Annotated in this window: 39 protein-coding genes, 1 tRNA gene and 1 pseudogene (1 of these 41 running past the window's edge); 20 read left to right on the plus strand and 21 right to left on the minus strand. The window is 61.8% G+C overall.

The window, feature by feature from the left end:
• Positions 1–279: 279 nt before the first annotated feature.
• Positions 280–810, minus strand: coding sequence for a hypothetical protein (locus tag K8U03_16485; protein ID MCE9606492.1), 531 nt, complete (start codon positions 808–810; stop codon positions 280–282).
• 261 nt (positions 811–1,071) lie between these two features.
• Between K8U03_16485 and lexA the strand changes: the two genes are divergently transcribed.
• On the plus strand, positions 1,072–1,680 hold the full coding sequence (lexA, locus tag K8U03_16490) for a transcriptional repressor LexA (GenBank protein ID MCE9606493.1): 609 nt from the start codon (positions 1,072–1,074) through the stop codon (positions 1,678–1,680).
• A 73-nt stretch (positions 1,681–1,753) separates the two neighbouring features.
• Here lexA and K8U03_16495 read toward each other — a convergent pair whose 3' ends face one another.
• Entirely contained in the window at positions 1,754–3,217 is a 1,464-nt protein-coding gene (locus K8U03_16495; protein MCE9606494.1) for a sigma-54 dependent transcriptional regulator, read from the minus strand.
• Positions 3,218–3,221: 4 nt separating this feature from the next.
• Positions 3,222–4,838, minus strand: a complete 1,617-nt coding sequence (locus K8U03_16500) for a HAMP domain-containing histidine kinase (protein MCE9606495.1) — start codon at positions 4,836–4,838, stop codon at positions 3,222–3,224.
• A 448-nt stretch (positions 4,839–5,286) separates the two neighbouring features.
• Here K8U03_16500 and K8U03_16505 point away from each other — a divergent pair, with 448 nt between their 5' ends.
• A complete protein-coding gene (locus K8U03_16505; GenBank protein MCE9606496.1) occupies positions 5,287–6,576 on the plus strand; it encodes a tyrosine-protein phosphatase in 1,290 nt (429 codons plus the stop codon).
• A 22-nt stretch (positions 6,577–6,598) separates the two neighbouring features.
• On the opposite strand, the gene K8U03_16510 is transcribed toward K8U03_16505, so the two are convergent.
• Entirely contained in the window at positions 6,599–7,894 is a 1,296-nt protein-coding gene (locus K8U03_16510) for a protein phosphatase 2C domain-containing protein (GenBank protein ID MCE9606497.1), read from the minus strand.
• Positions 7,895–8,177: 283 nt separating this feature from the next.
• Here K8U03_16510 and K8U03_16515 point away from each other — a divergent pair.
• Positions 8,178–8,597 (plus strand): annotated as a pseudogene (locus K8U03_16515) (PEGA domain-containing protein).
• Between the two features lie 350 nt (positions 8,598–8,947).
• Here the strand turns inward: K8U03_16515 and K8U03_16520 are convergent.
• From K8U03_16520 to K8U03_16535, 4 genes are all read right to left on the minus strand, one after another.
• Positions 8,948–11,188 (minus strand): hypothetical protein, encoded by a 2,241-nt coding sequence (locus tag K8U03_16520; protein MCE9606498.1) that lies wholly within the window; start codon positions 11,186–11,188, stop codon positions 8,948–8,950.
• Positions 11,189–11,303: 115 nt separating this feature from the next.
• Positions 11,304–12,845, minus strand: a complete 1,542-nt coding sequence (locus K8U03_16525) for an adenylyltransferase/cytidyltransferase family protein (protein ID MCE9606499.1) — start codon at positions 12,843–12,845, stop codon at positions 11,304–11,306.
• A gap of 94 nt (positions 12,846–12,939) precedes the next feature.
• On the minus strand, positions 12,940–14,064 hold the full coding sequence (locus tag K8U03_16530) for a hypothetical protein (GenBank protein ID MCE9606500.1): 1,125 nt from the start codon (positions 14,062–14,064) through the stop codon (positions 12,940–12,942).
• A gap of 88 nt (positions 14,065–14,152) precedes the next feature.
• Positions 14,153–14,225 (minus strand) — tRNA-Phe (locus tag K8U03_16535).
• A gap of 159 nt (positions 14,226–14,384) precedes the next feature.
• Here K8U03_16535 and K8U03_16540 point away from each other — a divergent pair.
• Positions 14,385–14,579 (plus strand): hypothetical protein, encoded by a 195-nt coding sequence (locus tag K8U03_16540; GenBank protein ID MCE9606501.1) that lies wholly within the window; start codon positions 14,385–14,387, stop codon positions 14,577–14,579.
• 138 nt (positions 14,580–14,717) lie between these two features.
• Here K8U03_16540 and K8U03_16545 read toward each other — a convergent pair whose 3' ends face one another.
• The 3 genes from K8U03_16545 to K8U03_16555 all read right to left on the minus strand — a co-directional run bounded on the left by K8U03_16545 (position 14,718) and on the right by K8U03_16555 (position 20,935).
• The gene (locus K8U03_16545) at positions 14,718–16,895 is read right to left on the minus strand and encodes a hypothetical protein (GenBank protein MCE9606502.1); all 2,178 of its coding nucleotides are present in this window, start codon (positions 16,893–16,895) and stop codon (positions 14,718–14,720) included.
• A 68-nt stretch (positions 16,896–16,963) separates the two neighbouring features.
• Positions 16,964–18,295: a DUF1501 domain-containing protein gene (locus K8U03_16550; GenBank protein ID MCE9606503.1), complete on the minus strand. Its 1,332-nt coding sequence runs from the start codon at positions 18,293–18,295 to the stop codon at positions 16,964–16,966.
• 84 nt (positions 18,296–18,379) lie between these two features.
• Complete coding sequence (locus K8U03_16555; protein ID MCE9606504.1) at positions 18,380–20,935, minus strand: DUF1549 and DUF1553 domain-containing protein; 2,556 nt, start codon at positions 20,933–20,935, stop codon at positions 18,380–18,382.
• Positions 20,936–21,401: 466 nt separating this feature from the next.
• On the opposite strand from K8U03_16555, the gene K8U03_16560 reads away from it, so the two are divergent.
• Positions 21,402–23,171: an FHA domain-containing protein gene (locus tag K8U03_16560; GenBank protein ID MCE9606505.1), complete on the plus strand. Its 1,770-nt coding sequence runs from the start codon at positions 21,402–21,404 to the stop codon at positions 23,169–23,171.
• A gap of 130 nt (positions 23,172–23,301) precedes the next feature.
• Here K8U03_16560 and K8U03_16565 read toward each other — a convergent pair whose 3' ends face one another.
• Complete coding sequence (locus K8U03_16565) at positions 23,302–24,864, minus strand: hypothetical protein (GenBank protein ID MCE9606506.1); 1,563 nt, start codon at positions 24,862–24,864, stop codon at positions 23,302–23,304.
• 110 nt (positions 24,865–24,974) lie between these two features.
• Positions 24,975–25,685, minus strand: coding sequence for an NTP transferase domain-containing protein (locus K8U03_16570; GenBank protein ID MCE9606507.1), 711 nt, complete (start codon positions 25,683–25,685; stop codon positions 24,975–24,977).
• A 286-nt stretch (positions 25,686–25,971) separates the two neighbouring features.
• Here K8U03_16570 and K8U03_16575 point away from each other — a divergent pair, with 286 nt between their 5' ends.
• A complete protein-coding gene (locus tag K8U03_16575; protein MCE9606508.1) occupies positions 25,972–26,253 on the plus strand; it encodes an ATP-binding protein in 282 nt (93 codons plus the stop codon).
• Positions 26,254–26,472: 219 nt separating this feature from the next.
• Here the strand turns inward: K8U03_16575 and K8U03_16580 are convergent, their stop codons facing one another.
• Positions 26,473–27,375, minus strand: coding sequence for an MBL fold metallo-hydrolase (locus K8U03_16580; GenBank protein MCE9606509.1), 903 nt, complete (start codon positions 27,373–27,375; stop codon positions 26,473–26,475).
• Between the two features lie 63 nt (positions 27,376–27,438).
• Between K8U03_16580 and K8U03_16585 the strand changes: the two genes are divergently transcribed.
• Both K8U03_16585 and K8U03_16590 read left to right on the plus strand, forming a co-directional pair.
• Positions 27,439–28,944 (plus strand): DUF1571 domain-containing protein, encoded by a 1,506-nt coding sequence (locus K8U03_16585; protein ID MCE9606510.1) that lies wholly within the window; start codon positions 27,439–27,441, stop codon positions 28,942–28,944.
• A gap of 22 nt (positions 28,945–28,966) precedes the next feature.
• On the plus strand, positions 28,967–29,779 hold the full coding sequence (locus K8U03_16590; GenBank protein MCE9606511.1) for an alpha/beta hydrolase: 813 nt from the start codon (positions 28,967–28,969) through the stop codon (positions 29,777–29,779).
• An 88-nt stretch (positions 29,780–29,867) separates the two neighbouring features.
• On the opposite strand, the gene K8U03_16595 is transcribed toward K8U03_16590, so the two are convergent.
• The 3 genes from K8U03_16595 to mraZ all read right to left on the minus strand — a co-directional run bounded on the left by K8U03_16595 (position 29,868) and on the right by mraZ (position 33,385).
• Positions 29,868–31,568: a LysM peptidoglycan-binding domain-containing protein gene (locus K8U03_16595; GenBank protein MCE9606512.1), complete on the minus strand. Its 1,701-nt coding sequence runs from the start codon at positions 31,566–31,568 to the stop codon at positions 29,868–29,870.
• Between the two features lie 125 nt (positions 31,569–31,693).
• Positions 31,694–32,590, minus strand: a complete 897-nt coding sequence (gene rsmH / locus K8U03_16600; protein MCE9606513.1) for a 16S rRNA (cytosine(1402)-N(4))-methyltransferase RsmH — start codon at positions 32,588–32,590, stop codon at positions 31,694–31,696.
• 333 nt (positions 32,591–32,923) lie between these two features.
• Complete coding sequence (mraZ, locus tag K8U03_16605) at positions 32,924–33,385, minus strand: division/cell wall cluster transcriptional repressor MraZ (protein MCE9606514.1); 462 nt, start codon at positions 33,383–33,385, stop codon at positions 32,924–32,926.
• A gap of 318 nt (positions 33,386–33,703) precedes the next feature.
• Between mraZ and queA the strand changes: the two genes are divergently transcribed.
• Positions 33,704–34,756: a tRNA preQ1(34) S-adenosylmethionine ribosyltransferase-isomerase QueA gene (gene queA, locus K8U03_16610; GenBank protein ID MCE9606515.1), complete on the plus strand. Its 1,053-nt coding sequence runs from the start codon at positions 33,704–33,706 to the stop codon at positions 34,754–34,756.
• A gap of 445 nt (positions 34,757–35,201) precedes the next feature.
• Here queA and K8U03_16615 read toward each other — a convergent pair whose 3' ends face one another.
• A complete protein-coding gene (locus K8U03_16615) occupies positions 35,202–36,620 on the minus strand; it encodes a DUF1501 domain-containing protein (protein ID MCE9606516.1) in 1,419 nt (472 codons plus the stop codon).
• A gap of 537 nt (positions 36,621–37,157) precedes the next feature.
• On the opposite strand from K8U03_16615, the gene K8U03_16620 reads away from it, so the two are divergent.
• The 8 genes from K8U03_16620 to K8U03_16655 all read left to right on the plus strand — a co-directional run bounded on the left by K8U03_16620 (position 37,158) and on the right by K8U03_16655 (position 51,098).
• A complete protein-coding gene (locus K8U03_16620) occupies positions 37,158–38,198 on the plus strand; it encodes a PstS family phosphate ABC transporter substrate-binding protein (protein MCE9606517.1) in 1,041 nt (346 codons plus the stop codon).
• A gap of 90 nt (positions 38,199–38,288) precedes the next feature.
• Positions 38,289–39,245, plus strand: a complete 957-nt coding sequence (gene pstC / locus K8U03_16625) for a phosphate ABC transporter permease subunit PstC (protein MCE9606518.1) — start codon at positions 38,289–38,291, stop codon at positions 39,243–39,245.
• A 29-nt stretch (positions 39,246–39,274) separates the two neighbouring features.
• The gene (gene pstA / locus K8U03_16630) at positions 39,275–40,195 is read left to right on the plus strand and encodes a phosphate ABC transporter permease PstA (GenBank protein MCE9606519.1); all 921 of its coding nucleotides are present in this window, start codon (positions 39,275–39,277) and stop codon (positions 40,193–40,195) included.
• A 128-nt stretch (positions 40,196–40,323) separates the two neighbouring features.
• The gene (pstB, locus tag K8U03_16635; GenBank protein ID MCE9606520.1) at positions 40,324–41,139 is read left to right on the plus strand and encodes a phosphate ABC transporter ATP-binding protein PstB; all 816 of its coding nucleotides are present in this window, start codon (positions 40,324–40,326) and stop codon (positions 41,137–41,139) included.
• A gap of 460 nt (positions 41,140–41,599) precedes the next feature.
• Positions 41,600–43,711, plus strand: coding sequence for a hypothetical protein (locus K8U03_16640; protein ID MCE9606521.1), 2,112 nt, complete (start codon positions 41,600–41,602; stop codon positions 43,709–43,711).
• A gap of 183 nt (positions 43,712–43,894) precedes the next feature.
• The gene (locus K8U03_16645) at positions 43,895–44,791 is read left to right on the plus strand and encodes a CBS domain-containing protein (protein ID MCE9606522.1); all 897 of its coding nucleotides are present in this window, start codon (positions 43,895–43,897) and stop codon (positions 44,789–44,791) included.
• A 141-nt stretch (positions 44,792–44,932) separates the two neighbouring features.
• Positions 44,933–47,386, plus strand: a complete 2,454-nt coding sequence (locus K8U03_16650) for a DUF1559 domain-containing protein (GenBank protein MCE9606523.1) — start codon at positions 44,933–44,935, stop codon at positions 47,384–47,386.
• Positions 47,387–47,675: 289 nt separating this feature from the next.
• Positions 47,676–51,098 (plus strand): hypothetical protein, encoded by a 3,423-nt coding sequence (locus K8U03_16655; protein MCE9606524.1) that lies wholly within the window; start codon positions 47,676–47,678, stop codon positions 51,096–51,098.
• Positions 51,099–51,134: 36 nt separating this feature from the next.
• Here K8U03_16655 and K8U03_16660 read toward each other — a convergent pair whose 3' ends face one another.
• A complete protein-coding gene (locus tag K8U03_16660) occupies positions 51,135–52,352 on the minus strand; it encodes a trypsin-like peptidase domain-containing protein (GenBank protein MCE9606525.1) in 1,218 nt (405 codons plus the stop codon).
• Between the two features lie 194 nt (positions 52,353–52,546).
• On the opposite strand from K8U03_16660, the gene aat reads away from it, so the two are divergent.
• The gene (gene aat / locus K8U03_16665; protein ID MCE9606526.1) at positions 52,547–53,194 is read left to right on the plus strand and encodes a leucyl/phenylalanyl-tRNA--protein transferase; all 648 of its coding nucleotides are present in this window, start codon (positions 52,547–52,549) and stop codon (positions 53,192–53,194) included.
• Here aat and K8U03_16670 read toward each other — a convergent pair.
• Positions 53,191–54,105: a hypothetical protein gene (locus K8U03_16670; protein ID MCE9606527.1), complete on the minus strand. Its 915-nt coding sequence runs from the start codon at positions 54,103–54,105 to the stop codon at positions 53,191–53,193. The genes aat and K8U03_16670 overlap by 4 nt on opposite strands.
• Before the next feature lie 234 nt (positions 54,106–54,339).
• Between K8U03_16670 and K8U03_16675 the strand changes: the two genes are divergently transcribed.
• The gene (locus K8U03_16675) at positions 54,340–55,836 is read left to right on the plus strand and encodes a HEAT repeat domain-containing protein (GenBank protein ID MCE9606528.1); all 1,497 of its coding nucleotides are present in this window, start codon (positions 54,340–54,342) and stop codon (positions 55,834–55,836) included.
• A 36-nt stretch (positions 55,837–55,872) separates the two neighbouring features.
• Here the strand turns inward: K8U03_16675 and K8U03_16680 are convergent, their stop codons facing one another.
• Positions 55,873–57,186: an SH3 domain-containing protein gene (locus tag K8U03_16680; protein MCE9606529.1), complete on the minus strand. Its 1,314-nt coding sequence runs from the start codon at positions 57,184–57,186 to the stop codon at positions 55,873–55,875.
• Between the two features lie 321 nt (positions 57,187–57,507).
• On the opposite strand from K8U03_16680, the gene leuS reads away from it, so the two are divergent.
• Positions 57,508–57,671: the beginning of a leucine--tRNA ligase gene (gene leuS, locus K8U03_16685; protein MCE9606530.1), read on the plus strand. The gene runs 2,698 nt beyond the window's last position; the window shows 164 of its 2,862 coding nt (coding positions 1–164); the start codon lies at positions 57,508–57,510; the stop codon falls past the right edge of the window.

Genomic DNA, 57,671 nt, shown 5'->3' on the forward strand with positions numbered 1-57,671 from the left:
CATAGACCAGCAACGCGTCGAAACCTACCGGAGGTCGGAGTCTCGTCTCCTCACACGGCTCAACATCGCACTAAGCGAAGAGATATTCAACGCGAAGTATTAGGCCAAAGTAGCAGGCACGTTCCACGTGCCGTCCGCCACGGTTGACTTTAAGCTACGAACAAGGATCGCCCTCAGATATGCATCTGAGGCTATTGAAAGATGCCGAACGTGTTGCGATCGTGCGTCGCGCTCGAACGACGCACGTGGCGGACGGCACGTGGAACGTGCCTGCTACTTTCAATCGTCGTTCACGACCAACCCCGGGAGCTTCGCGCAAAGGCGGGCCACGCCGTCGTCGGTTACTTGCGTCGCTTCGAGATCGAGCGTTTTTAAGTTCGTGAGCCCGGCAAGCACTTGCAGTTGTTCGTCGTCGAGCGTGCAGTGAGAGATCTGCAGACGCCGCAAGCGATCGAGCGTGCCGATTTCCCCTAGTGCCTCGTTCGTCAGCAGGTTTCCTTCGATCGTCAAATAAGACAGGACGGGCAGCAACCGCAGCTGCTCGAAATCTTCCAGCGTCAACTTCGGCGCGCTTCGGAGCGCCGTCGAGCCGGCGTGCGTGCGCAGTTCCGCTTCGTTGAAGACGACGCCGAACGTCGGCCCGCTCAGCGACGGCAACGAACTGACCGTCGCCCCTCGGCCGACCAAATAAGCGACCACGCTATTGCGTCGAAACTCTTCGCGCCACCGGTGCCCATACCAGGCGACCGGAATCGACACGACGACCACGAGCAGCAGCAACGTCCGCAGACGTATTTGGAATCGCGGCATCTCCGTTCCCTTCGCCACTGAGCATCGACGGCGACATGCCCGCGACTCATGGGGCCCATAGGGCAAAGCCTTCAACTCGCCCTAGACTGTACAAACGCTATTGACTCTGTACGTGCGTATATTACAGTTATCGTAGTCGGCAGCCGAGAAAGAGACTATTCGTTCTCTGTTTTTCACGGCTTTTGCTCCTAACGACCCTTTGTTCCTCATCTCGGCCTTTAGCCCGACGTTCGGCCGAATTTGCAAGGATGGATCCGAATCATGGCGAATCTCGAAAGCCTGACCCCGCGACAAAAAGAAGTCTACGAGCTGATCCGCGACAAGATCAAGGCTCGCGGCTACGGGCCGACGGTCCGTGAGATCGGCACGCACTTTAAGATCAGCTCTCCGAACGGCGTGATGTGCCACTTGAAGGCATTAGAGAAGAAGGGGCTCATTACCCGCGAGCCGAATATGTCGCGGGCGATCATGCTTGCCACCGAGACCTTCGACTCGCAGCGGCCGGGCCTTCCCCTCCGAGGGCGCATCGCGGCCGGCATGCTGCACGAAGCGATCGAGCAGAGCGAAACCATCGACTTCGGCGAGTTGTTCGACTCCGACGACATGTTCGTCCTCGAAGTCTCGGGCGACTCGATGATCGAAGACCAGATCGCCGATGGCGATTACGTCGTGATCCGCAAGCAAGAGACGGCGACGAAAGGGCAGATCGTCGTCGCGCTGACCGACGAAAACGAAGCGACTCTCAAACGCTGGTATCCCGAGTCCGACCGAATTCGGCTCGAACCGGCCAACTCGTCGATGAAGCCGATTTACGTGAAGAATGCCCGCGTGCTAGGAATCTGCGTCGGCGTCGTACGCAAGATGTCTTGAGCCAGGACAGCACAAACCGCACCGTCGCTCGCTTGCGATTTCGCAAGCCGTTTCCCCCGCGCACACCAAAAACCTACCCAGCCTGTTCGAGCCCGCCGGCGTTTTGGCTTAGCTTGTTGTAGAGCGTCTTCAAGCTGATGCCGAGTTCTTCCGCCGCTTTCGGTTTGTTTCCCGAGTGCCGACTGAGCGCTTCGTGGATCGCCGCCATTTCGATTTCGCGCAGCGACGGGCCGGCAGCGTTCGTCTTGAAATGCGGACCGGGCACGACGCCCCCGCCCGAGACCATCCCTGCGGTGCTGGCCTGCGTCGTGTTCGGGACAGCAGTCGTGTTCGTAGCTTTCGTCGCCGGGGCGATGCCGAGCGTGGCCGGCGAGCGGTTGAATTTGCCCGGCAGATGTTTCACGCCGATCGGGCCGGAGTCGCACAGGATCGCGGCATGCTCGACGACGTTCGCCAACTCGCGGACGTTGCCCGGCCAGGCATACGCCTGCAACAAGCGCATCGTCTCCGCGTCGATCAACACATCGTTCGATTTCGCCAACGGCCGAAAGCGAGACAATAAGTGCTGAGCCAACATCGGCACGTCTTCCGCATGTTCGCGCAGCGACGGAAGCGTGACCTCGAACGTGTTGATCCGGAACAATAAGTCTTGGCGGAAATCTCCGGCCGCGACCATCTGTTCCAATTGCCGGTGCGTAGCGCAAAGAATACGGACGTCGACGACGAACGAATTGTTGTCACCCACGCGCCGCACTTCGCCGCATTCTAACACGCGCAGCAACTTCGCTTGCATCGACTTCGGCAACTCGCCGATTTCATCGAGAAACAACGTGCCGCCGTCGGCGACTTCGAAGAGCCCGAGCCGGTGGTCGTCGGCCCCGGTGAAGGCCCCTTTGCGATGTCCGAAGAGCTCGCTTTCGATCAAGTTTTCCGGCAGCGCTCCGCAATTGACCGCCACGAACGGCTTCTCCGCCCGCAGGCTTTGTTCGTGAATCGAGCGGGCCACGAGCTCCTTGCCGGTGCCCGTCTCGCCGAGAATCAGCACCGTCGACTCGGTCGGCGCGACGCGCTTCACCATCGACCGGACTTGGTTCATCGACGCGGAATCGCCGATGAGCTGCGTCTTCCCTTCGACGCGTTCGAGTCGGCGCCGCAAGGCGCGAAACTGATTCAGCCATTGGCGGCGCTCCGCGGCTCGCTCCAACATGGCCGAAAGATCCGTCATCTTAAAAGGCTTCGTCATATAGTCGAACGCGCCGAGCCGAACCGCGGCGATCGCGGAATCGAGCGTCGACTTGCCCGTGAGCACGACCGCTTCGACCGTCGGATCGAGTTCCTTGGCCCGCGCGATCACTTGAATGCCGTTCAGGCCCGGCATGTCGAGGTCGAGAATCAAGCAGTCGTAGCTGTTCTTCTCGAGCGCAGCGACTGCCGTCAGGCCGTCGGGACACACCGTGACCTCGTGCCCGAGGCGCGGCAGCTCCAAGCTCATGAGCTGTTGCAAATGGGCTTCGTCGTCGGCGAAGAGCAACTTCATTTTCTTAAGCGGCTTTGTGGCGATGGCTCTGCTCCTTCATGGTTGGTGCGGTCGGCAAGCGCAACCGGAATTGCGAGCCGGTGCCGGGCCCTTCGCTGTGCGCAAGAATAGTTCCTTGATGATCGGCGACGATCCGATAGCTGATCGAGAGCCCGAGACCCGTTCCTTGGCCGCTGCGGCGGCGCGTGAAGAACGGCTCGAACAGATGCGTGCGGACCTCTTCCGTCATGCCGCAACCGTTGTCGGTAAACACGATTTCGACCTCGCCGGGCCGCGTGCCGATCTCGATCTTCACACGGCCGTCGTCGTCGAGGCTATCGAGCGCATTGGTTACGAGATTGAGCACGACTTGCTTGATCTCGCGCCCGTCGACAACCGCATATACAGGTAATCCGGCGGCGAACTCGATCCGTTTCGCGTGGTACTGGCCTACGTGTCGGACCATTTCGACGACGTCTTGAATCAAGGCGCGAATGTCGGTCGTGCTCCGTTGGGAATCGCCGATGCGCGAAAAGTCGAGTAGCTTTTCGGTGATCCCTTTGCAGCGAAAGGCCTCTTTCTCGATCATGCCGAGATAGGTGTCGATGATCTTATGGTCGGGATCGTCGGCGTTGAGCAGCGGCGTGACGCGCTCGTGCAAGCTCTCCGCGCAGACGGCGATCGACGCCAACGGATTGTTGATCTCATGGGCCACGCCGGCGGCGAGGAAACCGACGCTCGCCAACTGCTCGCCGCGGATCACTTGCTGCGTCCGTTCGGCGACCTCTTCGTCGAGCTTGTTGTTGATCTCCAAGAAACGATTAGTCATCGCGTTCAGGTTGCGGGCCAATTCCGACATCTCGTCGTGCGTTTCGAGCCGGATGCGATAAGAGAAATATCCCGTCGCGATGCGACGCGAACCGCTGATCAGTTTCCTAAGCGGCCGGAAAATCCAACGATAGAACAGGTAGATCAACCAAGCGGTGAACAGCACCGTCGTGGCGGATGTGATCCAGGCGAAGAAGATGAGAGTGCGATATTGCACACGCGCGTCCTCGACGGACTCTTCGATGTTTTCATGCAGAAACGTCGGCAAACGCGAGGCGAGCATTTGCAAGCGATCGACCTCGGCGGTCATGCGCAACGCGATGTCGGGATCGAAATGCCAGCGCTCGAGATCGTTTAAGCGCTCGATCTCGGCCATCGTCTTGAGAATGGCGTACGTGCTTTCTTGCTCTTGCCGGCTATCGTTCATCGGCAGGCCGAAGTCGTACGTCAGGCCGTCGTGAATGCGCGCCTGGTATTTTTCGAAGACGTCGCGCGAGGCGGCGACCTTGCGAGTGAGGCCGCGAGCGAGCATCGCGGCTCGTTCGTCGCGCGCTTGAGCGGCAAACGGCTCGGTCTTATTAGGGAGCGTGCTGGCTTCTTTACGCTCGGCATACCAGAGCAACCGCAGTTCGCCAGCCGCTTTGCTGAAATCGTTGGCAAGCGGCAACTCAGGCACGCGGCGATAGAGACTGCGCACGATGCAGCGGTAGGCGTAGAGTCCGTGAATGGCGTTCCACGAGAGGGTGCCGACGACGACGACCAACAGCGCAAGCACGAAATAGAGCTTATTGCGAATCGTCCAGTTGTAGAGCAACGGCGACCTCCTTGTCGCATCGGCCGAACATGCCGTAGCGATTCCACCGCGGCGACTTCCATGTCGCTACGATTTCCAACCCATCACGACCCACGCCGGCAATGCATTCACCGCACGAGTCCGTGGCTTTCGCCGAGGCTCACGCGGGCAGGGCGGGAGTGTAGCAGCGTCGGACGCAGCCGCCAATATGCATCGCGTGCCGATCGCAGTCGCGATCGGCTGCGAGTCGCGTTGCAAGGCCCGATCGATTGTGATACCGTTCGCCCGCCTCGGCCGATGCCGGCAAACAGCATGCGCCGGCATTTTCGAATTACTCGCTTATCACGCGCTTCCTCAGAGCATTATGACCTTCGGAAAATCGACCGCCTCCGCAACCTCCGCTGCGCGAAATGAGAGCGCGAACGTTGAGCTTGCGCGCCAACGGCGCCGCCGGCGAATCGCCTGCCTCATGCCGTTGCTGGTGGTCATGGCGTTTGCGGGCTACGGAGCCTTTTGGCGTTACCATCTCAAGCGCTTTCAAACGGTCTCCGAAGGGGTCTTCTATCGCGTGGCGCAGCCGACGGAAATCGGCATGCGCCATTTGATTCATCATCACGGCATTAAAACCGTGGTGAGCTTGCAACTTTTCGACTTCCGGCTGCACGGCGGATTTCTCGATCCCGGCTCTCCCAACGGCCGTAAGGAAGCGGAATTCACCGAAGCTCTCGGGGCCCATCACGTGCAATGGCCGATGGGAACCGAAAAGAGTTGGCCTTGGCTCTCGCCTTGGCAGTTCGAAGAATTTTTTCGCCTCGTCGACGATCCAACGAACCATCCGATCATCGTGCATTGCATGGGGGGTCGCCATCGAACCGGAACCCTCTCGGCGCTGTATCGCTTAGAGTTCGACGGCTGGACGCCCGAAGATACGCTGCGGGAAATGTATTCCTTCAATTTCGGCGGCGCGATCAATTGCCAAGAACACAACCTCACGACGTACGTCCGCCGCGGACGCCCGAGCGGCGAACAGTGGCAAGCCTTGAGCGCCGCGTTCGGTCCGTCGGCCGGCGAACCCGCCCTAGTCGACTATGCCGATTTAGTTCGTCGCCTCCGGAAGGCCACGCCCGACAGTCGCCTGAAACACGAATTCGGGCGTTATCTAGCAGCCGGACAACCGTTCGCGCCGACACTCGCCGAACGGGTCATCGAATCGCCGCGCGATCCGCATGCCGCCGCCGCGACCGATCTCGCGAAGCGCACGCTCGTCGGACAGGCAGCCACGCCGGAGAAAGTCGACGACGCGGCAGTCGTGTCGTCGACCGCGCTGATCGCCGATTACGGAACGCCGGCCGAGCAGCAATATCTCCTCGAACTGCTTCAGCGCGAGACGCGCACCCCGGCCCCTTCGGCATTCTACGAGTCGCTCGCCCGCGGAGCGACGAATCGCTACACGCCGAACCGGATCGCATTCTTGCGCCCGTTGATCGACGACCAGCGACAACGCATCGGTCCTTCGAGCAAGCGCTATCGCTATTGCGACACCGCGGTGATTCGCTTGGCTGCCATTACCGACTCGCTCGCGACCGGCGGTTGGTCGGAGCAACACGTCGCCGCCGAAGGAAGACAGATCGCGCTGAAATGGTTCGACGAAAACGAGAACCAAAACAAGCTCTCCACCTTGCTGCCGCCGACCGGGCGCAACGTGGTGCAAGTCGGCGAAGGGCCGAAGCAAGAAGACCTTTCCCGCATGCGCCGGTAAAGCAACAGGACCGGCGGCGAGCTTAATCGTCGAGGATCGTCGACTCGGGCTGTTTTTGCGTACGCTGTCGGCGCAGCTCGTTCATCAAGAAATTGAGCGCGTAACAATAGCGGCGCACCGCTCCGGGCAGATCCGCCGACTTCTTCGCAGCGATCGCCGTTTCGCAGGTCCGGTCGTATTGCTGCCAATTGATCTGATATTTCTGCTGCACCGCCGTCTCGCGCAACCGCGTCGTCAGGGCTGAGAGTTTGTCGAGAAACTCTTCGTTTACCGGGCAGACGAGCGACGTATGCGGGCCGCGCCCTAGTTCGCCGCCGCGCCAAGCGCGCACCGAGCGGCCGCTAGTCCCTTTCGCAAACGCAAACAGTCCGAGCAACACGGCGACCGCCGTCGACGCGAGGCCGGGAATCGTTTTTCCGGTGAGCGAAAGCATCGCTCCCAAGAGCGCAGTGACTCCTATCCCGGCCCACACGAAAGGGCTGACCGAGTCGGAACCATCACCGCGAGCCGGCATCTTCGGCGGCACGGCATTCTTCACGCGCGAGAGATCGAGCACCTTCACGACGACGACCGTGATGTTATCCGGCCCGCCGCGCAAGTTGGCTAAGTCGACGAACGTCTGAACCGCTTCTTGCGGCGTGAGGCAGCCGAGCAGCGCGCCGATTTCATCGTCTTCGACTTGCCCGCTCAAGCCGTCGCTACACAGCATGAAGGTATCGCCCGGCACCAGCGGAAACGGTCCTTCGAGATCGATCTGGACGTTGGGATCGTGCCCCAACGAACGCGTGATGTAGTTCTTCGGAATATGGTCGGGCACTTCGGTGCCGGTCGACTTCGCCGCGGCGCGCATCTCCCACACGACGCTATGATCGAACGTGAGTTGCTCCAGCCGGTTGCCGCGCAAGCGATAGACACGGCTATCGCCGACGTGCCCGCACATCGCCCCTTGCGGCAACAGCACGAGCACGCTCGTCGTGGTCCCCATCCCTTTGAAGTCGGGATTATTCGAGCCGCGTTCGAAGATTCGGCGGTTCCCCTCGGCCAGCGCAAACTTCAGCGAGGTGGGGGCCGGCGCGTCGGGCTGCTTGAAATACTCGAGCGGCACGGTGTCGACCGAGATCTTGCTCGCCAGTTCCCCGGCCGCGTGACGGCCCATGCCGTCGGCCACCATGAACAAGTGGCCGCGTCGAAAGAAATCGACTTCGGTTCCGGCCAACATGCAGGCCTTCGAGTCCTGATTATTGGCGCGGCGCAAACCGACGTCCGTCAGTTCCGCATATTCGATGAAGTCTTGCCAATATCCGGCGGGATTTTGCATGTTGCCGTGCGACGAGGAAACAGCCGGAATCTAGGGTAGGTAAAGCTCAAAGTGCGATTTCGATCGTGCCGGCTGGTTCAGTATAGCCAGCAAATAAACTAGTTCCTATATGTGGTACGTGAAACCCCAAGGAAAAGCCTTAGGCCGTCCGCTTCGCCTCGGTCGCTCGAATCGACCTGGAACCGATCGGCCGTCGTCCCTATACTCCCGCCTCATTTCCCCCGCGATCGCCTCCCCGATCGTCACGTCGCTTCCGTTTTTTCGTCCCCCGGGCTCGCGCAGCATGAGCCGTCGTTCAGCATTTCGGCATTCGTCCCATTCGACCTGGGCCCGCGCTTTGTCGTCGGCCACGGCAATTGCGGTGTTCTGCGCCGGCGGTTGCGTGCAACGCCGCATGACGATCCGCACCAACGTGCCGGGCGCTCAGGTCTACGTCGACAACTACGAGATCGGCCGAACTCCGGTTTCGACCGATTTCATCTATTACGGGCAACGAGACGTGCGCCTCGTGAAAGACGGCTACGAGACTCTCAAGGTCAAGCAATCGCTGAACGCTCCCTGGTATCAACTACCGGGCATCGACTTCTTGGTCGAGAACGTGTGGCCGTTCGAGATTCGCGACGAGCGCAATTTCAACTATCAGATGCAGCCGCAATACATGGTGCCGACGGAAACCATTCTGTCGCGCGCCGAAGAACTGCGGCTGACCAATGCGACAACGCTCGCCGCAGCACAGCCGGTTGCCGGTCAGCCGGTTCCAGCGCAACAGGTTCCCGTTCAGGCGATCCCTGGGCAACCGGTTCCTGGACAGCCGTACGTCGCGCAACCTTATGCCGTGCAGCCGGGCTACGGACTTCCGCCCGCTGGAACGACCGCTCCGCAAGCGATGCCGGGCGCCCCGATCACGGCTCCGGCTCCCAGCTATGCACCGGCTCCGGCATACTCGACGCCCCCTGCGTTCGCGCCGCAAGGAACGACGGGCGCTCCGCGGCTTTAAGATCGCGAGCGCGATTCTCAACTTCGCCGCTTAACACAGTCGCTTAGTAGCGCCGCCTAATACTGCACCGGCTCGCCGTACGTCGTCGGGTTAGGGCGCGGCTTCTCGGCCAAGTCTTGCGAGAAGGCCCCGTTGAGGTCATCGGCACTCAGCCGGTAGACGAGAATCGAGCCGTTGACGATATGCACGGGCTCACGGTTCCGAAGATACGCACAGAGCCGGCCGAGACGGAGCAGCTCGAAGTCGGCGGTTACTTTCAATAACTGCGCTCCGTACTTTTCCAGAATCGCCGCGCGGCGCTTCGGGTCGGCTCCACTCCGCTCGAACTCGGCGATATACGGCAAGATCTTGCGATAATTCTGCTCGTAGCTCTCGAGCCACGGCCCGCTGAACGGCGGCAGATATACGGTTTGCAACATCGTAGCGCTGATGCAGTACACGCCGTCGCTCAAGCTGGGCTCGAACGGTTGCCGCAATGTCGACTCCAAGCTTTGCCGGTCGAAGAACCCCGGGAGCAGCGTCACACCATGCTCGGTCAAGGTCTGCATCTTGAGACCGACGGAGCTAGGCGGAGTCGTGCCGAAATACGAAAGATAGATGCGCGGCCCGTTCTCGCCGCCGATGAGCCCTTCCTGATCCAGCCACTCCTTGAGCGCCGGCAAATCCTGTCCCCAATCGAGCGAGCTATCGACGAGGTGCTTGTAGCCGTTCTGCGTTCCGCCCGAGGCGACGTTGAAATACGAAAGATAATTCGGAAACACCGCCACGGTTTCTAGGACGAGAACCCCGAGCATCGCGAAGACCGCCCCATACATAGCGCGCAGGAAACCATCGGGGCAGGAAGGCCAACCCGCCGGCGGCGCGACTTCCACATCCGTCGCAGCAGCTTGCGCGAGCGGAGAATTCCTCTGACCCGCGAAACGCCGCGCACCGGCCGTAATCCATTCACCTGCCAAGCCGCTAAGGATGAAGAGTGGGGCGAAGATCGGCAGGATGTGGCGAATGCCGATGTTGATCCCGCTGAAGATCGAAACACCGCCGTAAACCACAATGAGCACCACCAGCGGCAGCGTGGCATAAGCCCCTTCCCACAGCAACGAACCTGCGCGTCGTTTCTCGACCCGCATCTGATGCAAACGCCGCGCGGCATGCGCGGCGACCCCGAGCAAGAACAAGCCGAAGACCGCGAGCGGAGTCTTATAAAAGAAGGCGAGCGGAAAGAAGCTGCGAAAGCCGAAGATGCCGAACCAGCCGTCGAGATACGAAGCCCGGCCGACCGTCGTGCGCATCGTTTCCGCGAAGCAATAGAGATACCCTTCCGGGAACAAATGATAACTGCGAGCAAAGTTGAGCAGCCCCGTGTACCGCACGGCCTGCTCCGCCACTTGCTCGAACGTGCCGGTGTAAATCTGCTTGAGGTCGTTCGGGTAGTCGCGAAACGTCTGGAATTGAAACCCGAACAAAGCCCAAATGGTCAACCAGACGCCGACGATGTGCGCAAGCATGACGAGCCCGCTCAGGGCGAAGATGCGCAAGCGGGTCGTCACAACACGCGGCTTGCCGAGTTGGACGTCCCAGGGGCGACCATCGGCAATGCGCGCGGCGACCAACACAAGCCCCATCGGAATCAGCAGCAATGCCGAAAACTTCGCGCAAAACGCCAAGCCCCAGACAAGGCTGCTCAGCGCGAGGCGGCCGTAGGTCAGGCGCTGCAACACGCGCCACAGCGTCCCCATCGCCCCGGTGAAGGCGAGGGCGGCGCTCATGTCGAGCGTCGCGAGGGCGCCGTTGGAGAGGGTGACCGGATTCAAAACGTAGAGCAAGAGGGAGACGAAGCCGCCGGCAGTGCCGAAGAGCTTGCGCGACCAACAGAAGACGATCAGCGCCAACGCGGCGCTTAGGAGCGAAGTCATCCAGCGGGTCCAGCGCAGGATCGACGTCCCGTCGTTTCCCATTTCGTACAGCAGTTGGCGCGCGTAGCCCCAGTTGTCGGAATACCACCAAGTAGCCTGATCGGTCGCCGGGGCCGGAACCCCTTGCAGCACCAGCGGCAGGGTCATCCAGCGCTGCTGTGCGATGGCGACTGGAAACATCCGGTAGTCGCCGGTCGCCGCGATGCTATAGGCGTTGGCGATGTGGCTCCCTTCATCGAAGGTGGCGCATTTATTCCAAGCGGCGCCGTTCGCCAAAACGAGATGCAACACAATGAGCCCGGCCACGCCCGACCACAGGGGCCAAGCTTTCGGCGGGAGAATCTGCGCGCGACTGACTTCTTCGGGCATGACTTCTTCGGGCATGACGTTCCTTCGTCGGGTTCGCTAAGACTTCATCCGTGTCGTGCCGCGGCGGCACGGCCGTTTTCTTCGTCGAGGGTGCTTCGCACCGGCCGCTGATCTTACTTCAAGATCGAAGTCACTTGAACAGCGAACAGAGAAAACGGAGCAGGGGAGTTCGCTCGATCGGGGCCCGATTGCCGACCGTTTCGACCGCCATCGCTCCGACGGCGTTGCAAATCAGCCCCATCATCTCGGCCGGCGCTCCCTGCGGCACGCACAACGATGAGACCGCGAGAACGGCATCTCCGGCGCTCAGGCGGTCGTTGAAGTGGCCGGCCAACGCGGGAGCGATCGAGAAGCCTTCGTCTCTGCCCCAGCACAAAACCCCTTGCCGGCCGCGCGTGATCAGGGCCCGCCGGGCCCCGAGCTTCTCGGCCGCTTGTTCGACGATCCGATAGAGATCCTTCTGCCGTTGACGGGCTTCCAGCCGAATTTCCTTCTCGGAGACGCAAATAAAATCGGCGCGAGGGTACTTCGCCACGGTATTGAAGCCGAAGTTTCCGGCATTGGCTTGCGCATGCAGGGCCAAGCACTTCGCTTCGCGCGAGAGGAGCTCGACCGTCCGCTCGTCGAGCATCCCGTGGCCGTAGTCGGAGACGACGACGAGATCGTAGCGCGGCAGGGTGTCGCGCAACATCGAGAAGAGCCGCTCGGAGTTGGCGGCCGCGTCTTGATCTTCCCCCATCCGATACACTTCGAACATCTTCTGAAACGGATAGCTTTCGATGAATCGTTTCTTCACGATCGTCGGCGCGCCGGCCATATAGAGAAACGAAGCCGCGACTTTCGCGTTCAGCTTTTCGCGCACGAACGCTTCGCAACCGTCGTGCTTGCCGAGCATGCTCGCGAGGCCAACCTGATCGGTGAACTCCGCGAGATGATTTGCCACGGCCAGCGCGCCGCCGGCGAACCGCTCGGTCGACAACTCCTTGACCGCGAGGATCGGTTCTTTGCCGCTTTTGCCGAGCGCCTCGCAGTAGTTGTATTCATCGATGATCGACTCGCCGATCACGAGCACCCGGAGCTTCTTCGCCCCTTCGAGGTAGGCCGCCACGTCGTCGAACGTATACTTCGCTTGAAAGCGCTCGACGAACTCCGACGCCTCTTTCGAGATCTGCGGCAGATAGCGATTGATCAGATGCGAAGAGCTGAACGTCACGTCGTCGGTAAACTCGAGCCGACCGCCGATCGAGCGGACGGCCGCTTCTTCTTCGGCGATCGCGCCGGTTAGGTCTTTCGCACGGTCGGTGAACTCCGACCCCTTCACGAATACGTCCGGCTTCACGAGCCGCAGCGTTTCCACGGCGGTCGGCCATTCGTTTAGCGCGACATAGTCGACGCAGTTCAGGCCTGAGAGCATTTCCAAACGCAATTGCTCGTCGAAGGCGGGGCGGAGCGGGCCCTTGTTCACCCAGCGATCGGGCGTGAGCGTGACGATCAGGACGTCGCCGAAACGACGCGCCGCTTCGAAGTGGCGCAAATGCCCGACGTGCAGCAGATCGAACACGCCGTGGCAATGCACGACTTGCTTCCCCTGCGCGCGGAGCGCGGTCGTGAGCTCGGCCAATTCGGCGAGCGTCCGGATCTTCGAGAGGTTCGTCGATTCGGCTACGGACATAACGACTGCCGCGAGAGAGGAATTCGAACCGGAAAGGAATGCCGTCGGCCGGCGATTTCCAATATATCCGCAACCCCTCGAGCGCGAACAGGCATCACGCCGGGCTGCCCGAACGCGCCGGCAAGCCTTCCGTTTCGGCGGCGGCTTCCGCGCGGCTTCGCACATACACCAGCAACCCGAGCAGCAGCAATTGGCAAAGGGTATGCAGATGCCAACTGAGGAGCACGTAGTACAGGTCGCGGCCGAGCAACTCGCGATTCAGCCCGAGCGAGATCAAGAGAAAGAGGCCCAAGCTGAATTTCGCAGCTTTGCACCACGGCGGAGGGACGCGATACGACTCGGCGATGAGCCATACTGCCGGGACGACCCAAGTGAGATGCTGTAGCCACGTCGCCGGAGAATAGAGGGTCATCAAGATCAGGAGCGCCGCGAATTCCGGGAGCCGCGCCGGATCGTAGCCGGCGCGATAGGGCTTGCGCGACCAATAGCCGAACGCCGCCAGCAAGCCGGCCAGCCCCGCTGCGGCAACGAGCTTGGCCGTGCGCGGCGGGAGATCGAGCAAGGGGAAATCGAGCGGGTGGTCGACCTTTAGGATATGCCCGTTGGGATAGGCCGTCAGCAATCGCAACAACGCCGGCTTCAACGATTGATTTTGGATTCGTTGCTCGTTGTCGTCGGGCGGGCCGCTCAGAGCCCGGATCGCCACGAGATTCCATTCCGACTGCGCCGCATACCAAGTGCTCGGGCCCATGTAGGCCGCCGGTAAGGCGATCCAACCAACCGTGGCGATCGTCGAATAGATCGCGGCGCGAAAGCGCATGATGTAGTGCCCGGCGAAGATGATCGCCATCGCCGCGGAAGTAAACAGATCGCTCGTCGTTCTAGAAGCGGTGCCGGGCGACATGCGTTGCAGCGTGCGCAACGCATAGATCAAGCAGGCCAGGCCGGTCAGGCTGCGTAAGACCGAGCCGAGGGGGGCGGGAAAGGGGGCCAGCGGCGCGGCATAGAGGGCCGCGATCGGCATGTAGTTGTAGCACAGCCGATCTTGATAGATCGGCTTGCCCAGCAGCAGATGGATGCCGAACTGACGCTGCACGTCGAAGTCGCCGAACTTGTACGACCGCTTGTACGCAGTGAACGCGACGAGCACCGCGAGCACGATCGCGCCGACGAAGAACAAGCGACGTTGCCCTACCGTCAATTCACGAAGGAACTGCATGACTTTTTCTTGGCGAATCCGATTTTAACGTCGACACGGCGCAACGAAAAAAGCCGGGGCCCACAGTGCAGGCCGCGGCTTTTGCGAGTGGTCAGTCCCGGGCTCGAACCGGGGACACATGGATTTTCAGTCCATTGCTCTACCAACTGAGCTAACTGACCCGAAGTAGACGGGACATAGTAAGTTGCGTCCGAATCGTTGTCAATCGGACCTGCCCGACCGCGTTGACCGCGGCGGACGAAAGTGGTAAAAATGTGGTTTCGCCGCCGAACGTCGCGCGGCCTGGGATGTCTTGAATCGTTAGCCGGAGTGGCGCAACCGTGGGTGGAATCAGCGATCGGAAACAGGAAATCAAGCGACGTCGCAATCAGAAGAAGAAGATGCTCGTCATCAAGCGCAAGTTGAAGAAGGCTTCCGCTTCCGAGAAGGTCGTGCTCGCCGACAAGATCCGCCGCATGACCACCGGTGCCGAGTTTATTCTGGCAAACCTCGGGCTCGATGAGAAGAAGCGCTAAGCTTCGTGCTCTCGGCTTGAATATCGAACAAGAGTCATCGAACACAAGAAGCCTGCCGGTGGAAACCATCGGCAGGCTTTTTTTGCGCGCGAAACCGCAAGCGAAGCACGGTCTCCGGGATAGCTTGAAGTCTTCCGCTTACTTCTTCTTCGCCGGATCCACCACCGCGGTCGACGGCGTTATGGTCACCGTCACCGTGTTCGACGGGTAGACGCACCGGACGTTTTTCGCCGGGCCGGTCGGCTGTGCAACGGGGACTTGCGCGTCGCCGTTGATGAGGAAGCTGTACGTTCCGGGTGCCATCTTCGCGGTATCGATGGAAACCTTCGCCTGCGATTTGTCCGGCGCAATGTTCGTCGTCGGAATCTCCATGCGGGGCGGAAGCTGATAGCCTGCCCCGACGAGTTGAACCGCGTTCTTCATAGTGCCGTGTCGGCGGACGTCGACCGTCAGCTCGATCGGCTTGCCGACCTCGAGCGTGGCGCCGGCAACGGTCGCTTTCAACTCGAACGGCGCACCTTCGCGCACCGCCAGCACGATCGATTGCGTCTGCCGACTGATCGCCGGCGTGTTCACCGTGTCCCAGACGACGACCCCGCCCCGAGCCGCATGTTCGCGCTTCACGCCTTCGACCTCGCTCCGACCGACGATCCGGATGTCGGATTCCGTGAGCTCGGCATCGGCCGCGGCCGTGAGCACGAGCGTTCCCCAATTCACGCCCGGCCCCAGCACGATCGGGTCGGCGGTAACTCCCTTCGGTAGCCCTAGCACTTCGACGTCGATCGGCCCGACGTGACCGTCGAGGCGCCAAGCGAGAATGTCGACCCGAGCCCGTCCGCCTTGAAGCACGAGATGCGAATCGCGATGTACTTCATGCGGCGGCTGGCAAACGAGAGCGAAGTCGGGCACCGGATCGGCGCGGACCACGAGGCGATACGTGTACTGCGGCCCGCCTTGCACGGCGCGGTAAAGATGCTCGAGCCGTAACTTGAACTCGCCGTCTTTCGTAGCCGTAAAGAGTCCGCGAATGTCGCGACCGTTCGTGTAGAAGCGGATCTGGCCGATGTTCTGGTTGTCGTCGGCCAAGGCTTGCACCAAGTCTCCCTTTTCATTGAGAATTTCAAGATCGGGATCGGCTGGCGAGCCGAGGCGTTGCGAGATCACTTCGATCGCGTACTTCTTTCCCTTTTGCGCAGCGAACGCATAGAAGTCGAGATCGTTCGTGAGGAACTGCCCGCTCACGGCGGCCGGCAGCGTCAGACGTTGGGCATGTTCGGCGTCGTCGTTCGGTTCTTGTTCGAGCGTCTCTTCGGCTTCGCTGAACACGACGAGCTTCGGGTTCGAGATACCGGTCGGCCCGGGGGCATGAATCTCGAAGCCCGAGATTTGCGACGCTTGCGGACGAATCAGATCGGCGGTCTTTAAGGCATCGACCTCGGCCGGATCGCGCGGCGCGGCGACTTCGACAACCACCGACTCCAACGGCTTGCCGTTCACTTCGATTCCCGCCGGCTTGCCGCCGGGAAGGCCGCGACCGTAGAGCGTGATCTTCCGCTTCTCGCCCGGCCGGAGGCCGCTCGGAGCGATGAAGTCGAGATACGGAGCCGTGCCGATCGAGAGGCGGTAGTAGTAGTCGCTGCCGCCGGCGTACATGAAGTCGACGAGCTTCAGCGCGTAGTCACCGTCGGCCGGCAGCACGACGTCGATAAACGGATCGCGCATCTGATCACGGATACTTTCGTCTTGGCTCGCCGCCAATTCGCGACCGTCGGGCCCATGCAAAAACAGATAGCCGTCGAACTTCGAGTCGATCCGCCAAGCCGTGCATTCGACGAAAACCCGTTGCCCCTTCTTGCCCGGGAACACGAACCAATCGACATCTTCCGACTTCTGCATCTGGCCGTTGACGACGCTCTCCAAGGGCACGCGCTGCGCTACGGCCGACTCGTCGTTCGGCTCGACTTCGAGCGACTCCGCGCGATCGCCGACGACGAACGTGCGCGGGTTCGACACGCCGAGCTTGCCGACGACGCGGACATCGTAATATCCGGGAGCGACGTCTTTCGCTACGCTGACGCGGAAGCGGCCCTTCTCGTTCTTTTGCGGCTCGAGCTTTTCGCTCTTCAAGCCGGGATGGCTGAAGTAGAGCCGCGACGGTTCATCGAGGCCGTCTCCTTCGACGACCGCTTCGACCGACGTTCCTTGCCTTGCCCCCGGCGGATAGACGGAGCGCAACTTCGGCATCGGCAACTGCGCCGAGGCAATCGCGACGAAAGAAAGACACAACCAGACGGCGACGAAGGGGCGGAGCGACATAGCGATGACGACCGAACTCGAAGGTCGGAACGAAACGGAACGACGACTGACGTAATGCGCCGCGACGACTACATGATTTCGGGAATCGGCTCGCCGTAGTTCAGGATCTCGACCGGCCGATTGGCGTCATTGACGAACGACTTCGAGCGGTCGATGCCGAGCCGCGAGTACATCGTCGCCAGCACATCTTGCGGCGAGACGGGACGCGAGGCGGGGAACTCGGCGCGAGCATCGCTCGAACCGAGGACGAGCCCTTGCTTCAAGCCGCCGCCGGCCATTATGACCGAGAAGACGTTCGACCAATGGTCGCGACCGGCACTCGAGTTGATGCGTGGCGTCCGCCCGAACTCGCCCCAGACGAGAACCATCGTCGTTTCCAATAGGCCGCGGTCGGCGAGGTCTTCGATAAGGGTCGAGAAGCATTGATCGAAGCGCGGCAGCTTATCCTTCAAACCTTCGAAGTTGTTGGCGTGCGTGTCCCAGCCCCCCATGTCGACCGTGGTGAAACGCACACCACGCTCGATCAAGCGGCGGGCGAGCAATGTGCTTTGGCCCCAAGTGTGTCGGCCGTAGCGATCGCGAAGCTTGTCGTCTTCGCGGCTCAAGTCGAACCCTTCGCGCACGGCGCTCGACGTGACCAAGTCGAAGGCTTGCTCGGAGAATTGATCGAGCCCTTTCACCAGGCCCGCGCGATCGATATCGCGGCGAACTGTATCGACTTTCGTCAGCAACGAACGGCGGCTGTCTAAGCGGCGGGCATCGATCTGGCCCGGCAGCTTGAGATCGCGGACGTTGAAGTTGGCCTGCGACGGATCGCCGAGGACCTCGAACGGATTGTAGGCGACGCCGAGATACGCGGCGGCGGAGCTCTTCGGAGCTCGCGGCACGGCGACATAAGCCGGAAAGCCGGGCTTTCTGGCACCCATTTCATGCGCGACGATGCTGCCGTAGCTCGGCACTTCGTTCGAAGGAATGTCGTTCGTCGGCTTGTAGCCGGTAAGGAGCGTATGCGTAGCCGATTCGTGGCCGGAATCAGGATGCGTGACCGAACGGAGCACGCAAAGCTTGTCGCAGATCGTAGCGATGCGCGGCATGTGCTCGCAGACGTCGAGGCCCGGCAGGTTCGAGGCGATCGGGTTGAAGGTGCCGCGAAACTCGGCCGGCGCTTTCGGCTTGAGGTCCCACATGTCGAGATGGCTCGGGCCGCCCCCTTGCCAGAACAGGATCACGTTCATATCGGCCGCCTTGGCCGCGGAGCCGCCGGCTTGCTTCGCCCGGGCCGAGCCGCGCAGCGCATCGGCCAGCGTGAGCCCGCCGAGCGCGAGCGTGCCGGCGCGGAGAACGTCGCGGCGAGAAAAGCCGTCGCAAGTACGATGGCCGCCGGTGCTGATGTTGAGCATGTCGTGATCCTTAAATCTAAAGCGAAGCTTGAGTTTCGAAGCGTAGGGCCGAAGAAGCCGAACTTCACGGCCGGCAAAAATACGTTAGCGGTTGAACATGAATTCTTTGCTGCACAGCAGGGACCAAACGATGTCTTCGAGAGCCGACTTCCGATCCGGCTCGGTCTTGATGTAGTTTTGCGCGGTCGCCATTTCGTCGGCGCGAGGGCTGCGTCCGAACGCCCGCAAATACAACTCGACGATGAACTGGTCGTCGGACTTCTTCGAGGCGACATGCATGCCGACGCGCCCTTTGGAGTCGCCGATTTTGTTTTGCGTTTCCTGCGAGTTCATTAAGTGCAAGAGTTGCGACAAGCTCGGCTCGTAGCTTCGTCCGCATTCGCACGGCGTCTCGCGAATCGAGCGGCCGAAGATTTCGAGGAAATAGCTGTTCGAGCCTTCGTCCGGTAGCCCGATCGCGCGCGTTCCTTGCGGCAAGCCGCCGAAGCGTTCGGGCCGATCGGTGACCTTGCCGACCGCATCGAGCAACACTTCCGCCGGCAAGCGGCGGGCATAGTAACGAGCGTAGTTCTGCCGATCTTTCTCGTTCCACTGGCTCGGCTCGGAGCTCAGCTGATAGGTCCGCGAGTTCATGATCGTGCGAATCAAATGCCGGATATCGTAGTTATGCTCGACGAAGTCGCGCGCCAGCGCGTCCATCAGAGCGGGATTGCTCGGCGGATTGGTCACGCGCATGTCGTCGACCGGATCGACGAGGCCGATCCCCATGAAGTGGCCCCACACGCGGTTGACCATCGCCTTGGCGAAGAACGGATTGTCGCGCTCCGTCATCCAATCGACGAGCTTGCCGCGCGGGTCTTCGCCGCGGACATACTCCGACTCCTCGCCGCCGAGGCCGCGCGGCTTCATCGCCTTGTTCGTCATCGGGTTGCTGACGCCGCCGTCTTTGCGGACGAAGATCGAATCTTCGCCGGAGACTTCTCCCGGCTTCCGCCCGAGCCGACCGAAGTAAGCGGCGAAGCTCCAATAGTCGTCTTGGCTCCAACGCTCGTACGGATGGTGATGGCAATTCGCACAGTTGATGCGCGTGCCGAGGAAGAGTTGCGCCGTGTCGTTGACTTGGTGCGTGATGTTGCGAACTTCGCGATACCAAATCACGGGCGGATTGTCCGACACGTTGCCTTGCGCCGTGAGCACCGAGCGCACCAGCTGATCGTACGGCATATTCTGGGCAAAGGCGTTGCGCAGCCAAGCGGCGAAAGCAAACGTACCGCGCTTCGCTTGGTCGCCGTTGCGACGTTTGTTGCGCAACAACTCGCCCCACTTCTGCGACCAGAACTCGGCATACTCGCCGCGCTCGAAGAGCGCTTCGATGGTACGAGCCCGTTTGTCGGGGGAAGAGTCGGCGAGAAACGCCGCGATCTCGCTCGGCTCCGGCAACGTGCCGATCAGGTCGACATGCGCGCGACGGAGAAACGTCTCGTCGTCGATACCCGGACTCGGAGCGATGCCGAGCAGCTTCCATTTTTCGAGCGTCAGCTTGTCGACAAAGTTTACCGGTTGAAACGCAGCATAGGCATCGGCCGGCAGATCGTTGCCGAACGGCACGGTGACGCGGGCCACGTCGACAAGGCCCATATAGCGGACCATCACGGCCCCTTCGCCGGTCGTGCCGAGCGTGCGAATCGTGCCGCGAACGTCGACGTCGATGATGTCGGGCTGTTGGCTTTTGTATTCGGCTTCGCGCGTCACATCGCGCCGCTTGCCGTCGCTATAGGTGGCGACGACACGGATCTGTTGTTTGCCGTCGGCGGTGAGCTTGCGCGAAGCCGGCTCGACCGCGATCGCTTCGACGCGCGGGTCGTCTTTCTCGCCCCACGGCATCCCTTGCACGATCCAGCGTCGCAATAGCCGGTACTCGGCCGAACCTTCTTCGATCCGCTTGCCGCCGCCGTGCGGAAGCCGGCCGGTCGATTTGAGGAGCAAGAGCGAACGATCGGGAGCGGCCGGCGATAGTCGGCGGCCGCGATCTTGTTTCACGAGCGCTTCGAAATCGTAAGCGGCATCGAAGCCGAACAACGACAGGCGAAAGCCGTTTTGTCCGCTCGCCTTGCCATGGCAGCCGCCGCTATTGCAGCCGTGTTTGCTCAAGATCGGAACGATGTCGTTGTTCATGTTCAGCCGGCGTTCGTCGGCGAGGCCGGCAACCGTAAACGGCACCTGAGCCTCGACTCCCTTCGCGGCGCCGCCGGTCTGCTGCCAATGGACGACGAGCGTGCCGGCACCATCGGCGACCGGCAACACGCGCGCATCGGCGACGAGCACGACGCCGGCCTTGCTCATGACGACCTTGGCTTCGGCGGTCACGTCGCGGAGCGAACCATCGGCCAGTTCGGCCGTGACGATCAGTTGCGCCGAATCGTCTCGATCGACCAATACGACTTCGGCCGGAGCGACGCTCAAGCGAACGACCTGCGCCGCTGAGCCTGCATCCGAGGTCATGCTGCGGGCCGGCACGACCGAAGCCGGAGCGGCAGCGAACACCGATGAAGAAGCCGTGGAAACTCCGACGATGCTAACGAGAATCAACGCTACCGAGACGGAACGCGAACGGATGCAATGGCTCGACGGAGTCGGCATCGGCTTCTCTCGAAGGGCAGGGGGGAGGCAAGGCGGGCAGATCGGGCAGCAGCAATTACTAGCCGGCGGGAACGACACGGCACGGGAAGCCGAGGTCGTCGTATTAGGGTTATCGACACACCAAGCGAGGCTCGCGGCAATCGATTCTCCGAAAGGCAGTATATGCGGGCTGCGTAAATAGTTGCAAGTGCTTTGCCGGATGATGTTTGTGTCGAAAGTGAATTGACTTTGCGCTCCATCTCGGAAGAGGGGGCCTTCAGCGCGGCCTGGAACTTTGCCAATCCATTGAAGGCAAACGGTTTGCGACGACCGATACTATCATTAATCGATCCCGATTCGTAAGATTCAAGCGACGGCGACCCGGGTGGGGCCGAAGGCTGCCGGCTTTCGGGCTACGGACAGTTGCCGATCGTGAGCGAAATTCGAGGGAACAACGGCGGGGCGGGGGAGCTTGCTTGTGGCGTCGATGTTCGTCGTCCGAGGCAACGATCAGGGTTGCCGATTCGAATTGGATGCCGATCAGGTGACGATCGGCCGCGACGTCGGCAACACGATCCAGTTGCACGACACGGAGATTTCGCGCCGCCATGCCGTGATCACGCGGGAAGGGCGGCGCTATAAGCTCGTCGACAACCGCAGTTCCAACGGCACCTTCATCAACGGCAAGCGAGCCACCACGCATGTGCTCGCCGCCGGCGACGAGCTCTTGCTCGGCAGCACGCTCTTGCTGTTTACCGGCGGCGGCGACGAGCCGAGCGAGTTGGCGAAGAAGATCGACGTGATCGCGCGGCATCGTTCCGACGATCGGTCGCGCATCGTGCGGACGATGCCGCAGTCGGAAGGGCGCGACATGTTCGAAACGCCCGACGCTTCGGCCGTGACGAGCCCTTGGCTGGCGAAGGCGCGCGGCAACCTCGACATCATGTATCGCACGACGATGGCGATCCGCCACACGCTCGACATCGATCAACTGCTGCATGCCGTGATGCAATTGATCTTCGAGTGGGTCGAGTGTGATCGGGGCTGCGTGATGCTGCTCGACGCCGACTCGAAGCGCCTCGAGCCGCGCGTGCGGCGGAATCGTAAATCGTCGCAAGACGACGAGCGGATCGTCCTCTCGAAGACGATTCTCGATTACGTCATGGAGAAAAACGAAGGAGTGCTCACGAGCGACGCCTCCGGCGATCAGCGCTGGAATTCGGCCGCGAGCATCCTGCAGGCCGGCATTCGGGAAGCCATTTGCGCCCCGATGCAAGGCCGGCACAGCCTCGTCGGCGTGATTTACATCGACACCTCAATGACGCCGCAACAGGTGATCCAAGGGGGGACCGCAACGAAGTTCAACGAGGAGCATCTCCGGCTACTCGTTGCGATCGCCTACCAGGCGGCGCTCGCCGTCGAAGACACGCGCTACTATTCGGCGATGGTGCAAGCCGAGCGATTGGCGGCCGTCGGGCAGGCCATCGCGACTCTCTCGCATCATGTGAAAAACATTCTGCAAGGGATCCGCAGCGGCAGCTACCTAATCAAAGAAGGAATTTCGAACCACGACGAGCGAATGGTCTCGAAGGGTTGGGAGTTCGTCGAAAAGAACCAAGACCGCATCTCGCACATGGTCATGGACATGCTCACGTTCAGCAAAGAGCGTGAGCCGGAGATGCAGCCGGCCGACTTCAACAAAGTGGTCGGCGAAGTCGTGGAACTGATGGAAGGGCGCGCAAAAGAACGGAACGTGCAGTTGCATTACGAACCGGCCGCGTTCATGCCGAACCTCACGTTCGACGCCGAAGGGCTGCACCGCGCAGTGTTGAACGTCGTCTCGAATGCGATCGACGCGAGCGACCCGCGGCACCGGCCCGACCCCGTGGAAGACATTCACGCGACGCACATCGAGAGCGCCGAACCGGCCGAGCCGACGCCGGGCATCGTCGTCGTGCGCACGGCGTTCGAGCCGGGCGAGTCGCTCGTTTGGGTCAGCGTCGAAGACAACGGCGGGGGCATTCCGCTGGAAGAACAAGAACACATCTTCTCGCTCTTCATCTCCACGAAAGGAAGCCGCGGCACAGGGCTCGGGCTTCCCGTCAGCATGAAGATCATGAAGGAACACGGCGGCCGAATCACACTCGTCAGCCAACCCGGCCAAGGGGCGACCTTCACCCTGGAAATGCCCGCCGTGCTCGTCGACATGACAAGGAACTTAGACGACCCGCCGCTGGGGGAAATGACTAATCACTAATGTCTAATCACTAATGTCTAATCACTAATGTCTAATCACTAATGTCTAATCACTAATGTCTAATCACTAATGTCTAAGAGATCCTGAACTAGGGAAGGCTAAGCAGCCTCGTCGTAGGTCGACCATGCTTCTATGACGAGCTGCGGCGCACGAGCGCACGAATCGTGGCGCGAGCTAGACGCAAAGGCGAACGCAGAATTGCCTTGTGCTCGGTCAATTGTTGTGCCAGGCGAGCCTGCTCTGACTCTGTCGCCGCGAGTTGGTTGTGCAGTTGCTCCACTTCAACCAAGTGAAGTGCCTTGTGTTCGGCAAATTGTTCCGTCAGGCGTGCTTGCTCTTCCTTTAAGCGAATTTGCTCGGACTCGGCCGCCGCGAGTTGGCGGCCCCGTTGCTCCAGTTCGACCAAGAGCGGATCTTGAGGAATCCTGATTTCGGAACACTGCTTTTCGGCTTCGGCACGAAAGGCGAGAAATTCTTCGTAGCGGATCTCTGCCGGTCCTGCATCAGCAGGGGTGTAAGCGGCGAATCGACCGAGAAGCAACGCCAGATCGGCGACCTTAAGCCTTGTCGGAACCAGGTCGTTCAAGCCGAACATATCGTGTTCCATCATCGACACGATTAATGCCCGACCGCGTTCCAGGCGCTCGCTCCACCGCCGACGCTCCAGCGCGGCTCGCAGCATCGGCCCGAGTTGCTCGGCCGAAGTGGCCTCATAGGCAATGTCGCGCCCCATCAGGAACCCATTGCCTAATGTCACCAGCGGTCGGTCATAGACTAAGGCGAGAAACTGGACACCCGACGCGATAGTAACGCACACGTCGGCCGCTTGCACGAGCGTGTGTATGTCAACACGCGAGAAGTTGCGAACGAGTTGTGAACTCGTGTCGGTCGGGAGCGTAAATTGCACCCCAGGATGGGGCTTCGACCAGAAGGACGCCTGCGGAGCGACGGACGCTAGAGCCAGCGCGGTCTGTTGCGCGGCCGACTCCGACGATTTGACCCAAGTACCGAAACGTTCGCCGAGGGCGTGATGATCGAGCGCGCACCCGCTGCCGATGTCTTGCGTCCCCAGATACAGTACGCGAGGCCTCGGATCGTGAGCTAAAAACCGCTGTTCTTCGGTGCTGCTGGAGATGTTGTGCGTCGGATAGCGGCGATCGGAAATGCTTCGATAGTATTCTTCAATGTGGTTCCAAGCTTCCAGGCAGCGACCTTCGAGCGGCGCAGGGCGCGCCAATGCCGGTGAGGTGTTGATGCCGCTGAGCGCAATCTGACCGCTCAATGAAAGGCTTAGCGTGTTGTCCAACGGCCCGCGCTCCATCATATAGGCGGGCACCTGCTGCCGTTGGGCGAGACGCACCATGAGGCGCGAAAACGGTAAAGTGCTGCCCCAGCCCAGGACGACCGAGGGCTGCATGATTGCAAACGCTTTTTTCCAAAATGCAATCGCACAGAGTACCAAGTACTCGGCTTCCGCTTCAGGCAGCGACATCCCCCAGGCGCGATCGATGGCGACCATTTCCGAGCAGAGGGCGGCTTCCGGAGTAGGTCGTCGACTAGCGCAGTGCTCGGCAAGCAAGCGTCCTTGTTCAACCAGCAAGAAGGGACAGCCGATGTGTCTGAAACCCGGGTAGGGTTGGTAGTCGCCGATCGGTCTGAAGACGATCAACTCCATTCCAACTTCGCGCAGCATGAGGCCTACTGCGGACAGCGCATCCCAGAGTGGATCTCCGGGGCCCAAGGCGCAACAAGCCCAAGCGATGGCGCGGGATGCTCGGCCGCCACCGCTTTCGGATGCGGAAGTCATGCCAGGCGCCGTCTGTCGACGACACCGGAAGCCAGAAGCGCTTCGGCCATGCGAAAGTCGTCTTCGTCGTCGATGTCGTGGCATTCGATGCCCGACATGTGAAAGAACGACAAAGGGGGCGAGTACAAGCAATATCCGTGCTGCTCGTATTTCGAAATGACTTGCTCGCGTGCCGTAATGAAGATGATGAAATTAATGAACTCGAACGGCTTGAGATCTTGGGTGCGCGGCGACTTGCCTTCCGCCGCGAAATTCAACGGCGCGCGATCGAACACCAGATGCCGCCGCATCGCGGTCGTGGAGAAGAGCGTCCCGTGCGGATTGCTGCGATAGGCGCGCACCGCCTGATCGATGGTTTCAGCCCGCAGAAACGGGGCGGTCGGATTGATTACGACGATGGTTTCGCAGTCCACGGCCTTGGCGAAGTCGTACAAAATTTCGTCGGTCGAAGTGGAGTCGATCGCGAGAGCCGGGTCGCGCCGATAAACACGCACGCCCGTGGGCGCAACTGCGGCTGCGATATCTCGACTCTCGGTATTCACGTACACCTGATCGAGCGTGGCGGCTTGCAGCGCGGTGTGAGCGACGTAGGTCACTAAGGGCCGGCCGGCGAGCAAGCGAAGATTCTTGGCCGCGACGCGAACGCTTCCTAATCGCGCGGGAATGTAAGCGACGACTTTCGACGATTGTGGAAGCGAATGATGCATGCCGATCCGTTCTCAGAGTTGCTTATCACTGCAGATGCTTTAGAGAGATTTGCCGTCGTGTGTGCGGTCGACATATAACATAATCCAGAGTCGAAATGCAATATAGAAAAGCGATGCCTCGTCGGAGCAAAAAGAAGCACGACAAATTGTCGCACCGGATTAAAAACATCAAGGATAGTTACACACTTCCTTTCGGCTTAAGAGCTGCGTGATAGGCAGATTTTTTTAGTGTTTTCGAACGCCCTATCCGACTTCTTACGGGAAGCCTTCACTTACCACCAAAAAGATGGGGGAGCATGAACGAGATCGTATTGCTGCGCCGGGCGAGTCGCTGGTCTGCGTGAGTGTCGAAGACAACGGCGGGGGCATTCCGCTGGAAGAACAAGAACACATCTTCTCGCTCTTCATCTCCACGAAAGGAAGCCGCGGCACGGGGCTCGGACTGCTCGTAAGCAGGAAGAGCGTGAAGGAAGATCGACCGGCCCGACGCATCGTGCTGTCATGCGTCGCTAAGCGACGCGCCGGTCTTCGTCGCGTTTCCATTCCGGGGATTGAAATGCCCGGCTAACGCCAGCCGGTCGCGATGCGACCGAAGAACGGGGCGATCGAAGACTATGCGACTTTAGTATGCCGAAGCGAGTCGCGGAGCGACGATCCGCTGGTAGCCGTGGATTTCAATCCACGGCAGAGATGACGCAACGAGGATCGTTTGCGTCGCATTAGCAACGCCCGACTATTTCTTTCTTCCCGCCGACCACTGATCACCGGCCACCGACCACTTCCTCCGCTACCCTCTCTTCCCCGGCACGAACGGGTTCGTTCGCTTCTCTTCTCCCGTCGTCGTGGCGGGGCCATGGCCGGGCAACACTACCGTGTCGTCGGGGAGCGTGTAGAGCTTCTTGTGGATGCCCGCTGCGAGGAGCGGCATGCTGCCGCCGGGGAAGTCGGTTCGGCCGACGCTCCCTTGGAACAAGATGTCGCCGCCGAAGACGATCTTCCGCTTCGGGCCGCTCCAGATGAAGACGATGTGGCCCGACGAGTGGCCGGGAATTCGGGCCGTCTCCCAAGTCATGCCGGCCGCGGAGTAGGGTTGCGCTTCGTCGAGCAATACATCGGCCGGCGGCGTCGTGATCGGAATGCCGTACTTCGCCGAGAGGTTCGCGACAGGATCGATCAGCTTATTCGCTTCGTCCCAGCCGATCACGATCGGGCAATCCGGCCACTCGGCTTTCATCGCGGGAATGCCGGCGATGTGGTCCGCGTGGCCATGCGTGATGAGCAGCGCTGCCGGCACCAGCTTTCGCTGACGAACGTAATCGACGATCAGGTCGGGCTCCATGCCGGGATCGACGATTACGCAATCGCTTCGTCCGGCGAGATGCGCAACGTAGGTATTTTCAGCAAACGGTTGCGACTCGACGCATTCGATCGTAGGTTCGTCCGGCGTCAAAGCTGGTCTCCGCACAAGTCCGCATTTTAGGTAGAGTACGCCCGAAGTTTCACTTCGCCGACGCCTGCCGCGCGTGCCTCGGATTGTAAGAGTTTCCGTTCGGCAGAGCGAGCCGGAGCGAGGAATCGCGGAGCATAAAAACTTTTGAGGCTGGAAAACACGGACTTTCACGATGCCGGCAGGCCACCGCAAGCACCGGCTCGGCACCACGATTGCAACAAGCTTGGTACGCACGAACATTTCGCATTCAGCTAGAGACCGGTTCGCCGAACTCCTCTCACACAGACATGGAAGGTCGAAACGATGAAGCGCACGCAGCCATTTTTTGCTTCATACCTTTTCAATTCATACCGTCCCGCATCGCTCGTCGCTTGGCCGCTGGCCGTGGCCGGGCTCTTCGGCAGCGAGCTGCCGCCGGCGCAAGCGCAGCAAACGCTGCTTGAATACTCGCAACCGACGGCTCCGCAAGCCGGCCGGTATGCCACGCAACAATACGCGGTTCCCGCTACGAACAACGGTGCGCCGATGGCAGGTGCCCCCATGACCGGCGCCGCTCCGGTTGTGGGAAGCGGCAATCCGTTCGTCCGCTCCGGCCCGCCGCGCGCGAGCTTGCTCGCTGCGCCGACCTCGGCTTCGAACGCCGCCGTGCCGGCTTCGCGTTACCCGGCAAATCCCTATGTCGTCGCGGCACAGCCTACGACTGCACAGCCTACTGCGACTCAGGCACCAACCGAGCTGCCGACCCGTCCGCGCTACGACGAACAAGTACGACCTGCCACGTACGAGATGCCTGCGACGACGCCGATGACGCCGGTTGCCCCTGCGACCCCGATCGCGACGGTCGGCGGCCCGGCGTTGGCCGTGGCTCCGAACGACACACGCTATTCGCAATCGCCACTGCCGCAATCGCCACAATCGCAAGCCTATCCGCAGAGTTCGCCCTATTCGCAGTCGCAGCAATTCGGCTCGACGCAGGCTAGCGCCGCGGGCGGTTCGGCGACCATTCAAACGGCTGCGACCCTGCCGGTGCCGCCGCTGGCCGGGCAACCTCCGCATCAACTGAGCGGCCTCGCGATTCTGCGCCAAAAGCCGCTCGATGAGAATGCGGCTCGGATGCAGCATCCCCTCACGCCGCTCGTGGCTTGGCTGGAAGACGACCTGCGGCAGATGGATACCTTGCGCGATTACAGCTGCACGTTTAAGAAGCGTGAGTTCGTCGACGGCAAGCTGCAAGATCAGCAGTCGATGTTCGTGAAGATGCGCATGCAGCCGTATAGCGTTTATTTCTACTTCCTCGATCCGGCCGTGCAAGGGCAGGAAGCCCTCTACGTCGCCGGCCGAAACAACGGCAACCTGCTGGCCCATCCGATCGGCATCAAGAAAGCGCTCGTCGGCACCCTCTCGCTCGCTCCCAACGATCCGCAAGCGATGGACGGCAACCGTTACCCGATCACCGATTTCGGTATTCGTCGCTTGGCGGAACGCTTTCTCGAACGCTCGCGCTACGAGATGCAGTTCGGCGAGTGCGATGTGAAGGTGATCGAAAACGCAAGGGTCAACGATCGCGTTTGCACCTGCGTGCAAATCGTGCATCCGGTGAAGCGGAGCGAATTCCGCTACCACATGGCTCGGCTCTACATCGACAACGAATTGAACTTGCCGATTCGCTGCGAAGGGTACGACTGGGCGGATCGCGCCGGCGGCGAGCCGCAATTGATCGAGGAATACACCTACTCGAATCTCAAGCTCAACGTCGGCCTCACCGACGCCGACTTCGATCCGGCGAATCCGCAATACGGATTCAAATAGGCCGGCAATGAACCGTGCGAGTATGATGAAGATCGTTTGGCGCACGCTGCGCACGGCGCTCATCGTTTATCTCGGGCTCATCCTCGTGTTGTTGCTGCTGGAAAACTACCTGATCTATCGGCCGAGCCGTTTCGACCGCGGCGGCTGGAACCCGCCGACGCCGAACAGCGAGCACGTCGCGTTCACCTCGGCCGACGGCACCGAGCTGACCGGCTGGTACATGCCGCATCCGAAGCCGCGCGGCGTCGTGCTGTTCGCCTGCGGCAACGGCGGCAACATGTCGTATTGGGCCGACACGTTCCATACGCTGCACGATGAGTTGCAGCTCACGGTGCTCGGCTTCGACTATCGGGGCTACGGCCGGAGCGCGGGATCGCCGAGCGAAGCCGGAGTGCTGGCCGATGCCCGAGCAGCCCGCGCGTGGCTCGCCGCGCGCGAAGGGATCGCAGCGGACCGAGTCATCTTGATGGGGCGCTCGCTCGGCGGAGGCGTGGCGACCGACTTAGCGCAAGACGGCTGCCGCGCGCTCATCATCGAGAGCAGTTTCACCTCGCTGCCGGATGTCGCCGCGCGGATCTACCCGTTCTTACCGGTTCGCTGGGTGATGCGCTCGCGCTACGATTCGCTGAGCAAAATCCGCAACTACCGCGGCCCCCTCTTCATCAGCCACGGCAACGCCGACGGCCTCGTGCCGTTCGAGATGGGGCGGCAACTCTACGACACCGCTCCCGGCACGCTCAAACGGTTCTTCACCGTCGAACGAGGCGACCACAACGACCCGCAACCGGCCGCATACTATCGCGAACTAAGCCGGTTTATCGAAGAGTTGCCGTAACGCAGCAACGCTTTTCTCTTTAATCGCTCCGTTCAATAGCCGGGCATGCATATGCCCGGCAGCTCCGTTTGAGCAGCGAATTTGCTCCTTACTGCGGCAACACCAACTGCGTCCCCGGGCGAAGGTTCTCTAAGTTGTCGCCGAGCGTTTGCCGGTTGAGTTCGTAGAGTTCGGTCCAGCGGCCGGCCTTGCCGAGTTGTCGCCGGGCGATGTCGAACAGCGTATCTCCCTCGCGCACGGTGTAGGTCGCGGCCGGAGCGGCGGCAGCGCGGCCGCCGGCGAGGGCGTTGTCGGTCGGTCGGCCATCGGCGGCGACTGCGCCGCTGACCAACTCCGGATAACGCTGCTTGAGCACTTCGGCCGGCGGCACGTCGAGCACGCTGCCGGCGCGGACGTCTTCAGCATGGGGATAACGGTCGCTGTTGTAGGCGAAGAGGGCGCGATAGTAGCTGCCGTCGCCGTAGACCTTGCGGCTGATGTTCCAAAAGTTATCGTCGGGCGTCACCACATACGGCGTGTTCTTCACGGCCGGCAAAGCGCTAGCCGATGACACTGTGCCGGTTGATGACACAGCGCCGGCCGACGGCAGAGGGTTAGCCGACAACACGGCGCTCGCCGACGGAGCAGCCGCAGCCACCGGAAGCGTCGCCGCCGTCGGAGCGATCGTGCCGTTGCCGGTCGATGGTTCCGAGGCCGAAGCGCGCAGCGCGTTGGTGTTGGCGAATTGCGAGCCCGCCGGCGGCAGAGCGCCGAGCGCGGCGACTCCCGGTGCGCGGCCGTAACCGGAGTTCGCGGTTGCCGCGAGGGGCTGCGAAGCGGTCGCGGAAGCATCGAACGGACGAGGTTCGCGCAAGACGTTCGTCGCGGCGGCGGACGTCGGCACGATGGCGTTGGCTGTCGGATTGGTGACTGGGTTGGCGACTTGGCTGGTCGCCGGGGCCGACGCGATGTTCGGAGCGGCATAGCGGCTATCGGTCGTCGGCATCGTCGGTGTTGCCGGAGCGGCTTCCTCCGGACGACCGGCGCGCAAGGGGTTGTCCGTCGCGCCGCCGACGGGGGCGGAACTCGCGGCCGAACCGGCATACGCTGCCGCAGGGGGCGCGTAGCCCGGCTTCGCGGTATACGGCGACGACGCCGGAGCCACCGGAGGGGACAACGTCGCCGAGGCGGTCGGCGTGGAATTGGCAAAGCTCGGCGGTGCGGCCGGCGTTGTCGAAGGGGTTCCATAGCGGGAGGGATTGGCTCCCATGCCGTAAGGAGACGGTGCCCCGGTTGCCGCTGTGGTTGTCGCCGGATTCATGGCTGCCGGATTCACTGTTGCCGAGTTCATTCCGGCAACGGCCGGCGGCGGCTGCGTCGGCGACGAAGCCGGAGCACCCGGGGTGCCGTAGCGCGAGCCGGTCCCGTAGCCGGGGTTGCCCCCGGGCGCGCCGTTGCCGTAGCGCGCATCGGCGACACCGGCCGACGGAGCGCCGGCTTTCGGCAGCGGCGGCAAATAACTCCCCGACTTCGGCGGCGTTGCGGTTTCAGGGCCGGTCTTCGAGGCCGTGGCGAAGCTCGGTGCGGCCGGCGTCGATGGTGCCGGCGCGACAGGCAGCTTCGCTTCCGCGATGATCGCCGCGTCGTCGGTGCGGGTCGCGAACGGCGGGGCCGAGGTGGTCGGAGGGCCGACGTTGATGTCGATCTGCTCGGCCTTATTGGCTTCGAGCAACCGCATCGTCAGCACGCCGCAAAACGAGACCCCGAGAATTCCCACGAACGTCAGACCGAGCTTTTTTTCCGCATTCATCACTGCTCCTCCTTGAGCGAGGGTTCGGCATCCTTGCCGGACCGTGTTTCCGTCGTCGAATTATTTCGAGTTCCAAGCCGATGTTTTTTTGAAGCGATCTCTTCCACGCCAAGCGTATTTCAAAATCAAAGCACTCCCGACGAACGTGCTGCGACGCGCAACTTCGCGCTCCGCGAGCGCGGGTTCGCCGCCAACTCCGCTTCGCTTGCCTCGATCGGTTTCCGCGTGACGATCTCCCACCGGGGGTCGTTGCGAAAGGCGTGCTTTACCAAGCGATCTTCGAGCGAATGAAACGTAATGATCGCCACGCGTCCGCCCGGCGCGAGGCAGCGCGGAGCGTCGTGGAGAAATTGTTCAAGAGCGCCGAGTTCGTCGTTCACCGCGATGCGCAAAGCTTGAAAAGTGCGCGTGGCGGGATGAATCCGTTCCGAATCGGCCGTGCGCGGCACGCAGCGACGCACTAGTTCCGCGAGCTCGCCGGCCGTCGCGATGGGTTGCGTTCGGCGTCGTTCGACGATCCCCTTCGCGATGCGTCGGCTGAAGCGTTCTTCGCCGAGGCGATAAATCAGGTCGGCCAGCTCTTCCTCTTCCTTCTTCGCCAGCAACTCGCTCGCGGGGACCCCTTCGGTCGTGTCGAAGCGGAGATCCAAAGGGCCCTCGGCGTTGAAGCTAAAGCCCCGTTCGGCATCAGCCAATTGATCGCTCGACAGGCCGATGTCGATCAGGATGCCGTCGACCTGCTTGCGCTCGATGTCTTCAAGCACCAAGGCGATGTCGCGGTAGTCGGCCCAGAGGGGCGTTATCGGGAGGTCGGCCAGCGCGCGCTGCGCCGCTTCGACTGCGGCCCGATCGCGATCGAGCGCGAAGACATGGCCGCCGGGAGCGACGAGCTCGGCCAAGCGCCGGGCATGGCCGCCGCCGCCGAGAGTGCCGTCGATCAAGGTCTGGCCGGGCTGCGGAGCAAGCCCTTGCAAGACTTCGTCGACCAGCACCGGCACGTGCTTCGTTTCGCTCTGACTCATGAAACTTCCGCAACGAACGATCGGGAAGGAAGCGCGCGCAACCTCGGCTTCAAACGGGGCGGGAGTGTAGCAGGAGGTCCGGAAAAAGAAGAGCCCACCTAGGCCACGTCCTTGTGGCCTGGTGGGGCTTGGGTCATATCGGAATGACCGCTTCTTGTCGCATGCGGCGCTTCATGCAACCGTTGCACTGCGGAAACAGGGAAAGATCGGTGGCCTTGACCTTCCCCCACTCCGCCGTGCTGCGATCTCGGACGGACTCTGCTTCAAAAACCCAGCGTGATCTCGGTTCATCCCCATTTTGCCCCCGTTCCATCGAGGCGGCACTAGCGGAAATCAGTCGTTGCTCGAAAAAGCCTGCTCGGCAATTTGGTCATACTGCGCAGCCTGGGACAAAAGGTAAGCATCCCACTTCACCTTGTCCCAGATTTCGAGGTGGTCCTGCACCCCTACGACTACCACTTCTTTGCCGAGGGTCGCCAGTTGGGCGAGGCTCGGCGGAATACGAAAACGTCCTTGTTCGTCGAGTTCGAGCCGTTCGGCTCGGGCATAAAACAGTCGGTTGAAAGCTCGCACGTCTTGCCGGGTCGGCGAAGCGTCTGCGAGACGACGGGCCAATGCCGTAAGAGATTCCTCCGTGTACAAGGCCAGTGAGCTATCGGTCCCTGGAGTGAGGAACAGGGGAGGAGTCGCGCTTCCTTGCGGACCGGCCTGTTCCAGTGCTTCGCGGAGACGTTTCGGCAAGGCGATCCGCTGCTTGTCGTCGACGGCTCGCACAAAGGTGCCGGTCAACAACATGAATCACCACCGATCCCCACTGAACACCACTTCGCCCCAAACATAACGGTTGCGACAGAACCGTCAAGCAAGGTTTTGCGCAAGTCCTTGGTCTCGGCCTGCGGCTCGGCCGTAGGCTATTTTGCCGCCGCGAGTTACGACGAATTAAATATAGTTTTCGCAACGCGGAAGCAGGCATCGGAAGCATGTTCAGACGTGCAATTCGGTCCGGACCACAGCAGGGGTTACGCCCGCATAGCGAACTGCGGTACAGTGCCGTTCGAGAGGCGTGTTTTCTTCCGAAATACGCTCTCAAGCTCCTCCGTTGCCGGACGATCGATGTCTGAAATCGACGAATACGATTACAAGCTTCCGCCCGAGCTCATCGCGCAAGACCCGTTGGCCGTGCGCAGCGATGCGCGGCTGATGCTCGTCGATCGGAAGACACAGAAGATCGAACATCTGCATGTGCGCGATCTGCCGAGCTTGCTCGTGCGGGGCGATTGCCTCGTGATCAACGATACGAAAGTGATCCCCGCGCGGCTCATCGGACGGCGCGTAAAGACCGGCGGCAAATGGGAAGGGTTGTTTCTTTCGACCACCGAAGACGGCTTTTGGCGGATCCTCTGCAAGACGCGCGGCAAGCAAGAGCCGGGCGAGCCGATCGAGCTGCTCAATCGCCGCGCGAAGGAAGACATTCAGCTCCGGCTCATCGAGAAGCAAGACGGCGGCATCTGGCTCGTCTATCCGGAAATCGAAACCGAAGAGAGCGTGTGGGATACGCTGGCCCGAGTGGGGCGCGTGCCGCTGCCGCATTACATTCGGGGCGGCGAAATGACGGAAGAAGACCGGACGCGCTACCAAACGATCTACGCGCGCGAGCCGGGCTCGGCAGCCGCGCCGACGGCAGGCCTGCACTTCACCGACGAGCTGATGCGGAAGCTGATCGACCGGGGTGTGACGCCGGTGCGCGTGACGCTGCATGTCGGCCTCGATACGTTTCGGCCGATCAAAGTCGAAACGCTCGCCGAGCATGTGATGCACACCGAATGGTGCCATGTCGACGAAGCGGCCGCCGAGCGCATCAACGCGCTGCGCGGCAAAGGAGGCCGCTGCATCGCCGTCGGCACCACGGCCGCGCGGACCTTAGAAACCGCCGCCCGTAGCGGGGAAGTCGCACCGTTCGACGGCCCGACCGATATTTTTATTCGGCCCGGCTTCGCAATCCACGCCGTCGATGGCTTGATGACGAATTTCCATCTCCCGCGCTCGACGCTGCTGGTGCTGGTGCGCACCTTCGGCGGCGACGCACTCCTGCGCCGCGCGTATGAAGCAGCGATCGCGGAGAAGTACCGCTTTTATAGCTACGGCGATGCGATGCTGATCGTGTAAAGAGAATCGCAAGCGAATGGCGACGTCGACGACCGGGGGCTAACGCCCTGCGGCTAATCGGTCGCACGCATTAGCCGGTACGCGTTAGCGTCCGGTTTCCGGCGCACGATATTCATGCGTCGCTACGCGACGCGCCGGTTTCGTCGCGTTTGCATTCCGGGCATTGAAATGCCCGGCTACCGTCGGCCGGTCGCGATGCGACCGAAGAACGAGGCGATCGAAGACTGTGCGACTGTGGTGAGTCGAAGCGAGTCGCGGAGCGACGATTCGCTGGTAGCCGTGGATTTCAATCCACGGTATCGAGTTGCAGCGAAAGTTAAAGTGCGTCGCGTTAGCGACGCTTGAATCGCTAACACATCGATGGCGTCGCGATCTTGCCTTGCGCTGCCGGGATGCTTGTGGTTACGGCACGTGGAACGTGCCTACTACTTTAAAGCCTTCTACTTTAAAACAGCTCGCTGATCGGCTTGCCTTCTTCGATGATGTAGGTCGGGCGGCCGCGGAAGTCGGGGAAGGAGATGCCTGGGTCGACGCCGAGGTGCTGGAAGATCGTGGCATGCAGATCGCCCGGGCGGAGCGGGTGGTCTTTCGGGCGTTCGCCGCGAGCATCGGTGGTGCCGATGAGCCGGCCCCCTTTTACGCCGCCGCCGGCGATCATGACCGACAGCGCGTTGCCCCAATGGTCGCGGCCCGGCGTTCCTTGGCTGCGCGGAGGGCCGCCGTTGCCGCCGTCGTTCATCTTCGGTGTTCGGCCGAATTCGCCGCACATCAGCACCATCGTGCTGTCCATGAGGCCGCGGTCGGTGAGGTCGTCGAGCAGGGCGGCGACCATTTGGTCGACCTGCGGCAAGTAGCGATGGTAGCCGGCTTGCAGGTCCCAGTGATGGTCCCAGCCGCCGCAATGGATCGAGACGAACGTCGTGCCGGCTTCGACTAAGCGGCGGGCGAGCAACGTGCTTTGGCCCCACGAATGCCGGCCGTAGGTGTCGCGCAGCTTGTCGTCTTCCTTCGCGATATCGAAGGCGTCGATGGCCCGCGCACCGGTGACGAGCTCGTAGGCTTGCACTTGAAACTTGTCGGCCGATTGCAGTATGCCGCCGCCGTCGATCTTGCGGCGCAGCTTATCGAACGAATCCAACAGCGTGCGCCGTTCTTGCAGCCGGGCCATGTCGAGCGCCGGCAGCTTATCGAGGTTCTGCACCGCGAACTTCTTTGCGTTCGGATCGCCGCCGGTTTCGAACGGATCGTATTCTTTGCCGAGATAGCTGCCGCCGAAATAGCCCGGACGGATCCCGATGCTCATGCCGTACGGTACGCCGATATGCGCGGGCATGCCGGGCTTGCGGGGGCCGGTGACTCTCGTCGCCGCGGCGCCGATGAACGGATGCTTGCCGGGGGTGTCGCCGCCGGAAGCGCCCCCCTTGCCGGTGAGCATCCAGTGGCCGCCGGCGAAGTGGTCGCCGTTGTCGTGATGGATCGAACGAATGACGGAGAACTTGTCGGCACGTTGGGCCTGGAGCGGAAACAGCTCCGTCATGTCCATGCCCGGCACGTTCGAGCGAATCGGATTCCAAATGCCCCGATACTCGGAAGGGGCGTCGGGCTTCATGTCGTAGGTGTCGATATGGCTCGGCCCGCCGTCGAGCCAAATCAGAATGACCGAAGTCTCTTTCTTCGAGGTTTTCTTCACCGCGCGCGAAGCGTCGGCGGCGCGCAGCATGTCGGCCACGCCGAGCGAGCCGATGCCGGCCATGCCGACTTGGAGGAAACTGCGACGCGAAATACCATCGCAATAGCGGGCGTTGCCGGCAGTCGAGCCGGTGCCGTTGGGGAGGTCGCGTTCGCCTAGATTTATGCGCAACATCGTGTTGCTCCTCAAAGCGGAGCCCTAGCGCGAGGTGGGAATTCGAGCGGCAGGGCGGGGCGGGGTGTCGGGAACGGCAGTCGGACGCGGCATGAATTCCACGGCCGAACAGCCCTTACGTTATCATCAAATCGTACCAATGTGAGCGCAGAATACCGTGAAGTTACGCTTATTGTCAATTTTATCCAGACAAAAGCCGGGCGAGGGGTTAAATCAGGCCCAAATTATCACGCTCTTAACAGGAGCCGATCTGCCGGCCGGAGCAGAGTCGGCTAAATTGCGCAACCACCGCCGACCGGACGACTTGTATTTCGCCGACCGGTGCGTGTACGGCGAAGGTAAAAGCCATGATTCTTCCTCGTTCCTCACATTTCTCTAACATCCGACCACTATGCTCTCAGCGCTCGCTGAGCGATGGTGAGGCCGAAGAGGTCGGGCCTGTCGCGGCATGCGCCATTTGAGATTTCGATTCCCAAGCAGAGGTAGTTGAGCGTGCAACTTAGATTTCGTCTTTCTCGATACTTGTTCCTCGCCCTCCTGACGGCGGCCCTCGGCGGCTGCAGCGGAGGTCGCGAAAGTTCCTCCGGCAGCGGTTCCGCTAGTGGCGGCTCCGGCAGCGGCGGTGCAAGCGAAGCCACTTTCGCCAAGGGGGCGCTCGTCAAGGTCGACGGCTCCAGCACCGTCTTCCCGGCGACGGAAGCGGTCGCCGAAGAGTTTCAGAAAGAAATGAAAGGGAAAGTCCACGTCACGGTCGGCATCTCGGGCACCGGCGGAGGATTCAAAAAATTCTGCCGCGGTGAAACCGATATCTCGAACGCCAGCCGGCCGATCCTGACGGAAGAGATCGCCCTCGCGAAAGAAAACGGCATCGAGTTTATCGAACTGCCGATCTGCTTCGACGCTCTGACGGTCGTCGTCAATCCGCAAGCCACTTGGGTCGACGAGATCACGGTCGAAGACTTGAAAAAGATCTGGCATACGGATGCCCAAGGCAAGATCACGACCTGGAGCCAGATCCGTCCGGAATGGCCGAACGAAAAGTTTACGCTGTTCGGTGCCGGGTCCGACTCCGGAACTTTCGACTACTTCACCGAAGCGGTCTGCGGCAAGGCCAAGGTCAGCCGCGGCGACTACACCGGTAGCGAAGACGACAACGTGCTCGTGCAAGGAATCGAAGGAAACAAGTACGCGCTCGGCTATCTACCATACTCCTACTACGAGCCGAACAAGACGAAGCTCAAAGCGCTCGGCATCAACTGGGAAAAGAACAAGCTCGGGGCAGTGAAGCCGAGCCTCGAAGCCGTCGTCGAAGGGAAATACAATCCGCTCTCGCGGCCGCTCTTCATCTACGTGAACAAAAAAGCCGCAGGCAAGCCGGAAGTGAAGGCGTTCGTCGATTTCTACATGGCACACGCCAAGGCGCTCGTCGCCGAGGTGAACTATCTGCCGCTGCCGGAAAAGGCGTATGAAATGGGTCGCGAGCGATTCAAAAAGCTGCAGACCGGTTCCGGTTTCGGCGGCGTGCCGGAAGTCGGCCTGCCGGTCGAAGAGATCCTCAAGCGAGAGCCGAAGAGTTAAGCGCGCTACGTCGATCGGTTCGAGCGCCGCCGACAACAACGGCGCTCGAACCGCTTCGCTCACCTTCGCATAAGTTCACAACCGAACCGCATGGCATCCGACGAAACTCTCCGCGGCCCACTACAGCCTCCGGGGAGCGCTGCGCTCGATTCGGTCGCGCGGCTGATCGTGAAGCGCCGGGCCTACAACGGCCTCGCGGCCACGCTGCTCTGCGCCGCCGCCCTGTCGTCGATCGCGATTACGTGCGGCATCGTCGCGATTCTGCTCTACGAGTCGTCGTCGTTCTTCGAGCATGTCTCGCTCTACGACTTCTTCACCGACACGATGTGGACCCCGCTGTTCTCGAACCCACACTACGGCATCTTGCCGCTCGTGGCGGGGACGCTCGTTACGACGGCCGTGGCACTCACGATCGCGCTGCCGGTCGGCACGATCGTCGCGATCTATCTGAGCGAGTTCGCCCCGGCGACGGTGCGAGAGATCATTAAGCCGCTTTTGGAATTGCTCAGCGCCGTACCGACCGTCGTCTACGGTTTCTTCGCCTTGGAATTCGTCACCCCGAAGTTGCAAGCCATCATCCCAGGCCTGCCGACGTTCAACATGCTCAGTGCCGGGATCGTGATGGGAATCATGATCATTCCCTATATCAGTTCGCTGAGCGAAGACGCGATGCGCTCCGTGCCGATGCTCTTGCGCGAAGGCTCCTACGGCATGGGAGCGAACCGCCTGCAAACGGCGCTGAACATCGTGTTTCCCGCGGCGTTCTCCGGCATCGCCTCGGCGTATGTGCTCGGCATTTCGCGAGCGATCGGCGAGACGATGATCGTCGCCGTCGCGGCCGGAATGCAACCGAACCTAACGCTCGACCCACGCCAACCGGCCGAAACGATCACGGCTTATATCGTGCAGGTCAGCCTCGGCGATCTCCCGCACGGTACGGTCGGCTATCAATCGATCTTCGCCGCCGGCATCACGCTGTTCGGCATGACTCTCATCTTCAACATCCTCGGCTACTACCTAAGAAAACGCTTCCGCCAGGTGTACTAAGCGCGCAACCGACCCCTGAACACTGACCTCTGACCACTGCCTTGGACAACCTCTCTCAAATCATCGCTCGCCGTAAGCTGCAAGACCGCATCTTCAATGTGGTGGGGATCGCTTGCACCTCGCTCGGCATCATCACGCTGCTCTTGCTGATGGCGAATCTCTTGATTGCCGGGCTCGGTCAGATCGATTGGCAGTTTCTGACTTCGTTCCCTTCGCGTCGCGCCGCCAACGCAGGCATTCTTTCCTCGTGGGTCGGTTCGCTGTTGATCATGCTCGTCACCGGCTCGACGGCGGTGCCGCTCGGGATCGCCGCCGGCGTCTATATGGAAGAGTACGGCCGCAAGGGACGGATCAACAACATCATCGAGATCAACATCTCGAACCTCGCCGGCGTTCCCTCGATCATCTACGGACTCATGGCCTTGGGGATCTTCGTCCGCCTCTTCGGCCTAGGGCAGACCGTGCTCGCCGGCGGGCTGACGCTCGCGGCGCTGATCTTGCCGATCGTGATCGTGGCGACGCGCGAGGCCTTGCGCACCATTCCCGTCCATATTCGTGAAGCGGCCTACGCACTGGGCGCGACGAAGTGGCAAGTCATTCGGCATCATCTATTGCCTTATTCACTCGGCGGAATCTCGACGGGCGTGATCATCGCGCTCTCGCGCGCGATCGGCGAGACGGCCCCGTTGATCACGATCGGCGCACTGACGTTCATCGCGTTTTTGCCGCCGTCGCCGGTCTCGTCCGATTTTCCGTTTCTGTCGTTCGAGTGGCTGCATTCCCCGTTTTCCGTGCTGCCGATCCAGATGTTTAATTGGACCTCCCGTCCGACGGAAGACTTTCACAAGATCGCCGCGGCGACCGGGATCGTGCTGATCGCGATCACCCTGAGTATGAATGCCGTCGCGATCGTAGTACGCTATCGGGCTCGGCGGCGTATCAAATGGTAGAGAACCCTATGAAATCGGCGACCGGCGAACTCGCTCGTGAAGCGGCGGCCCCGTCATCACCCTCTATGTCGAGAAGCAGCGACGCTCCACGATCGACTCCTAGTTTGAGTCCCCTCGGCAGAAGCACTATGGCTGACCGCGAATCGATTCCCGATCATATCCAACTGACGCCGCTGGTCGATAAGCCGCATAAGGCGCTCGTCAAGTCGCTGAGTTTTTATTACGGTCAGCATCGCGCTCTGAAAGAAGTCACGCTTCCGATCGCCGAGAACAACGTCACCGCGCTGATCGGCCCGTCGGGCTGCGGCAAGAGCACGTTGCTGCGCTGCTTCAATCGTATCCACGATCTTTATCCCGGCACCCGCTACGAAGGGGAGATTCTCCTTTACCCGAGCGGGGCGAACATCGTCAGCCGCGCGGTCGACCCGATCGAAATGCGGATGCGTATCGGCATGGTTTTTCAAAAGCCGAACCCGTTCCCGAAGTCGATCTTCGAGAACATCGCCTACGGTCTGCGGCTCAAGGGGATCAAGAACAAGGGAGAGCTGTGGGGGCGCGTCGAAGCGGCGCTGAAGTCGGCTGCGATTTGGCCGGAAGTGAAAGACCGACTGCACAAGCCGGCCTACGACATGTCGGGCGGACAGCAACAACGGCTTTGTATCGCCCGCGCGCTGGCGACCGAACCGGAGATCATGCTGCTCGACGAACCGACCTCGGCCCTCGACCCGATCGCGACGAAGCACATCGAAGAATTGATTCGCTCGCTGGAAGAAAAGGTGACGATGATCATCGTCACGCACAATATGTCGCAAGCCTCGCGCGTGTCGAACTACACGGCGTTCATGTACCTCGGCGAGATCATCGAGATGGGAAAGACCAGCCAAATCTTCGAGAAGCCGCGGAGCAAATTCACGGAAGAATACATCACCGGCCGCTTCGGTTAAGAACTTCTTAACGCCTCATAACCGAATATCCATCGGCACGATCCGAATTGGAACTGCGGCACAGCGCGAGAAAATTCTGCGAATCTCGCGGCAATAATTCGGGCTTTTCGAAACGAATTGCTCGAATCGAGCGTCTATAAGCCGTTCTGGATCGGCAGACGAAGCGGATTTGCTCCGTTTTCGCTCGCAGAGGGTGCGGCCGGCCCCCGAGTGGGCTTCGCTACATCTTTCTTGCTGAAAAACTTCCTTTTGCCAATAATAGATGGCTACTCGCGAATACCCTCCGGCGCTTCCATGCGCGGCCGTTCTACGTCCGCAGCGGAAATCGCTCGACCCCCGACCCGACGCCGTTCGCTCCGCAAGCCCGACGTGAATGTCCTGCTTCGACGACCCCATTCGTTTACATGGGGCATCTCTTAGCAGCGACGACGCGCCGGCATATTCATCACAGGTGACTCTCGTGGCAGAGAAATTTAATCCGTTGAAGTCGTGGCTCGGCATCAGCACGAGCGGCAAGCCCAGCTATTACGATTTGATCGGGCTCGCCAACTTCGAAACGGAACCGCCGATCATCGCCGATGCCGCCGACAGCGCCATCGCGAAGGTTTCGGAAAATCTCGGCGGCGAGCATCATGCCGCCGCAGAAAAGCTCGTGCGCGATCTGAAGGGATTGAAAGGGGTACTGCTCTCCGCCGACAAACGTCGCGCCTACGACGAGCAACTCCGCAACCAACTCGGCATCGCGGCGCCTCCGAAACCCGCCGCGCCGTTGTTGCCCGGCATGTCGCCTCATTCGCTCGAAGCGGCCGACTCGCCGACGATGATGCTCCCGCCCGGCGCGCTCTCCGCTTTGCGCAGCAGCCTGGATCAAGTTCTGAACTCCGCCCCTCCCGCAGCGCAGGGCTACGGCGCTCAGCCGAACTTCCCGCCGGGAAGCGCTCCGGCGCCGGCGTACGGTGCTCTTCCGCAAGGCGGTCTACCTCCGGGTGCTCCTCCGCAAGGCGCTCCTTCCTATGGTGCTCTTCCGCAAGGTGCTCCTCCTTACGGTGCTCCCGGATACGGAGCACCTGGATATGGCGGCCAACAGGCCGGTGCGCAGCCATACGGCGGACAAGCTTACGGCGCGCCGCAGCCGAACGGGCCGCAATATGGTGATCCGCAGTACGGCGGTCAGCAACCGCAGTATGGCGCTCCCGTCGGTCACGCCCCGAATCCGTATCAGCAACAAGCTCCTTACGGAGCCGATCCGAACGCAGGGTACAACCCCAACGCCGGATACCCGAACAACGGCTACGGCGCTCCGATGGGTGCGGGCCCAATGGCACCGAATCAAGGCTTCGAGCAACCCGGCTTCGGCGGCAATCCGTACGGTGCGCCTGGGATGGGCGGGCCTGCCATGGGTGGCCCGAACCTCGGCCTCGGCGGCCCGAGCCCGCTCCCCGGCGACCCGATGGGATTCAACGCTCCTGCGCCGGCCGGTACGCTTCCGCGGGCTCCCGCTCCGCGCACTCGTGCGCGTGTCGCCGCTCCGGCGAAGTCGCAACTCTCGAACGTCACGCTGGCGCTGTTGGTTCTCGGCGGCGCGGCTGCCGTCCTGGCCGTCGTCATCATCGTCGTGCAAAAGAATAAGGGGAACAACCTCGCCGTCGCGATCAAAACGCCGACGCGCGACACGATGAACAAGCCTCTTCCGCCGATGCCGCCGGTCGCCGGCGTGCCGCTGCGAACTCCGTTCGAGGCGGGCCCGCCGAAGCCGCGCGCCAAGCTGCCGGGCGAAGACGTCGCCGTGAGCATCGACGTCTCGAAAGAGATGGACCGCCGCGAGCGCATGAACCAAGCGATGAACACGGACACCCTCGTCCCGAAAATGCTGCCTGAAGGGGCGAAGCCCGCCATGGGTACGCCGGCCGGCACCGTGCCTACGACGTCGTCGCCTCCGACAACCACGATGACCCCGGAGAAGAAGACGCCGGAACCGCTCGGAGGGGTCGATGGCTTGAAGGGGGTCGTCGTCGCGCAGGTCGCGATGGAGCCTGCCTTGCCGGAAGACGCCGTGCGGGCGAAGTCGGTGCCGACGATGCTCAAGGGAGGTCGGGCCTCGCTGCAAGCGCGCGACTACAACAAAGCGGAAGAGATGATCTTGCTCGCTCAGATCACGGCCGATACGCCGACGCTGGTGAAGCGGTCGATCGAACATGGCCGCGCGCTCGATCTGATGCGCGGCTTCTGGACCTCGGTGCGCGACGGAATCAAAACCCTTAAGGCCGGCGACGAAGTCACGCTCGCCGCCAAGACCGGCACGGTCGTCAAGCACGACGAAGTCTCGCTGGTCGTGAAGCTCGACGGCAAAGATGTGCCGCTGCTGATCGACAAGCTCGTGCCGGCCCTCGCCGTGCAGATGGCCGAACGGGCCATCGGCAAAGATGCTCCCGGCGCGAAGCTCGTCTTGGGAACTTTTCTCGTCCTCGATCAAGGCGCCGACCACGCGCGGGGTTTCACCCTGATCGACGAAGCCGCCGGGGGCGACATCATCGTCGGCGACTATCTGGAGATGCTCCAAGCGAAGGACTAAGCGCCGGAGCGGCCCCCTTGTTCGAGCCGCCCCCGCTTCGCACGACCGCTACAATCGCACCGTCGCCCGGCTTGCAAGTGCCGTTGCGTGGTCGTCCGTACGGTACCGTAATCTCAACCTAGACTTGTGTCGAATCGGAGCGGCTTCGCACACCGCTCCCGAACTCTTCGCAAGGGGCATGTTGTGAATTCGGCCGCCAGCACGTTGATTACCTACAATCCGGTCACGGTTTCCGCCGGCGACTCCCTCGCGCAAGTGCTGCGGCTGATGGAGGAATGCGAAACCCATCACATTCCGGTCGTCGACGACGACTTTCACTTGCTCGGCATCATTTCCGATCTCGACGTCGCCCGCTGCCTCGAAGCAAGCGGCGGCGACGACCGCAATGCGAAGCCCGAGATTCGTTCGTCGTACGAAGACTCGCTGCTACAGCGCGAGCCGTTCGATGAATCGCTGCCGACCGCCGGCGACATGATGACGCGTACCGTTACGGCGCTCGAGTCCGACCTGGCGCCGCTCGTCGCCTTGCAGTCGCTCTTGGCGAAGCGCTTTCATTCGATCCCGATCACCTGCGACGGCCGGCTCGCGGGCATCGTGACCTCTTCGGATTTCCTCCGTGAGTTCGCCGTGCTCGCTCCGACGACCGCGCGCACGCCGATCGCCCAGGCGATGTCTCCGTGGCGGCCGACGATCGGCATCGAGGCCGGCTGCTTGGCCGCGCGGCAGATGATGGCTGCCCACCATGTCGACTTCCTCGGAGTCGCCGAAGGGGTTCGTCCGCGCGGCGTCCTCTCGCAACGCCGGCTGCGCCGCGCCAATCGCTTGGAAGTCATCGCCGACGGCTCGTTCGCCGGCGACGATTTGCTGCTGATGAACGACGTCGCTTCGATCGGCGACTTGATGAGCGCCGAGCCGGAATCGATTCCCGCGCTTCGTTCGCTCGGCGAGGCGGCCGCCGTGCTCTACGAACGGAAACTCGACGGGCTCGCCGTGGTCGACGCCGCCGGGCAAGTAAAAGGAATGATCACCGAGACCGATCTGCTGCGAGCGCTGAGCCGCTCGCTCGCCCGCCACGCTTAGCCCGCCGGCTTCTCTAACGCCGATTTATCGAATTCGAAATTCGACAGAGCGAGCGGCATCCGTTATCATCCCCGCCGTCGGCAAGTGTTGCGCGCGTCGCGTCGACGTCGCGATTTCGCCCTCGGATAAGGATGCAGCATCATGGCAGCCGCCGGACTTTCCGAATTCGTCGTCGTTCTCTTACTTCTCTTCGGCGGCCACGGCGCGATCCCGGTCGGCGTTCCGCTCCCGCCCGACGCCGGCTTGCAATCGGCCGTTCCGCCGAAAGCTCTCGTCTATGTCTCACACTCCGGCAGCACCGCGCCGGACGCGAAGAGCACGAACCAGATCGAGCAATTGCTTGCCGAACCGGAGATTCAAGGTTTCCTCGGAGAAGTGAAACGGCTCATCGACGAAGGACTGAAACGCGTTCCGGCGAACAACGAGAAGGAAAAGATCCTCACGGCCGCGCTGCCCGTCATCGGCAAGACGCTGCTCGTCCGGCCGAGCATGTTCTATCTGTCCGAAGTGAAAGTGCCCCCGGAGCAGCCGACCGGTAACGCGGCCTTTGTCGTCGCGGCGGGAGATCAGGTCGAACCGCTCACGGCCGCGCTCGAAGAACTCGAACGCTTGCTCTTGATGAACGTGCCGCCGAATCAAACGATCGAGCGCACCGAAGTCGGCGGCGCCAAGCTGCACAAAATGCCGATGCCCCCCGGCGCGCCGCCGGTCGTCTGGGGTGTGAAAGATCAGTATGTGTTCATCGCCGTCGGCGAGCAGGAAGCCGAGACCATCGTCGCACGGCTGACCGCGAAAGCCGCCCCGCCCGAATGGCTCGCGCAACTGCAAGCCGAACTCGATCTGAAACGGACGAGCGGCCTCTTCTACTTCAATGCTCAAGCCGTGATTGCGCAGGCCGAACCACTCTTGAAGCAATTCGCTCGCGCACCGCCGCCGCTCGACGACGTCTCGAAGCTGCTCGACATCTCCGGCCTGCGCCACTTGAAGCACATCGCGCTGGCCGCAGGGCTCAACGACACCGTCGCGGTCTCGAAGGTGCTCATCGCCCACGACGGCACCACGGCCGGGCTCTTAGACATCGGCCAAGCGAAGCCCCTGACCGCAGCCGATTTCAAAACGATTCCGCGCAATGCCGATATCGCGTTCGTCGGCCGCTTCGCCCCGCAAGGGATGTATGCTCGCCTGCTCGAGCTCGTCGAAAAGGTCGAGCCGGGCGTTCGCAAGAAGACCGAAGCGCAACTCGCGGAAGCCGACGAGCAACTCGGGTTCAGCATCCAAAACGATCTGCTGGCCGGGCTCGGCGATACCTGGACCTTTTACAACTCGTCGGAAGAGGGAGGCTTGCTTCTCACCGGCCTGTGCGCCTCGGTCGGCGTGCGCGATCAAGCGAAACTCGAAAAGGTGATTGAACAAGCGCTCCGCATTATCGCGGCCCAAGTAAGAACGCGCGACGATCAGCCGGCGTTCGGCGTTCGCAAGACCGAAGTCGACGGCAAGACGATCTCCTTCATTCAAGTCACGGCCGAAGTCTCGCCGGTCGCTCCGGCTTGGTGCTTCACGGACGATCGCCTCATCTTCGCGCTCTCGCCGCAGATGGTTCGCGCCAGTATTTCGCGGCCAGAGTCGGAGGGCTCGCTCGGCGATATCGCGGAGGTGGCCGAGCACCTCAAGACGGGCGACGTCACGAGCCTCAGCTATTCCGACACGACGCTGTTGCTGCGCTTCGGCTATTCGTATGCCCAATATATCGCCACGCTCGGCGCGAGCGCTTTGGAGAAAGAGATCGGCATTCGGACCGACATCTCGAAGTTTCCTTCGCTCGGATCGATTCGTCGCCACATGCGGCCGGCGGTCTCCGTCACGCGGCAAACCAAAACCGGCATCCTCCTCGAGTCGTACGCGACGGGCCCTTCGATCGACGCCGTTACGGTGCCGTTCGTCGTCGGCGCGGGAGCGGGCCTCTTGGTTCCTGCGGTTCAGAAAGCTCGCGAGACCGCGGCTTCGGCTTCGTCGTTGAACAATCTTCGGCAGATCACGCTCGCGATGATCTTGTATGCCACCGAGAAGGGAACGCTTCCTCCGCGCGTGATCAAAAGCCCCGCAGGAAAGCCCCTCTTGAGTTGGCGCGTCGCCATTCTGCCGTATCTGGATGAGAACGCACTCTACGAGCAATTCCACTTGGACGAACCGTGGGACAGCGAGCACAACAAGACGCTGCTCAAGCTTATGCCGAAAGCCTACGCGCATCCCGGCGCCGGCGGCCGGCCCGGAGCGAGCAACACGCAGTACCAAATTCCGACGGGCAAGGGAACGGTGTACGACGCGTCTCAACCACCGAAGCTCGAAGACGGCAAAGCCTTCGGGGAAGGGACCTCGAACACGATCTTGATCGTCGAAACAAGCGCAGAGAAACAAGTGCCGTGGAGCAAACCCGACGACATTACCCTCACTTCCGAGAGTCCGGCGGACGATCTCAACAGAAACCGCAACGGAACGATCAACGTCGGCTTTGCCGACGGCTCCGTTCGCGGCCATACGATTTACGATCTCGAAGCGCTCCGCAGCGCGCTGTTTCCGCGAGCGGAACAGCCCTGATTCTTCGATCCGTTCGAGCCTTACCAAGGTCGTAGACCGCATGCAAGCGTCGGCTGGCGCGATATTCCGCGCCGGCGATCTTGCGGCGGAATAATCGGTATAATCGACATCGCAGGCGATCTCGAATCGCAAGCGGCAACCTACAATTGCTTGCTGGAATTCGCGCGCGAGCACGGGCTTCGTCCCCCCGACGGTTCGACTCGCGGTGTTTCCGGATGTTGCTCTACAATCAGTTCGGCGGCGGTAGGCGGCACCGTCGAACACTTCCCCTTCATTAGGTCCGCTCGTTATGGAAACGCAGGGCGTCTGGGGCGTCACGAACGCCGAACTCGAGACCGCGGTCGCTGCCGTTGATTCGGCGGCGTTCCTCGTGCCGCCGCGCATCGTGCGCCGCGTCTTGCGCCACGACCGTCAGCTCAGCGACTCGGGCCTCCGTCTGCCTCATCGCAAGATCTTCTTCGTGCGTCGCGACTCGCTACTCGAGGTCGTCGAACCGGAAGAACTCGGCCTCGGTTCGCCGGCCGATGTTCCAGAGATGTCGATTTTGCTCGCGCGTCCCGAGGCCGAGCAGTTGTCGGCCACGACACGCCCGCGCGTATTGCTCAAGTATTGGCGGCTGCTGTTCCACGGTCGGGTGCATGTCGAATTCGAAAAACTGATCGCCTCCGAGCAGCTGACGCCGACGATCGTTCGCCGCCGCATCGCCGAGATCGGACGCTTGGAGTTCGAAGAAATCCGGACGATGCTCAAGCAGGAAAACCTGCTGCTGCCGCCGGTCGACGAGACCTCGACCTACGTCGAGTTCGCGGCCGTGTATTTGGAATTGAAATACTTCGCGCCGCGCCTACTGAGCGATTACTTCCCCTCGATCCGCGACTGGGCGAAGATCGACGCCCTGATCGCCGTCGATTTCAACGGCCCGCAATGGTTCGAGGCGACCCGACTTCCCGGCGCCCCGGAACCGCACGAACAGACGATCGAAGACGAAGAAGCGCTGACGGTCCGCCGCATCGATCCGGCGGCGACGAATCCGCGCAAACAGTCGGAACGGCTCTATTGCCGCTTGATGAACTTGGCCGACAGCTCGCGCGTGCGCGGCAACGACGTGCGCTCGTCGATCATGCGCTGGTGGGCCGCGCTGCGCATCGGGCCGAAGCTGGCGCGCACGGCGCGCGAACAAGGCCGCGAAGACCTGCATCATTTGGCCGACCGGCTCGCGCTCGCGGTCGGCATGCCCGAAGCCGAACGAGCGGCCTGGGGCGAGTTGCTCGCGGAGTTGCTTCCCGTAGCGGCGCGCGGCATCTGGTCTCCGGAAACTCGCTTTCTCTACGACTTGCAGAAAGTCTGCCTCGATCACGAACGGGGCATCTTCCAACTCGACGTCGTCGGCTGGCTGCGCAGCTTCGGGCGGGCGCCGCTCAAACGCGAATTGCCCAACCAGCGCGAGGTGCTCATCTCGAAGCATCTGCGCGGCGCGCTCTATCGCATGCCGTCGCTGCGTATGACGGGCATGCTGCGCGATCGGCTGACTTCGCTGCTCCGCATCACGGTCGAACGGGCCGAGCGCGAGCTGCGCGACACGATGCGCCCTCGGCTGGAGCAAGCCCTTGATGAAGTCGGCCTCACGCCGACGAACCGGCCGGAGATCGTGGCGCGGAAAAAGCTGACCGAAGAACTTCTCGATCGGATCGTGAAACGCGGCTTCTTCAACCTCGGCGACTTGCGCGATGCCGTTTCGCACAACAATCTGAAACTCCGCGACATCACGGAGTGGAGCGAGCTCTGGAGCGGCGACGAAGCCCTCCGCGCCGACGCCACGCTCGGCCGGCGGCTCGACGGCGTTTATCGGCGGGGCGAGTTGTATCGGCGGATTCCGCAATGGCTCAGCTCGGCCGCGTTCGGCACGAAGCCGGGGCGATTCGTGACGAAATACGGCATCATCCCGTTCGGCGGTGCATATATCCTGCTGGAGTTCCTCCAGCATTTGGTGCATGAATTCATGCACCACGTCGTTCACAAGCATCACGAGCCGGGCCAAGTAAAGCATCTGCATTTGCTCAACGGTTATACCGTCGGCCTGCTCGGCATCTTCATCATCTTGCTCTACTCTCCGAACTTTCGTGCAGGCTGCGGCGAGGTGCTCGGAGCGATCGGCCGGCTGCTGGCCGACCTGTTCGTCGCGTGGCCGAGGCGCGTCTTGCAGGCCGATCTCGTGCGGCAATTCATGCGCACGTCCCTCTATCGCGCCCTCCAGCAATACTTCTTTAAGCCGCTCGTTTCGACGATCGTCCTCGCGCTGCTGCTCTCGATCGCGCAGCTGCGCGTATTGTCGTGGAAGGAGCTGGGGCTCGTCTTTCTCGTCGCCAATTTGCTGGTCAACTCGAAGTGGGGTCGGGCCGTCGACGAATGGCTGACCGATCTCGCGCACCGCTCTTGGCACCAACTCCGGTTGCGCGTCTTCACGACGGTGCTGCATGCCGTCATGGAGTTCTTTCATGAAGCGCTCGAAGCGATGGAACGCTTGCTGTATGCCGTCGACGAATGGCTCCGTTTCCGCACCGGCGAGTCGCGGCTTGCCACCGGCGGCAAGGCCGTGCTGGCTTTCTTCTGGTTCTTCATCAACTACGTCGTGCGCTTCGCGGTGACGCTATTGATCGAGCCGCAGATCAATCCGATCAAGCACTTCCCGGTCGTTACGGTATCGCACAAGATCATCCTCCCGCTCGCGATCACGACCTCGGCAAGCACCGTTCCCTCGGCCCTCGGCGGCCTGCTGATTTGGCTATTCGGCATGCAAATCGAAACGGCGAACTTCGTCGCCGCGAGCGTCGTATGGCTGATTCCGGGCATCTTCGGCTATGCGGCGTGGGAGCTTCGGAGCAATTGGAGTCTGTACGAAGCGAATCGTTCGCCGAACCTGAAACCGGTCGTCGTAGGCGATCACGGCGAGTCGATCGTAAGGCTCTTGCGCGCGGGCTTCCACTCGGGCACCGTGCCGAAAACCTTCGCCCGGCTGCGTCGCGCCGACCGTAAGGCGCAAGCGATCGGAGCATGGGACGCGCCGCGCAAATATCGAGGCCGGCTCGAAGAGGTTTGCGAATCGGTCGAGAAGTTCGTCGAGCGCGACTTGATCGAGCTCTTGTCGATGAGCGAGCATTGCCGCACGCTCGGGCTTGAGCTCGAGCAGGCGACCATGGGAATCACGCATCTTAGGATCTCACTTTCCGGCCATGCCGAATACGGTGAACCACTCGTGATCACGCTGCAAGAAAAAGCCGGCTGGCTGATCGCGCGGATGGAAGTGCCGCAGTGGTACGACCGGCTTTCGGTCGAGCAAACCCGCACGCTGACGATCGCCGTGATGGGCTTCTATAAGATGTGCGGAGTCGACTTCGTACACGAACAGATAGAGAAGCGCTTCGTTCCCGAACTTCCGCGCTACGACTTCAACGAACGAGGCTTGGTCGTTTGGACCGATCCGGAAGGGGAGCCCGAAGCGACGTACGACCTGCGCCGTCGCAACGACGCGGAGCAATTGGTCTCCCCTTCGGTGCCCTGTGCGCTGCCGACCTTGGACCGCCAACGCTTGTTCTTCGCCTCGGCTCCGATCCGCTGGACGCAATGGGTCGAGATGTGGGACCGCGAAGGCCAGCTTTCTACGGCCGACGCGGGGACCATCGTCGCGATCCGATCCGCCACGCCCGGTCAGTAGCTTGGGCGGGGAGCGTCGATTCCGTTCGCCCGGCGGTTAGCGTCGAATGCCTACGTCGTCGGGGCGTTGGCCGATCGTGATCGTAAGCTTCACTTCCGCATCGTCGCGCAGCACGACGACCGCGATCTTCGTGCCGATCTTCGTGCGGGCCACTTCGAGCGTAAGTTCCATTGCGTCGGTCACCGGCTTGTCGTTCCAGCGGAGGATAATGTCTCCCTTGCGCAAGCCTCCTTGAGCGGCAGGCGAATCCGGCACGATGCGCGTGACGAGAATCGCGACCGGCACGTCGACGCCGAGTTGCTTCACTTGATCTGCGCTGAGGTTATCCAACCCGACGCCGAGCCAACCGCGCGCGACTTTACCTCCTTCGATCAGTTTGTTGTATACCTCGTGTGCGGCGTTGCTCGGAATCGCGAAACTGATCCCTTGAAACGATTCGCCGATGATCGCCGTATTGATGCCGATCAATCGGCCGTGGATATCGACCAAAGGGCCGCCGCTATTGCCGGGATTCACGGCCGCGTCGGTTTGCAGGAATTCTTGATACGGGGTCGCGGAGCCTACGCCTCGGCGATCTTTCGCGCTCACGATGCCGAACGTCACCGTGCGGTCTAAGCCGTAGGGATTGCCGATCGCCAAGACCCAATCGCCGACTTCCAATTCGTTGCTGTCGCCCCAGTCGATCGCGGTCAGGCGTTCGAGGCCGATCTTCAGTACCGCGAGATCGGTTAAAACGTCATAGCCGACGAGCTTCACATCGTCGCTCTTCCGCCCGTCGGCCAGTTTCACGTTGACCGACGACGCATCTTGGATCACATGGAAGTTCGTGAGGACGTAGCCGTTCGCCGCGTCGACGATCACGCCGGAGCCTTGCCCGCGCATCCGCTGCTGGCCTCGAGTGCGCGGCCCGCGAAAGCCCCATTCGTCTTGCACTTCTTTCTGCACGACCCGAACCGACTCGGTGTTGATATGCACGACGCTCGCTTCGACGCGTTGCGCGACCAGGCGGAAGGCCCGCGACGTATCGGAAAGTTTCACTAGTTCGGCGTTCTCGCCGAGGCGTACCAACTCGGCGGCGGCCGTTTCCGATTTCGCGCGCAGTTCGCCGCGCTTCATCGCATAGCTCAATTGCTCGGCACCGTACGGCAACACCATCGCCCCGACGAGCAGCAAGAGAATCAAGATTAAAATCGGCACCCGATACGTCGACGGCGGGGGTGGAGCAGCGGGCGGAAATAGCATCGGGTCTTGCATGGTCGTATACTATCGAAGAGCGGCCAGCGCGGCGGCGAAGATACCCGCAGAGTCGGCCCGAAAAGGTTCGTCACATCCGGCGATGACGCAGAGGGATTATATCGCCTCGGCGCAATGAAGGGAGCCCGAGACTGCGAAATCGGAAGCCTCCGCCGATGCGAATGGAGAGCGGCTTAGTTTAAGAGTTTCATTTGATGTCGACCCCCAAATACTTTCCGCCTCCGGAATCGACGGATGAAGATGGCTTCATCGGCATCGGCGGCAAACTCACGACCGACTGGCTACTCGACGCCTATCGGCACGGCATCTTTCCCTGGCCGCTGCACGACGGCACGTTGGCGTGGTTTTCGCCCGACCCCCGCGCTGTCATCGAGTTCGATAAGTTCCACGTTTCGCGTCGTCTGCGCGAAACGGTTCGCAGCAAGAAGTTTACGACCACGATCGATCGCGACTTTCGCGGCGTGATGCAAGGCTGCGCTTCCGCCAACGGCCGCGACGACAACACCTGGATCACCGACGAGATGCTGGCCGCTTACGTTCGCCTACATCAGGCCGGTCATGCGCATAGCGTCGAAACGTGGCTCGGCGATCGACTCGTCGGCGGCACTTACGGCGTCGCGATCAACGGGCTCTTCGCGGCGGAGTCGATGTTCTATCGCGAGCCCGATGCGTCGAAGGTGGCGCTCGTGCGACTCGTCGAGCATTTGGTCGAGCGCGGCTTCGCGCTGCTCGACATTCAGCAGATGACTCCGAATTCCGCCCGCTTCGGGGCGACGGAAATCCCGCGGCGCGAATACCTGGGCCGCGTGGCGGAAGCCGTCGGAAAGCAGACGGCGTTCTAACGCTTCGGCGCGGTCGTCGTCGCCGGGGCGCGGCGCTGCGCCGTGCGCGCCGGAGTCGTTTCGGGCGTGCCGACCGGCTTGTCGACGCCGGCAACCGAAAGACCCATAACTTCGCGGTAGATCCGATCGGTAATCGAGACGAACTGCTGCTTCGTCTGCGGCGAGACCCGTTCGCACTTGTCCGAAATACGTTGCAGGCCTTCCGGGCCCGACTCCGCCGCTCGGCTCACGGTCGAAGCGAAGCCGGTCGTCTCGCGGAAGTTGTGGTCGGCGATCGTGCCGATCATGTTCTGAAAGGTCTTGGCGAAGATCTCGATGCCGATATTGTCTAATTGCACGAACGAGTCGAGCCGGCATTGAATGACGTCGTGGTCGTCGGCGTCGCGCACATGCGCGCTGCGCATCGACAGCAGGCAGCGTCCTTTGATCGCCCGCGGCACGAGCGTGCCGACATACGTTCCCTCGCAATAGACGAGGTGTTGCGAAGCGGAGCGATACAGGTAGTGAATGTCCCCCGTGGTTCCTTGTCCGTCGTCGAGATGATACGACGCGGGTCCGATCTTTTTCATCGAGACCTTCGACACGCCCATCACTTCCCACATGTTGATGACCATGTCGGGATGATCGACCAAGAAGGTAAACATCTCGGGATCGCATTCGATCACGGAGTGCGGCAGCCGACGGAAGACGGTGACGTTTTTGAGCACCTTGTCGGTCAGGCTTTTACCTTGCGGCGTAAGCTTCGCGACCGGCAGCGTGCGGAGCGCGTCTTGCTCCAATTCGCGATGCGAGCCGTGCGACGGGGCCGGCTCTGCGGCCGAGCTTCGTTCGTACGCCACCGGCACGAAGGCGCAAGCCAGCGCGATCGCAAAGCCGGAACGTCGCACAAGCTGGCTGAAATTCGTTCGCAAAACGCCCCCCTTCGAACCACGATTCGCGTCGTGTGCAGCAGACCGCCGGCGTCGTCGACCACACCCTCTAACGCGTGGTAAACTTTGCCGACCTCCGGATAAATCGGCTTCTCCGAAAGGATCCGCCACTGTTTTTCGGCGAGTCGTCCGGCAATCTTCGGAAGCCGTGCCGCACGTCTTGGCGCACATTGATCTTGTGAAAAATCGAGATCCTCGCGCATGATGCTCGGCGCTATGCGAAAACCTCTTTCCACTGCCGCGAAATCCGCGAGTTTCCGCAGCCCCGCCAAGCCTGCGCCCGTAGCGACTCTAGGGGCTTCGCAAAGCTTAGCGCGATCGGCGAACCCACCTTCATCGGCGCGCCCGAGCGCCACGAAACCTCCCGAGCCTCAGCCTCGGCGGCGTAAGCTCTTCTTCGCCGCTTCGCTATCGCTGCTGACGTCGGCCGTAGGCGCGGTCGGGTACTTAGAGTTGTGGCCCAAGTATTTGTGCCGGCAATGGGAGGCTCGCGCCGCGACCGCTTCCGAAACCGATGCCGAGTACATCGTCGATCGCCTCGAAGGTTGCGGCCCGCTGGGGACGACCGCTCTGGTGCGACTACTAGCGTTCGAGCGCCCGCATGTGGCGCAAGCAGCTTATGGCCGGCTCTCGTCGCTCTGTCGTAATCTGCGCGGCACCGCCCCCGGCGAAGAGCTGACCGAAGCCGGTCGCGAACAATTGCAAGCACTGGCCGCGGGGCTCGAAGAGCTGGCCCATAAATACCAGCACGAAGTTCCCGCGCCGGTCGCCGACTTCGCTTGGCAAGCCCTCGAGCTGACCGGCCGGATGTCGCTCGACGATCGAGTGCCGATGCTGGCTCGCGGCCGGCTCGCCACGGTTTCCGATCAACTGCTGCAACGTCCGACGCGCCCGCGTACCGTGGTCGCAGCCGATGCTCCTACGCCGAAGAGCCCCACGCCTCCGCCGACGGACGCCGCCACGCAACATCGCCTCGCCGCACAACGGACTCTGGCTTCGCTCTACAACTTACCGGTGCCGGCGACGGCGCCGAATGCCGCGACCGCTCCGGCCGGGCTCCCCACGGCAATGCCCGCGACCCCGCTCGCAGCGTCGATGCCGGCAAGCACATCGGGCAGCATTAATCCGAACGAGGCCGGCTCCGCATCCACTCCCGAACAGCGGAGCGTGGCGAATTCGGCGGCTCGGATCAACCCGATTCGGGACGGCTCCGAACCTTCGGCGATTCAACAAGTCTCGACGGCACCGCCTCGCACCACCGATGTAGAATCTTCCGGCGCATCTTCGTCGCCGAGCGCCGCGCTGCAGCGGCATCTCACGACCCGTTCCGCTTGGGCTCTCCTCGGAGATCTGCAAGAAGCCGGCACGCCGCAAGCCTCGGCAGCCGCGGCGGAGCTCCATCGCCGAGGGTTCAGCTTGCGCGAGATCGAGATCGGCAAGCATCTCACGAGCTCCGACCCCGGCGAGCGAACGCGCTACACCGAGATGCTGCCTTCGGCGGGCATCGCCGTGAAGCCGTGGTTGTTGTACTTGAGCGGCGATCCGGATGCCGATGTTCGTCGCGCCGCGGTCGCGATCATGGCAACGAGCAACGACCCGGAACTTCGCGCCAAGCTCCGCGATCTTGCGATCACCGATGCCGATGAAGCGGTGCGCAACCAAGCCGCGAAAGCCGGCCGACCGGCCACGATGCGGGCACCCTCAGGCTATTAATAAAAGCCAGACTATTGAGAGCCGCTCGACTCACCGTTACTTGCGGCGCGTCCGCGAGCCTGCTTCCGCCGACCGGTTGCCGAGCACGTCGATATGCTTGGCCGTGATCTGTTCGATTCGCTGATCGGTGACGAAGCCGCGAATGCCGCTCACCCCGACGTCGAGGCCGAGGTATTGCCGCAAGTTCATTCCCGGCGCGGCGACCACATAGGCCGCGATCTGGCCCGAGGCGTTGGCGAGCGCATAGTTCGGGCTCCCGGCCTTGGCGTTGACCACTTGCATCAACCGCCCGACCCCATCGTAGCGCGACACATCCACGCCGGCTCTCACGACCGCGGGAGCTTCCGGTTCCGGCATGATTGGCGTTGTTGCGACCGTCGGTGTTGCCGTGCTTGCGGCAACTGCGGCCGGTTGTGGTTTCGTGAGTTCGCGATCGACCGTCGCCGTTTGTTCGCGCAGTTGCACGATCGACGAGTACCGTTTGCGAATGTCCTCGAAACGCGCAAGCTTCCCGAGATACATTCGGGCCCGACTCCGCTCCACGGCAGTTTGCGAGCGTTCCACGAGCGTTTCGGCCCGTTGCTTCAACTCGTCGAAGCTCCAGGCGGTCGGTTCGGTCGTCACCATGCGCGAGAGGACCAATTCCATTTCATCGAGTTGCGTGTCGACGGAAGCATCGGCCGGCAACCGACGCAAATCGGCCAGCAGATCGCTCGACGGAGCTCTCGCTTCGCCGACGGGTGCGTTGAACGAAACCGGCTGAATCTCGCCGGAGCCCGCACCGGTCGCCAAGTTCGGCAGGGCAGCCGCCGGGAGTTGCGAAGGATGCAACACGACATGCCGCGCCGCGATCCAGCGAAACTCACCGGCCGGCGGCAAAATCTTGTACCACAGCGTCTCTTGATCGCCGGTGCGCAGCGTGCGACTTTCAAGAATGTCGACCTCGTCGCCGGCACTGAGTTGCACCTGGATCGCATCGCGCAGATCGCTGAACTTCGTGCCGACCCGCGCGTTCACTTCGTTGCCGACGACGCGCCCGGTCTTCTCGCCGGTCTGTTGAATGAAGTCGGCCGAGACCCAACTAAACGCCCCCTCAGGCGGCCGCACTGCCAGCCAACCGCCCGGATCTTGCCGCCAAACTTCCACGGCATCGCCGAGCTTTAGGTTCAGCACGGGATAGTACGTTTCGCCCGGACCGGAACGAACCGGCGCTTCCGTAGGGGCGACGAACGCCGAGTAGGGAAACTGCGCGGCAGGCTCGGCTCCGTAAGACGTGTCGAACGAGCCGGCGCCAGCGAGTTGTAAACAAAGCGCAGCGACGAGCAACGAAAGTTTCGTAAGTCGAGCCATGTGAGAACCTCGGGCCGTGCGGAAGTGTCTGCCTACACGGTGGATAGATGGGAGCGATCGGGGGCGAATCTTGTAGCGAATTCGGGAAATGCGATCAAGCTCGCTCATGCCGGCAGCAACGTAGCAGGCACGTTCCACGTGCCGTCCGCCAAGCGCGCCTTCAAGTGGCCGAATCCGACTCTTTTCTGAACGACGCATGCGGTTACGGCACGTGGAACGTGCCTGCTACTTTATGGTCCGTTTGCCGGAAAGTCGCCGTGTCAGTAGAATCGCGATCTTCGCTCCGTTGAAACTTCCAAAGTCGAAGCCCTGTCGATCTTTATGCCGCGCTACAATCCCGCCGTCGTCGAACCGAAATGGCAACGATACTGGTCCGAACGGAAGACGTTCGCCGCCCCGCGCTTGCCGCTCGGGCCGAAGTGTTACGTCTTGGATATGTTCCCCTATCCGAGCGGCGACGGCCTGCACGTCGGCCATCCCGAGGG

Source organism: Planctomycetia bacterium, assembly GCA_021413845.1.
Lineage (GTDB): Bacteria > Planctomycetota > Planctomycetia > Pirellulales > PNKZ01 > PNKZ01.

What these genes read in the sequence shown, in the direction of transcription:
- aat (MCE9606526.1), top strand. Translation starts at nt 52,547, where the DNA reads ATGTCGACCCCCAAATACTTTCCGCCTCCGGAATCGACGGATGAAGAT.
- queA (MCE9606515.1), top strand. Translation starts at nt 33,704, where the DNA reads ATGTCTGAAATCGACGAATACGATTACAAGCTTCCGCCCGAGCTCATC.
- K8U03_16655 (MCE9606524.1), top strand. Translation starts at nt 47,676, where the DNA reads ATGGAAACGCAGGGCGTCTGGGGCGTCACGAACGCCGAACTCGAGACC.
- K8U03_16525 (MCE9606499.1), bottom strand. Translation starts at nt 12,845, where the DNA reads ATGTCCGTAGCCGAATCGACGAACCTCTCGAAGATCCGGACGCTCGCC.
- lexA (MCE9606493.1), top strand. Translation starts at nt 1,072, where the DNA reads ATGGCGAATCTCGAAAGCCTGACCCCGCGACAAAAAGAAGTCTACGAG.
- K8U03_16680 (MCE9606529.1), bottom strand. Translation starts at nt 57,186, where the DNA reads ATGGCTCGACTTACGAAACTTTCGTTGCTCGTCGCTGCGCTTTGTTTA.
- K8U03_16595 (MCE9606512.1), bottom strand. Translation starts at nt 31,568, where the DNA reads ATGAATGCGGAAAAAAAGCTCGGTCTGACGTTCGTGGGAATTCTCGGG.
- K8U03_16590 (MCE9606511.1), top strand. Translation starts at nt 28,967, where the DNA reads ATGATGAAGATCGTTTGGCGCACGCTGCGCACGGCGCTCATCGTTTAT.
- pstC (MCE9606518.1), top strand. Translation starts at nt 38,289, where the DNA reads ATGGCATCCGACGAAACTCTCCGCGGCCCACTACAGCCTCCGGGGAGC.
- K8U03_16565 (MCE9606506.1), bottom strand. Translation starts at nt 24,864, where the DNA reads ATGCTGCGCGAAGTTGGAATGGAGTTGATCGTCTTCAGACCGATCGGC.
- K8U03_16560 (MCE9606505.1), top strand. Translation starts at nt 21,402, where the DNA reads ATGTTCGTCGTCCGAGGCAACGATCAGGGTTGCCGATTCGAATTGGAT.
- K8U03_16570 (MCE9606507.1), bottom strand. Translation starts at nt 25,685, where the DNA reads ATGCATCATTCGCTTCCACAATCGTCGAAAGTCGTCGCTTACATTCCC.
- K8U03_16615 (MCE9606516.1), bottom strand. Translation starts at nt 36,620, where the DNA reads ATGTTGCGCATAAATCTAGGCGAACGCGACCTCCCCAACGGCACCGGC.
- K8U03_16675 (MCE9606528.1), top strand. Translation starts at nt 54,340, where the DNA reads ATGCGAAAACCTCTTTCCACTGCCGCGAAATCCGCGAGTTTCCGCAGC.
- K8U03_16650 (MCE9606523.1), top strand. Translation starts at nt 44,933, where the DNA reads ATGGCAGCCGCCGGACTTTCCGAATTCGTCGTCGTTCTCTTACTTCTC.
- rsmH (MCE9606513.1), bottom strand. Translation starts at nt 32,590, where the DNA reads ATGAGTCAGAGCGAAACGAAGCACGTGCCGGTGCTGGTCGACGAAGTC.
- K8U03_16575 (MCE9606508.1), top strand. Translation starts at nt 25,972, where the DNA reads ATGGGGGAGCATGAACGAGATCGTATTGCTGCGCCGGGCGAGTCGCTG.
- K8U03_16585 (MCE9606510.1), top strand. Translation starts at nt 27,439, where the DNA reads ATGAAGCGCACGCAGCCATTTTTTGCTTCATACCTTTTCAATTCATAC.
- K8U03_16530 (MCE9606500.1), bottom strand. Translation starts at nt 14,064, where the DNA reads ATGCAGTTCCTTCGTGAATTGACGGTAGGGCAACGTCGCTTGTTCTTC.
- K8U03_16545 (MCE9606502.1), bottom strand. Translation starts at nt 16,895, where the DNA reads ATGTCGCTCCGCCCCTTCGTCGCCGTCTGGTTGTGTCTTTCTTTCGTC.
- K8U03_16505 (MCE9606496.1), top strand. Translation starts at nt 5,287, where the DNA reads ATGCCGTTGCTGGTGGTCATGGCGTTTGCGGGCTACGGAGCCTTTTGG.
- pstB (MCE9606520.1), top strand. Translation starts at nt 40,324, where the DNA reads ATGGCTGACCGCGAATCGATTCCCGATCATATCCAACTGACGCCGCTG.
- K8U03_16485 (MCE9606492.1), bottom strand. Translation starts at nt 810, where the DNA reads ATGCCGCGATTCCAAATACGTCTGCGGACGTTGCTGCTGCTCGTGGTC.
- K8U03_16495 (MCE9606494.1), bottom strand. Translation starts at nt 3,217, where the DNA reads ATGAAGTTGCTCTTCGCCGACGACGAAGCCCATTTGCAACAGCTCATG.
- K8U03_16550 (MCE9606503.1), bottom strand. Translation starts at nt 18,295, where the DNA reads ATGCTCAACATCAGCACCGGCGGCCATCGTACTTGCGACGGCTTTTCT.
- K8U03_16510 (MCE9606497.1), bottom strand. Translation starts at nt 7,894, where the DNA reads ATGCAAAATCCCGCCGGATATTGGCAAGACTTCATCGAATATGCGGAA.
- K8U03_16520 (MCE9606498.1), bottom strand. Translation starts at nt 11,188, where the DNA reads ATGCCCGAAGAAGTCATGCCCGAAGAAGTCAGTCGCGCGCAGATTCTC.
- K8U03_16580 (MCE9606509.1), bottom strand. Translation starts at nt 27,375, where the DNA reads ATGTTCGTGCGTACCAAGCTTGTTGCAATCGTGGTGCCGAGCCGGTGC.
- mraZ (MCE9606514.1), bottom strand. Translation starts at nt 33,385, where the DNA reads ATGTTGTTGACCGGCACCTTTGTGCGAGCCGTCGACGACAAGCAGCGG.
- K8U03_16660 (MCE9606525.1), bottom strand. Translation starts at nt 52,352, where the DNA reads ATGCAAGACCCGATGCTATTTCCGCCCGCTGCTCCACCCCCGCCGTCG.
- K8U03_16555 (MCE9606504.1), bottom strand. Translation starts at nt 20,935, where the DNA reads ATGCCGACTCCGTCGAGCCATTGCATCCGTTCGCGTTCCGTCTCGGTA.